Genomic DNA, 57,671 nt, shown 5'->3' with positions numbered 1-57,671 from the left:
CCTCGGAGGACGCTGTCTTCGCCGACGTCGTCGGGACCAGACTGGGGATGTGCGGGGTGGAGTACTTTGCGCATCCCTGGGAGTTCGGTCCGCGCAAGGCGAAGGAGTTGCTGCTCACAGGGGACGCACTGGATGCCGAGGATGCATACCGCCTGGGCATGCTCAGCAAGGTGTTCCCACCGGGTGAACTCGAAAGCCGGACCGAGGAGTTCGCCCGCCGCATCGCCGAACGGCCCACCATGACAGCGTTGTTGATCAAGGATTCGGTCAACCAGACACTGGACACCATGGGTTTCAATACCGCGCTGCAGAGCAACTTCTACCTCCATCAGCTGAATCATGCGCACTGGAGGGACCTCAACGGGGATGGCTACCCCGCAGCGAAACCAGGCGTGGATAGCGCCGACTGGCGCACTGCAGGCCCGCCACGGCTGGCGCGGCGAGATATTCCCTGACCGTCGGACAGAAGATCGTGCTACATATCAATTCATCCGCATTTTGTTTGATCGAACGGAATTACACGAAGGAATTGATCTGCGGACTTACCGATTCGCAGTACAGGTAGTTGTTCTCGAGCTGAATGGCGAGGCTATGGCCGGTGATGCCCAGTGGTTCGGTCCCCTCCGATCGGCGACGGCCGCCGAACTACTGGGCAGTCCGCAATTTCTAGCTGTTCTCAGGCCCCAGTTTCCGCGGGCTCGACGAAATCGGCTCCACGGATCAGCCGGACCGGCGTGAATACGAGCACCTCCTCGTCCCGCTGATTGCGTACACTCACACGCGCTGTGACGACCCCGCGGCCGGGCTTGCTGGACGCCCGGGATTCGGTGGTGTGTACCAGCGCGTGCAGGGTGTCGCCGACGTAGACAGGCCGAGAGATGGTCAGCTCCATGTGCATGAAGGCCAGGCCTGTCCCGTTCAGGACGTTGGTCTGCAGGATCAGGCCTTCAGCGATGCAGTAGATCATCGCGCCGGGGATCAGGCGGCCGGTGTAGCCCCCCGCGGCGGCATGTGAGTTGTCATAGAACAACGGTTCATTGAACCCGCCCCAGGTGATGAACTGGACGAGATCTGCCTCGGTAACCGTCCGGCGGGCGGTACGGAACACCGAACCAGGGACCATCTCCTCCCAGGTTTTACCGCGGACCAACGGCTCGACCTCTGCGCTGGATAGTTGTGGCTCGGTCACGGTCATGGATCTCCGATTCTGATGACTAGAGCACCCAATGCACCCTATAGATAAATAGATTAACTGATTGCTGACGGGTTTTCATAACGCCAGGCGACCGAGTTGATCACCCACACTCGGTCCCGGAACGGTCAGCGCCTGCAGCCGCGAGGCTGCGGACTCGACCCGGTCGAGCAAGGTGACGAAGTCCATCCGCAGTGTCCCTTCTCCTCCCAGAGAAGGGCTGTGGCATGGCGATGTTGGCAGCACAGCCTGCCTTGGCATCCCGCGATACTGGTCGAGCGCATGCGCTCGCGGCCTACACCCGGCCGTGAAGGTGTCACCTGGGGGCGTAGGTCGACGGCATGAAGGCGACCGTTACATCTGCGATGACAGCGGGTCTGCCGTCTGGTGCCGCGACCTCGCCGCGGGCCACCCCGGACGTCCGGCCGCTGCGAACGCTGTAGCCGCGGACTCTCACCGGATCGGCGCCCGGACCGGCGGCTCGCAAGTAGTGGCAGGTCAGCGACAAGACTTCGGGTGTACGCATACCGTCGTCCATCGCGGCAGTGGCGGCGAGTGCGGCCAGTAGTGCGCCGAGACCACCGTGCAAGGTGCTGCTCCGGTTGTGGAATCGGGTTGGGTCGGTGAGCTCGAACGAGGTGCCCACGCGGTCCCGGCGAAATCCGGTGAGCCCCAGTCTGTGGCCGAAAGGGGTGTTGATCGAGTCGACCGGAGGCGGGATGAAAGGTGCTGTCCGAGCCGGAGGCGGAATGTCGATAGGGCCGCCATGGCGAGGCGCTCGTGGTTCACGGATCGCCCACCAGCTTGTGGCCCGTGCGAACTCGGTGCCACTGTCATCCAGGACGTTCGCCGTCGCGAGCACGTAATCACCGCGGCGTACGCCGGGTGACGCTACGGCGCGGACCTGGCCTGTGGTGCCCAGGGAGCCGGTGACCTGTACGGCGAGCATCGCCGTGGCGAGTGCGCGCTCCGGTTCGAGCGTCCCGACAGCCGCGCCGGTCGCGGCGTCGCAGAGCAGCGCGGCCAGGCCTGCGACTCCAGCTCCCTTCCACTGTGGGCCCAGGTCGAGGCTCGTTTCGACGCCGTCCGCCGCTGACGAGGTGCGGATGCCGAGTTCGGACAGCGCAGGCACCGGTGGCAGGCGCGTCCACCATTGCAGGGCCATGTGATCAACCGCCCATACTGAGGCCGCCGTCGACCGTGAGCACTGATCCGGTGCAGTATCCGGCGTCGTCCCCGAGAAGGAATTCGACGGCAGCCGCGAGTTCATCGGGGTTGCCCCTGCGCCCGACCGGGATCATTCCCAGGATCGCCGCCCGAGTCTTTTCCGGCATCGATGCGGTCATATCGGTGTCGAACACCCCGGGGACCACAGTGTTCACTGTGATGCCGTGGCGGGCGGTCTCCCTGGCGAGTGAACGCGTCAACCCGTGCAATCCGGCTTTCGCCGCGCCGTAGGCGGCTTCGCTGGGACTGCCCATCACGGCAGTGACCGAGCTGATGTTGACGATTCGCCCATACCCCGCGGCGCGCATGACCGGTACAGCGGTGCGGGCCAGATGGAAGGCTGCCGAGAGGTTTACTGCCACGACCTGATCCCAGTCGGTGATGGTCGTATCCGAGGATCGCGCTTCGAGTAGTAGTCCGGCGTTGTTCACCAGGTGGTCGATCCGTCCGTGCTCGGCAAGGACGTCTTCGACGAGCCCCACACATGCTTCTGGGTCGGCCAGGTCGGCCCGTACCGCGGTGACACCGTCCAGTTTCTGCTGTATGCGCTGCGCGGAGGCGTCGTCTCCCCGGTAGATGGCGACGACGTGGGATCCGCGCTTTGCAAGCCGCCTGGTGAGGGCGGCACCGATACCGCGGGTGCCTCCGGTCACGATGGCGACGCGGGGCGCATGGTCGTGCGGTCCGACGGACAATTGAACACTCCTGTCATTGGGTTACTTACGGTCCGGGAAGCCGATCTACTCTCGGCGTGTGGGTGGCTGAGCGGGATGGAGTTCGGCCGTCGGGGATCAGGTCCGGGATCCGCGAGGACTTGGCGACCGCGATGATGCCGAGAATGGCTCCCAGGATCATCCAGATGGCAGGTGCTACCGGGTGACCTGACCACAGCACGAGTTGTGCGGCGATGTAGGGGGTGAATCCACCTCCGAGGATGAGCCCGGCATTGTGCCCGATCGCGGCTCCCGTGTATCGGACCTCGGTCGGGAAAATGCTGGTGTACAGCGAGAAACCGGCGACCGACTGCGCCCCGTTGAGCACCATGATGAGCAGGTATGCCACGCCGATCGCTCCGACGTCGGGAGTCGACTGCATGAGCAGGAACAACGGTAGCGCAAGCACAGCGATGGCTGCGGTGGCAGCGATGAATACCCGGCGTCGGCCGAAACGATCGGTTAGGAGGCCCCCGAGGGGAGTTCCGGTCATTGAGGCCACCGCCAGCACGATCATCGAGAGCGTCGAGGCGTAGGCGGTGGAAAAACCGTGGACTTTCTGCAGGAATCCGCTGACATAGGTGAGGCCGACGTAACCGGTCGTATTGAGTGAGAACGCGATCACCGTGACGATGGCCAGTGCCGCCTTGTGGCTCTGGAGTACAGCACGGATCGGGCGATGTTCATTGTCGGCCTGACGTCTATGTTCGAACTCCGGGCTCTCTTCCAGGCGCAACCGCACCACCAGGCAGATCGCCGTGAGGGGTAGGCAGAGCAAAAACGGAATCCGCCAGCCCCATACCGCCATGGCACTTTGCCCGACGACGAATGCGGTGGCCCCGAGAACTCCGGTTGCCAGCGCGAAGCCCAGGGTGGAACCGGCGGTGACCAATGACGACAGCAGTCCGCGTCGTCGTGGTGTCGCGGACTCGGCGACCAGGGTGAGCGCGCCTACCAGCTCACCGCCTGCGGAAAGCCCCTGAAGCAGTCGCAGCAGCACCAGCAGCACCGGGGCTAGAAATCCGATCGAGGCGTACGTTGGCAGGACTCCGGTGACGACCGACGCTGAACCCATCAATATCACCGTCGCAGTGAGCGCAGTCCGGCGGCCTGCCCGATCACCGATCCACCCGAACACGATTCCGCCCAGCGGTCGAACGAGGTACGCCGAGGCGAATACAAGGAGTGCGCCCAGTGTGGCTACGGCTGGATTTTCTGTGGGGAAGAAGGACGGTGCGAGGATCCCGGCGAGAAACACGTAGACGCTGAAGTCGTAGTACTCGACGAGCGTGCCGAGCATGCCGGCGAGGGACGCGCGGCGTGACTGCCGTCGCGACGGCGCGGCAGACCCGCTCGCGGGGAGCTCTGAAGGCGAGGGCGACTCGAACGACACGTGACCTCCGACGCTGGAAGGGCCCGGCAAGTCGCGGGAAGCGTCCGGGAACCGTGTCCCAGGGAGTCTCGCTATCGTGTGCCCCAACAAAACATAATCAGTCAACTATATAGACGAAATTTTTGAGAGGTCAATGGTGGATCGGGTGGGCGGGGCGTGATATAAAAGATAAATTATCTATCCGTTAATGCTCCGTGTTGTCTTGTCCGGCGGCTAGTCGCGGTGTTGTGGATCTGGTCTGGATCAGGTGGTTCCTGAGGAAGCGAGGCCGGATGCGAAGTCTCGAACGAGGGGTGGTCCGTGACAGTCGCTGACAGTGAGGTGACCTATCGCGAGTGGGCAGGCGTTGCGACGATCACACTGAACCGGCCATCCGCGCGTAATGCGATCGACTCGAACCTTGCGGGCGCGCTCCATGCCTGCCTGAACCGGGCAGAAGCTGCGGAATCGGTCCGGGTCATAGTGCTGACCGGGGCCGATCCAGCCTTCTGCGCCGGGCTCGACATAAAGGAGTTCAACCGGACGCGGCGTCCTCCCGAGGGTGCGACGGACGCCATCACGCGGATCGCGCAGTTGTCCAAGCCTACGATTGGTGCGATCAACGGCGCGGTCGCGACGGGCGGTCTCGAACTTGCGCTGGCTCTGGATCTCCTCATCGCTTCCGAACGGGCGCGGTTCACGGACACGCACGCCAGTGTTGGGATCCTGCCCGGTGGTGGAATGACCGCGAGGCTGCCGCGGGCGGTTGGCAGCCGACTCGCCCTGGACATGTCGCTTACCGGGCGCGTCCTGGATGCTGAAGAGGCGTTGCGAAGCGGACTGGTGTCTCGGGTCGTTCCTCATGGGGAACTGCTTCCGGTCGCGCGTGAAACGGCTGAAACGATCGCCGCGCACGATCCGTTCGTGGTTCGGGAGTTGTTGTCGCTGTACCGGTACAGCGACAACCATGCGCTACCGGAAGCTCTGGAGCACGAATTTGCCGAACGGGAGGCGCGCCGAGTGGCCGGGGGCCAGCTTGTTCCGACGCCGAGAATCAGGGCGCGACGTTAGGGCGCACCCGGGTGCGGACGTTGTGGGCCGCTATGGACACGCTGGGCCTACGGCGAGGGGCGGATCGTCGCCTGGACGGTCGAGCAGCGGGTCGACCATGCTGCGATCAGAGGCCCATATATAGTGCAATTAATAAGAGTTTATTTGCTAGGAGGAACGACCTATGACCCTGCTGAAGGGGCGAGTCGCGGTTGTCACAGGCGGTGCTCAAGGGTTGGGCCTGGCCATCGCGGAGACGTTCGTTGCGCACGGCGCCGAGGTTATGCTCGCAGATCTCAACCTCGAGGCTGCCGAGCATGAAGCGCAGCGACTCGGCGCTGCGGCCTGTCGGTGTGACGTGACAGACGAAGACGGCATGTCCGCCCTGGTCGACGACACCGTACGGCGCTTCGGTGCACTGGACATCATGGTCAACAACGCCGGGATAACGCGGGACAAGACGATGCGGAAGATGACCTCCGAGGACTTTCGCACTGTCCTCGACGTCCACGTTTACGGTGCGTGGCTTGGTACCCGCGCCGCCGGCGCCGTGATGCGCGAGCAGGGCCGCGGGTCGATCATCACTATGTCGTCGATCGCCGGCAAGGTCGGCAACTTCGGCCAGACGAACTACAGTGCCGCCAAGGCGGGCATGGTGGGCCTGACGAAAGCTGCGGCGAAGGAACTGGCCGGTTCGGGAGTGCGCGTCAACGCTATCCAGCCCGGGCTCATCCGTACCGCGATGACCGAGGCCATGCCGCAGCGGGCCTGGGACTCGAAGCTGGCGGAGATCCCGATGAACCGGGCCGGGGAGCCCAGTGAAGTGGCGTCGGTCGCGCTGTTTCTGGCCAGCGACATGTCCAGTTACCTCACCGGCACCGTCATGGAGGTGACCGGCGGGCGGTACATGTGACCGTGGGCGCTGTGTGGGTAAAGATGGTGCGCCCAAGTAGTCGCGTGAACTACCGACCAGAACACTGCACACGGGTTCTTGGCATCCACAGGGCATGCGCTACTTGGCCACTGTCCACATTCCGCCATCAACAATGGCCCGGACACCCGCGGCATGAACGCCAGATCGGCAGTTGAAAGATCACCTCCGTACGTTCCTGATGCGTCCTCGCCCGCGTCGGCCAGGTTCGACTGGGCGTGTTCGAGCGGTCGAGGGGCGAGAGGATTGACCGCACTCGCGCCGAATGCCAGAACGAGGTAGGCACAGCAGACTCGCCCTTGGCCGGACCGAATTCCGGGCGAGGGCGTCCTCCTCCTGCTGTTCGTGATGGCCATCAACCCTGGCGACGAAACCATCGCTGTCAGCTACTGACTGCGGCGATCCCGTGCCGACCACAGGCAGGGGCCGTGCTGATGTCGAACGAGTTCCTGCCCGGCCCAATGGACCAGGGCCGGATTGAAGCGCGACCCGATGTCCTCGTCTACACCACGGATCTCCTGGCCGACACCCTCCTCGATCACCGGCCGCATCCCGGCCCACCTCACGGTGGCACCGACAAGTGGCACGGCAGCAAATCGTCCAGGCCAGGCCCTGCCGCATCGTGCTGCCCCTGATCCGGCCTTCTACGACGGGGCCGTTCGGGTCCGGCGTGAGATCCACAGCTGCAGATACTTCTCCTGGCCCAACGGCGTCAGCCAGCGCAAATATTGCCGGATCACCGAGTTCGGCGGCAGTACGCTCGCCGTTCGACGAGCGTAGATCCAACAGCGTTCGGCGAGATGTCGCGGTCGACGGTGAGCCCAGTCCCGTCACCGCGCACGCCAGGGGTGGCTGGGGAGCGGGGTGCCCCCGAGGTTGCTGTGGTCAGTCGTTCGGCAGCGCGGCCGGAACCAAGGGTGTGGCGGGATCCCACGGAGCGAACGCCGGTGGCCGCTTCTCCAGGTAGGAGGTGACGCCTTCCTTGAAGTCGCCGTGGTCGCGCAGCACGTCGTACCACCAGCGGATCGCCATCGTGCGGGCTTCCTCCTGAGTGGTTTCGAGGGCCTCGTAAACCTGCTGTTTCATCACGCCCATCGCGACCGGGGAGCTGTTGGCGGCGAGGCCCCGCGCGTACTCGAGGCTACGCGGCAGCAACTCATCGGGCTCGAAGACCCGGTCCACCAGACCGAGCTCGACGGCTTCTTGTCCCATCACGATGCGGGACGAGAACAGCAGGTCCAGGGCGCGGGAGGTGCCCATGACGCGGGTCATCGCGTGGGCCAATCCGTGCTCGGCCATGATTCCGCGCTGTGAGAACGCGCAGGTCACCTTGGCTTTGGACGATAGGAAGCGGAGATCGCAGTTCATCGCGGCGATCAGTCCGATCCCGGCGCAGGCCCCGTTGATGGCCGCGATCACCGGTTTACGGATGGTGCGCGGTGTGGTGATCGGTTCCCGTTTGTGCGGCTGGGTATTCAGGGTGGGATCGGCTGCCTGGTCCGCCAGGGTGTTGGTGTCCATGCCCGGGCAGAAGCTGCGCCCGGCGCCGGTCACGATGATCACGCGGACCGCAGGATCGTCGCCGCATTCGCGCAGTAGCCGGTAGTACTCCTTCTCCATCGGTACTGACCAGGAATTGTTCCGGTCGGGGCGGTTGAAGCGCAGAATTGCAACGCCGTCGGTGTCGTCGCGGAGTACGAGTCGTTCCGAGTTCGGGTCGGTCATGTTGTCTCCTCGTGGGCTCGGGCAGTCGAGCGTGCGTGCGCCGAGCTGGAATTCATTGCGGGCGGGGTTCTTTGGGCAGTCCGAGTACCGACTCGGCGAGAATATTGCGCTGCACCTGCGAAGTTCCGGCGTAGATCGTGCCGGAGATCGCCGCCATCCAGGTGTCGGTCCAGGAAGCCGACGAATTCGGCGCCCCGGGGTCGTCGGTCCGGTAGTGCCGGATCGGTGCCCGGCCCGTTGGCGCGAGCGCATCCGCACCGAGCAAGCTGACCGCTAGATCGGTGGTCTCGCGGTGATGTTCACTCCAGTACAGCTTCGAAATCGAGGCGTCCCGACCGGGTGTCTCGCCTTTGAGCCATCCGGTGAGGGTGCGCAGTCCGAGGTAGCGCATGATCTCGACTCGGGTGTAAGCGCGGACCAGCTGATCGCGGACCAGCTCGTCGGAGGTGAGGTTGCGTTCGCGAGCCAGACCGATGAGCCGATCGACCTCGGCCCGGAACAAGATCGGGTTGGTGGCGGCCTGGTCTCCGCGCTCCAGCCCGAGCAAGGCCATGGCAGCTTTCCAACCCTGCTCCGGGCCGATCACCACGTTTGCCTCTGCCGTGCGGGCGCCGTCGAAGAACACTTCGTTGAAATCAGTTCCGCCGGTCATCATGGTGATTGGCCGGATGGTGATACCAGGCTGATCCATGGGCACCAGGAGCATGGTGATGCCCTTGTGCCGGGTTGCCTCGGGGTCGGTCCGCGTGAGCAGAAACATCCAGTTCGCGCTGCGCGCTTCGGACGTCCAGATCTTCTGGCCGTCGATGATCCACTCACCGTCGACCAGGCGCGCGCGGGTACGCAGCCCCGCGAGATCAGATCCAGCGCCCGGTTCGGAGAAACCCTGACACCAGGTGTCCTCCCCGCGCACGATGCGCGGCAGGAAATGCCGCTTCTGCTCGTCCGTGCCGTAGCGAAGCAGCAGATTCCCGATCATCTTGATCGAGAAATTGTCGTTGGCTCCGTAGGCGGGGACGCGCATCCGCGCGAATTCCTCGGCGAGCACCACTTGCTCGAGCCGGGTCAACCCGGCACCGCCGTATTCGGTGGGCCAGCTGGGCGCGATGTATCCGGACTCGACGAGCCTGCCGCGCCACCACGCGGTGAATTTTCGCGCCTCATCGCTGCTGAGGGAACCCAGGCCCGCCCAGCCCCAGGGGAGTTCATCCGCGAGGAAGTCCCGGATCCGTGCCCGGAGCGCATCGACTTCGGGCGGATAATCGAGGTTCATTGTCCGCGCTCCTTCCTGTACTGGGGAGCCCGTCGTTCGACGAACGCCCGGAAGCCCTCCTGGCCGTCTTCGCTGGCGTGCAGGTCGGTTGCCACTGCCCGCTCCCGGACGATGCCGTCGGCAACGGTGCAGGCCGCAGTCTCCCGAAGCAGAGATTTCGTCATCTGGGGAACCAGCGCGGCACCGGCGGCAAGCTCGGCTGCGAGCGCACGCGCGTCGGACAGCACCGCCCCGGGAGAGTCGCTGAGGTGATTCGCAAGCCCCAGCTCGTGCGCGCGGGCTCCCGAAATGGTCCGGCCCAGCATGATCATCTCGGTGGCGATACCTCGGGGCAGGAGCCGAGGCAGGCGCTGGGTGCCGCCCGCGCCCGGCAGTACACCGAGTTTGGCCTCGGGCAGCGCCAGCTTCCCGGTGGTATGTACTACCCGAAGATCACAGGCCAGGGCGAGTTCCAGCCCGCCGCCCATCGCCGCGCCGTTGATCGCGGCAACGAAGGGGAGTGGGCTCATTTCGATCAGCTCGAGTGCGTCGGTGAACGTATGGATGAATTGCTCGAATTGGTCGCGGTGGTCGAATCCTGAGATCTCATCGATATCGGCCCCGGCCGAGAAAGCGCGCCCGGCACCGTGCACGACGACCGCGCGAATGCGGGTATCGGCTTCGAGTTCGCGAACGGCCGCCGCGATAGCGGTGCAGGTAGCGGTGCCGATCGGGTTGAGCCGCGCCGCGCCGTCCAGGACAAGGGTCGCGACGCTACCGTCTCGTTCGACACCGACGCTGGTAGGCGCGGTCATGCCATCGTGAGGCCGCCGCTGACGGACAGCGTTTGGCCGGTGATGTAGGCGGCGCCCTCGCTTGCGAAGAAAACGACCGCGGGAGCGATATCGTCCGGTTGGCCGATCCGCTTCATCGGCACCGCCTTGCGGGTTGCCTCGAACATATTCTCGCTGAGGTCGGAGAGCTGCTTGAGCAGCGGTGTATCGGTCGGTCCCGGGCACACGGCGTTGACAGTGATGCCCTTTGTCGCCATCTCTCGGGCCAGCGCCTTGCCGAAGGCGATCATTGCGCCCTTGGTACCCGAGTAGACGACCTCGCCGGAGGAACCGACCCGGCCGGCATCGGAAGCGATATTGATGATCCGGCCGAATTTCCGCTCGATCATGCCGTCCAGCACGGCACGGGTGACGGTGACGGTGCCCAGGTAGTTGACCGACACCACTTTCTGCCAGGTTTCCGCGGTCGACTGCAGGAAGGGCTCGATCTTGTCGATGCCGGCGTTGTTGACCAGGACATCGACCGGACCCAGATCCGCCTCGACCGTCGCGATCGCGGTCGCGACAGCGGCGCTGTCGGAGATATCGACCCCTACGCCGATGCTCTGCGTCGGCAGTGACTTCGCGAGTTCGGCCGCTGCCGCCTGATCCAGATCACAGGCCGCGACCGAATACCCCGCCTCGGCGAGGTGGCGGGTGATGGCGCTGCCGATCCCGCCACACGCGCCGGTTACCAGGGCAACTTTGGGCGTTCCCATATCAGTGCTTCTCCTCTGCCGGTTCGGTCACGAAGAGCGGTGCCCGCTTCTCGCGATGGGAGGCCAGGCCCTCGCGCACCTCAGGTCCGCCGAACCCGATGAATTCCAGGCCGAGGGATGCCTCGAACGCGGGTATCGCGGAGCGATACCAGTGGTTGAGGCTGTGCTTGGTCCACTGGATCGCGGTAGGTGCGCCCTGCGCGAGCCGGGTCGCGATGTTCTCTGCTTCGGTCACAACGTCGTCATCGTCGACGCAGAGGGAGATCAGGCCGATGCGTTCGGCCTCCTCGCCGTTCAGCGGATCACAGGTGAGCAGGTAGTACTTGGCCTTGGCCATGCCCATCATCAGCGGCCAGCAGATCGCGGCGTGGTCACCCGCGGCGACGCCGAGCCGGGTGTGGCCGTCGATGATCTTGGCTTTCTTACCGGCGACCGAGACGTCGGCCAGCATGCCCACCACCAGACCTGCGCCGACGGCGGGCCCGCGGATACCGGAAACCACCGGCTTATCGAAGGCAACGAGGTTCAGCACGAGATCGCGCGCCTCGCGCATGGTCTGCAGCCGGGTGTCGTAGTCGTTGGTCATCTGCTCGATGTGGTCGAAGTTGCCACCCGAGGAGAAGGCTTTTCCGGCACCGTAGACAAGGACTGCGCGCACATCGGGGTCCTGGCCGAGGACGGGCCAGACGTCGGCCAGGTCGCGATGCATCTGGGGGCTCACCGAGTTGAGGGCCGGTCCCTCCAGTATCAGGTGCATCACACCGTGCTTGCCGAGTTCGAGCTTGAGGCTGGGGAAGTCGGCGTATCGCTCGCCCATAGAAAATTTCCTTCGATAGACCCGGATGGCGTCTCGTCGGCCGGTCGGACCGTCCGAGTGCCCTGTGGTTCTCGCATCCCGAGAGTCTTTATAGTTCTATCATCTAAATAGAAATCTTGTTAGGGGCCCTGCGCGTGGCCTTTGTTGTGCCCTAGTGAGGGCCAGATCTTGCTCTCTTGGTGGGGGACCTGCCGATGAGGCTTGATTCAGGGATGCAGGATGGCCTTGACGGCATGCCGGGCGTCCATGGCTGTGTATCCGTCGGCGGCTTTTTCCAGTGGCAGCGCCAGGTCGAAGACCTGACCCGGGTCGATTTTGCGTTGCCAGATGAGGTCGATCAGTTCAGGCAGGAATCGGCGGACCGGAGCCGGTCCGCCTTGGACCCGGACCTGGGAGGAAAACAGATCTCGGCCCTGGACAGAGACGTCGTGCGGGAGTCCGACGATTCCGACACCGCCGCCGGGGCGTGCTGAACGCAGTGCTTGCTCGAAGGATTCGTCGGTCCCGACGCATTCGAGGACCGCGTCGGCGCCGACGCCATCAGTGAGCTCCATGATGTGGGCAATGCCCTCGTCGCCGCGTTCTGCGACGATGTCGGTGGCCCCGAACGCGTGCGCGAGTTTCTGGCGGGAGGCGTGCCGGCTCATCACGATGATCCGCTCCGCGCCCAGTTCTCGGGCTGCGAGCACGCCTAGCAGGCCCACGGCCCCATCGCCGACAACAGCGGCGACCGATCGTGGGCGGACACCGGCGGCGACGGCGGCGAACCACCCCGTGCCCAGGACGTCGGAGGCCGTGAGCAGGCTGGGCAACAAGTCGTCCGCGGGAAGACCGGGGGTGGCGACGAGGGTGCCGTCTGCCAGGGGCACTCGGAGTGCCTCGGCTTGAGCGCCGCCGGCGCCGACGTATTGCCGGTGCCGGCAGGCGCTCTGGTATCCGGCCCGGCAGTGCGGGCATGTGTTGTCGGACGCGACGAAGCTTCCGATCACGAACTGTCCCGGCCTGATCGTCGTGACCTCGGCGCCGATCTCCTCGACAACGCCGCAGTACTCGTGGCCGATAGGCATGGGTTCGGTGACGGGGTGAATGCCGCGGTAGTCCCACAGATCCGATCCGCACACACAGGTGGCGGAGATGCGGATGATCGCGTCGGTCGGCTCGATGATCGCAGGGTCATCACGGTGTTCGACGCGAATGTCGCCGGGCGCGTGCAGAACGACACCACGCATAGTCTTTCCTCTCAGTGGCTGACTGGTCCTGTGGTGGCCGGGGCCAGTGACGCAGCTTGCCGCGTCTCGATTTGTCGGCCTGTGGACTGCCGCAGACCGTGCGCCGGCCCGGTTCGCTACACGAATCCTGGGTCGCAGTGGTTGGCGATGCCGAAGTTCAGCTGTCTATGTGTAGGTGCAGGGAACCGCCCGACGCTTCGGACATTATCAGTATAATTAGTACTCTACTTCTCTTGATTAGTTGGTGTCTCGCGACCGGGATTGCCGCTCCGATCCGATCGGGAGCGCTTCGCAATGTCCGCCAGGGCGACACGCAAGGCTGGTTGAGATGAAGAATGCCCACGTGGCGGGAACGATCAGATGCTGAGGTGTCGATGAAGCTGGAATCGTGACAGGGCTCCTCGGCCGGTGTCTGGCCGAAGGTAATCGCTGCGAACGAGGGGGGCCGCAGATGGCTTGTTAGGTAAGCATTGCCTGCCATAGGCTCAGTGTCTGTCCGCTTTCGCCCTATCAGAGGTCCTTTCATGTCCAGCGCAAATATCGCTCTGTTGGGCGCCATAGCCGGATTCACCATCTACCTCGGCCTGCCGATCGGCAGGCTACGCAAGCCCACCCCTCGCCTGAGGGCCGGGCTCAACGCAGTCGCCATCGGGATCCTGGTGTTCCTGATCTGGGACGTGCTGACACACGCCTGGGAACCGATCGACGGGGCCCTGGGTAAGCACGAATGGGGGATGGTGGCATCCGGCGGGCTCACCCTGGTGGCGGGCCTCGCGGTGGGGCTGTTGGGCTTGGTGTACTACGACAGTTGGATGTCCCGTCGCCGCCAAACCGCCACGCACCCGCAGGGCCCAGGTGCAGTGGCCGCCACCGAACTCGCGTCGAAGAGCCGCAGTCAGGCAGCGTCCCTCGCGCTGATGATCGCTACAGGAATCGGCCTGCACAACTTCGCCGAGGGCCTGGCTATCGGCAACTCTGCCGCCAAGGGTGAGCTTTCCCTGGCCATCCTGCTCATCATCGGCTTCGGTCTGCACAACGCCACCGAAGGGTTCGGCATCGTCGCCCCGCTCGCCGCGGACGGCGAACGCCCCTCGTGGCTCACTCTGCTCTGGCTAGGCATGATCGGCGGTGGCCCCACCTTCCTAGGCACGGTCATCGGTCAACGCCTGGTCAATGACATGGTGTCGATCGCCTTCCTCGGCTTGGCTGCGGGGTCCATCCTCTACGTGGTGATCGAGCTGCTCGCCGTCGCGCGCAAGACCGGCTTCAAGACGCTGACGACCTGGTGTATCCTCGCCGGTCTCGTGCTGGGCTTCGCTACCGACGCCGTCGTCACGGCAGCCGGGGCTTGAGACTCGAACCTGAGCCGTCGCTCGGTGTACAGACCGCGGGACGCCGCTACCTACAGCGAGAGAACCTCGGCATGGCCCTCGCAGACAGAGCGAGCAATCAGCGGGAGGTTCTCGAAGCCGTCGGCGGCGAGCTCGACGCGTTCTCGGCCGACATCGGGGCAGGAGCGCTCGCGGCATAGCGGACCAGCACGGTCATGTTGCTGGCGGCTTTCGCGACAACGTTGCCAGGCATAGCAGTGATGCCTGTGGCGACCAGGGAGATGGCGTTGGTCCGGCAATTCCGGTCCCTCGTTGTCGCGACGGCTTCAGGTGAACATCGCAAGGATTTGTCGCAGGGCGGTCCGGTGCCCGCCGGAGAGTGACGACGGCACGAGTACGGGCAAGTCGATCCCGGTCTCGAACCAGGCGGCCAGTCCCTCGTGTATGCGCGAGGCGGGTCCGCAGAGACAGACGTCGTCGATCCACCGATCACTCATCGCCGCACGCACGCGGACGGGATCACCGCTGTCGCGCGCTTGGTCGACTGCGCCCATAGCCACGGCATGCCCCGACCGGCGCCAATAGCTGACATAGCTTGGCCGGGACAAGTAGGGGAGTAGGATGTCCCGGCACTGCTCGCGGGCCGCCGCGATGTCATCACCGATCACAGTGGGGATCATGTTGGCGACTCGGAACCCTGGCGGGCGCCCACGCTTGTGTAGATCTGCCATCAAGCTGGGGATGTGGCTGCGGGCCGCGTTGGCTTGGATCAGGCCGGCGGATCGAGTGAGCGCCAGCTCTATCATCTTCGGCCCGAGTGCGGCGACCATGATCCGTGGTGCCGAGCGTGTCGTCGACAGCTGCTCCGAAAGCTCGTCGAGGTAGCCCCTCATGTCTTCGAGCAGCGACATCGGCTTCACCCCGAGTTGGCTGCGTTGCGGGGCATGGCTGACGCCGAGGCCGAGTACGAAGCGACCGTCGCTGACCTCGGTGACGTGATGGGCCGCTGCGGCCAGGTCGACCGGGTGTCGTCGGTAGATCGGCAGTACGGAGGTCGCAAGAGTGATCGACCGGGTGGCGTGTGCGAGCGACAGGCACAGTGACATCGGATCGCCCGCCGACGGCAAGTACAGGCCTGGGAACCCGGCGGCGTCGAATTCGGTGCCCAGCGATACGGTCTCGGTGAGCCGACCGGGCACGGACAGCATCGCTACTGCGGGCAGGCGCGTTCCGGTTGTCATGGGGCTCCTGATCAGCCGGGTGGCAGCACGTTGCGGACGGTCCATCCCGTTCGGCCGCGGGTGCGCCAAGTCTGTAGTTCCTGCGCCTCCACGGCGAGCGCTTCGGGCAGCGCGCGGTCCGCGTTCTGGTCGATCAGGGTGCGGACGCCTTGCACTAGGTCGTGATCGGCGGCCGCGATGGCCGATGCGAGTTCGGTCGCGCGGATGACAAGCCGGTCCGGGTCGACGATTTCGGAGAGCAGCCCGGCCCGGAGAGCGGCGTCGGCATCGAGCCGGAGCCCGCCCAGGGACATCGCCTTGGCGGTACGAGCCCCGACGGCGCGAGACAGCCGGGCGGTCATTCCCCCGCCGGGAAATGCGCCGATCCGGACATGCGTGTCAGCGAACATCGCTGTCGGCGATCCAACAAGCCAGTCGCAGCCGAGGGCTATTTCGAGACCTCCGGCGACAGCAGGCCCGTTCACTGCCCCGATCAGCGGCTTGGGCAACAGGCCGATGCGCCGGATCAAGGAGCTGACCAGGCTGCGGTCGGCACCTGCCTCCGCATAGACCTTGAGGTCCAGGCCGGCGCAGAACGCCCGGCCCCGTCCGGCGATCACCGCGCAATGCTGGGTGTCGTCCTCGACGAACGCGTCGAGTGCGCGGTGGAGCGCATCTACCAGTTCGGGGGAGAGTGCGTTGCGGGCGGCCGGCCGATTGAGTGTCAGTACGAGGACACCATCCTCGATCCGCGTTTGAAGTACGCCGTCATTGGTTGTGGCTGTGTCCATCAGAAGACCCCGAATCCGCCGTCGAGCCGGAATGTGTCGCCCGTGTGGAACGACGATGTCGAGCTGGCCAGATAGATTGCGATCCCGGCCCAGTCGTCCGGGGTTCCCCAGCGGCGCAATGGGATCCGGGAGAGAATTTTGTCGGTGACCGCCGGGTTTTGTAGCCATCCCTCGAAAACCGAGGAGAGAGTCCATCCGGGGAGTACAGCGTTGGCGCGGATACCATGTCGCCCGAACTCGACGGCGAGGGAGCGAGAGAGGGCGAGCAGCCCGGCTTTCGCGGCTGCATAGGCTTCTTCGCGGGGTGATCCGAACAGCGCCGCGATACTCGACGTGAGTACGATGCTTCCGCCGTTGCCGAGGGCTGTCATGTGCCTGGCGGCCTCGCGCGTGGTGAGGTAGGCGCCATCGAGGTCGACCCGCATGAGGTTGCGCCATTCCTCGAGTGTGGACTTCAGGTAAGGCGGACTGGTCATCGCGTTGGCGAGAGCAGCGTTGGCGAAGCACGAGTCGAGGCGGGCGAACTCGTCCACGAGCCGTGCGAACCCGCTGACGACGGCCGCTTCATCGGCGATGTCGACCTCGTAGGCAACGGCGCGGCGGCCGTGTGCTAGCAACTGTTCGACGGCGGCCTTGTTCTTGTCCGGGCTGCGGCCCCAGATACACACGTCGGCCCCGGCCCGCGCCAAGCCATCGGCCATGCCGAGCCCAATTCCGGAGTTTCCTCCGGTGACGAGCGCGACATGTCCGGTGAGGTCGAGTGGATGGGCGGAACCGGTCATTGCGATTTTCCTCCGCGGGTGGCATCGGCCAGCAATTCACGGGCCACGATGATCTGCTGAATTTCCGAAACCCCTTGAGAGACATCGAAAAATACGGCCTCACGGTAGAGGCGCTCCACGATCATCTCTCGGGTGAGACCATAGGCTCCGCACACGTGCAGAGCAGCCGCGGAGGCCTCTTTCGCCGCGCGGCCCGCAACCAACCTGGCCGACGCCGCTTCGGCCGGTACTGGGAGGTGCCGGTCGAGTAGGTCGGCACACGTGAGAACGAGTGACTCCGCGCTCAGCGTGGATGCTGCGGCGCGCCCGAGAAGAGCCTGGATCGTGGGGAATTTTCGGCCGATCGGCGTCCCCCGATGTCCCCGCGTCAACGCGTAGGCGCTTGCCTCCTCGAGCGCGCGAGCGGCGATGCCGACACTGATCGTCGCTGCGCGAACCTTGCCGAAGGCCTCCCCGGCTATCATCACGCCGAAACCGTCCTCGGCAGTGCCCACCAGACCATCGTGTGGTACTCGTACGGCGTCGAGGGTGACCGGCCTGGCTTCGGTGCCGCCCATCGAGAGGACTTCGCTGGGTGGCCCGACCTCCCATCCAGAAGCAGAGGTATCGACAAGGAAGGCGCCCAGCGTGGTCTCCGATGTGCGGGCGAATACGAGTGCGACGGTGGCTTGCGCGGCGAACGAGATGAATTGCTTGGCGCCGGTGAGCCGCCACCCTGAGCCATTCGGCTCTGCTCGGGTGACGATCTGGCGGGGATCGGATCCGGTGCCAGGTTCGGTGAAAGCCCACGATGCGATGACGTCACCGGCGACGAGGCCGGGTACGTACTGCGCGATCTGTTCGGGTGTTCCGTGGTCGAGCAGCGTCATGGCGACCTGAATCGATGTACCAGGGTAGAGCGCCGCGACGGGGCAATGGCGGGCGACCTCACGCGTGGCGACAACGTAGGCACGGACCGTGCCCCCGTCTCCGCCGTGCTCCTCGGCAAAGGGCAGTCTGGTCAAACCGATCTCGCGCACCGCAGCCCACAGCTCGCGCGAGAAGCTCTGTGTCCGGTCGACCTTCTCCGCGAGCGGACCGACGGTGCGTTTGGCGTGATTGTCGACTGTGGCGCGCAGATCCTCCAGCTCCGAGTCGAGCCGTAGTCTCATAGCCGATACCTTTCAACACCGAAGTACACCCTAAATTGGTAACACAATTATGCTATTTCGACAATTGGGCAGGTTCGACGACTGGCATTGTCGGCGACCAGGCTCAATGTGCGCGGTCCGAGGACGCCCGTTGTTCGAATGCCAGCGTGACCAGGTCGGTGAGCTTCGACGAAGGGTCGGACCGGTCCCAATAACGCACTGCTGCGCTGAGGCAAGAGATCGCGATTGATGCGATCAGTGTGTGCCGCAGGGTAGGCGCCGCGTCGCCTTCCTCAGCGGCGAGTGTGCGGGCGATCTCGCGTTCCCAGCGCAACCGCATGCGCAGGCTACGGGCCTCGAGCGATCGGGTGGTCATGACCAGTCTGGTGAGTCTGTGCGTGCGCTCGTCCTGAAGCTCGGCGGCATACTTCACTACCGGTTCGGCGAGTGCGGCCACGTCGACCGAAGGATCCTGCCTCGCCGCCACGCATTCGGCCATCGCTCTGGCGGAATCGTCCTCTTCGCTGAAGAGGATGTCTTCCTTGCTGGGGAAGTGCCGGAACACCGTCGCACTGGACAAGCCTGCGGCCCGGGCGATTTGGTCGACGGTGGTTGCGTCGTATCCCTGCTGCTCGAACAGAGCGAGCGCGGTTTCGATGACGTCGTTGCGGGCACGAATACGGTTGCGTTCCCTGAGCGTGCTCACCCCGATGCTCCGCTCCATTTCTGATAGGTCACTCAATCTGAAGGTCTCGATTTGGAGGATCTCGAGCAAGAATCGCTCTGTCGGGTGTTCGACAGGCAGCGACCGGTGAAGCCGCGTGCTCTGTCGATGACTGCCGTCAGCTGATACGACCGATGTAGGCGGTGCCGATAGCTCCCTCGGCGCGCAAGCTCCGGATTGCTTCCTCGTCGAGGCCGAGGTCGCGAAGGACGGTGTCGGTGTGCTCGCCGAGGGCGGGGATCGGGCCGAGTATCGGTAGATGCCCGCTGATATCCGGGGGCGGCAGCAGAGTGCTCACCGGACCTACGGGTGAGTCCACCTCCTGCCACCTGTCCCGGGCGGCCAAATGTGGATGACCGACGACGTCGGTGGTGGTGTTGTAACGAGCATTGCCGATTCCGACATCGTCGGCGGCCTTCTGGATGTGCGTGAGCGTGTGACGTGCGCACCAGTCGCCGATCGCGCGGTCCAGCTCCGCTCGATGTTCGACCCGCCGGGGCCCGCTTCGGTACTGTTCGGCGGTAGCGAGGTCGGCGCGGTCGAGGAGTTCGTTCGCCAGCCGCTGCCACTCCCGGTCGTTGGTGGTGCCGAGCACGACTACTTGGCCGTCGCTTGTGCGATATGAGCTATAAGGCGCGACCGAGGGAGACCCCATCCCCACCGGCTCCTGATCTTCGCCGGTATAACGGCTCCATGTCAGGGCGTAGCCCATCAGTTCGGTCATGGTGTCGAACAGGCTTATTCCGATTTTTGCGCCGTGACCGGTGCGGCCGCGGGAGTGCAACGTCGCGAGAATGGAGATTACACCGTAGAGACCAGCGCAGGCGTCGGCTATCGGTGGTCCAGGTTTGGCTGGTGCGCCGGGCAGGCCGGTGATCGAGCAGGCGCCGGACTCCGCTTGTGCGAGCAGATCGTAGGCACGCTTGGCCGAGAGCGGTCCGCCACTTCCGTACCCGGAGATCTCGCAGTTCACGAGTTGGGGATACCGGCGCTCGAGTGTTTCGGCATCGAGCCCCAATCGGGTGGTTGCCCCCGGCGCGAGGTTCGTCACGAATGCGTCCGCGATGGACAGCAGGCGGTGCATGACCTCGAGCCCGCCGGACGACTTGAGGTTCAGCGTTACGGATTCCTTGTTGCGATTGAGCCAGACGAAATGCGTTGCCATTCCATGAACCACGTCGTCGTAATCGCGGGCGAAGTCACCCCCGGCAGGGTTCTCGATCTTGATCACTCTGGCACCGAGATCGGCCAGCGTCCGGGTGCACAAAGGTGCGGAAACCGCTTGTTCGAGACCGACGACGGTGAGGCCGGTCAGAGGGCCCTCGCTCGCCGGAACCTCTATGGCTTTCACCGGGATTCGGCCGGTGTGGGCCGAAAGAAGATCATCAACAGGGCCGCGCCGGCGACCAGTCCGCCGACTGCCGAAATGAGGAATCCGGTCAGGCCGGACAGTGGATCGCTCAGTCCCAGGACACGGTCCAGTGACCAATCTCCGGGACCGGTGGTGCTGACGGAGATGCCGATCACCGCGAGGGCGAGGTTGTACTCCCATCCGGAGTTGACCGAGAAGAATCCGTTCGCCCGGTGGACCGTCCAGGCTGCGACGAGCATCAGTCCGACGAACCCCGCACCGGCGATCGGTGTCAGCAAGCCCAGGGTGAGCATCAGGCCAGCGGCGATCTCGCTGCTTGCCGCGACCACGGCATGGAACCGTCCCGGACGCATACCGATACTGTCGAACCATCGGGCGGTTCCTGGGATCCGTCCACCGGAGAAGAATTTCTGGTAGCCATGCGCGGCCATGGTCAATCCGGCGATCAGTCGCAGCAGCAGCGCACCGGCGTCGAGCGCGGTCATGGGCGGGGCCTCCTTGTGTACGGCCGTCGAGCGGCTCGAGATGGGTGATCGGCATCGACCGTCCAGTTAGATAATATATTGCACTGTATAGGAGGCCCAATCTGGGCGTGTGAGCCCGGTGCCAGCTAGATAAATAGGTAAACAATTGCTATCATGGCGTCATGACCACGCGAGTACCTGTCGCCGAGGGGGTTTTCACCTGGCCCTCCGAGGAACCACGTCTGATCGGATCGGAGCGAGACGGCGTCATTTCCTTTCCCGCAGAGCCCGGCGCGCCGGAACGGCTGCTCGGAAATCGCGGAACGCTGTGGAGCTTCACCACCCAGCAGTTCCGGCCTCCGTCGCCGCCCTACGACGGTGACGACACCGCCGAGACCTTCGTTCCTTACGCACTCGGTTATATCGAGCTGCCAGGGGAACTGATGGTTCAGGCCCGGATCACGGAGTCTGATCCGGCGCGCTTGCGGATCGGCCAGCCGATGGAACTCGTGGTCGTGCCGTACACCGTTCGCGCCGACGGCACCGAGGTGCTCACATACGCCTTCGCCCCTGCTGACACTACTCGAGGTGGAACCGAATGACCGACGTCGCTGTGGTGGGTGTTGGCCTGCACCCGTTCGGCCGGCATGCCGACAAGCAGGCTTTGTTGATGGGCGCGGAGGCTGCCCGAGCGGCTCTGGCCGACGCGAACGCCGAGTGGTCGCAAGTGCAGACGGCCTATGTCGGTAGCTACGAAGTGTCCAACCCGGATGCGATCGTGGGCTGGCTGGGGCTGACTGGAATCCCTGTTCGTGGTGTGTTCAACGGTTGCGCCACCGGAGGTACTTCGCTGCAGATGGCCGCAGAGGCGATCCGGCACGGCGAGGCCGATGTGGCGATGGCGATCGGGATGGACAAGCATCCGCGCGGCGCGTTCGCCGCGGACCCCTCCGTTGCTGGGCTGCCGTCCTGGTATGGCCAGACCGGTATGTTCATGACCACTCATTTCTTCGGCACCAAGGCCACCCGGTACCTGTACGACCACGGTGTTTCCACCGAGGCGCTGGCCAGGATCGCGGCGAAGAACCTGCGCAACGGCTCGATCACGCCGCACGCGTGGCGCCGCAAGCCGTTGTCCGTCGAGCAGATTCTGGCCGCGCCCGTGGTCAATCACCCGCTCACGCAGTACATGTACTGCAGTCCGGACGAGGGGGCGGCGGCGGTTGTGCTGTGCCGGGCGGATCTGGCTTCCCGGTTCACTTCGATGCCGGTATATCTCCGCTCGTCGGTGCTGCGCAGTCGGCGATACGGAGCCTTCGAGGTGCAGAGCCCGTCGCTGCCGCTGCACCACGTGCCGAGCCCGACGGTCGATGCCTCGAAAGCGGCCTTCGAGGAGGCGGGGTTGGCGCCGGAGGAGATCCGTGTCGCGCAGCTACAGGACACCGACGCCGGATCGGAACTGATCCACATGGCGGAGAACGGATTCTGCAAGGACGGTGAGCAGGAGCAATGGCTCGCCGACGGCGAGACCGAGATCACCGGCAGGCTGGCGGTCAACACCGACGGTGGGCTCATCGCGAATGGCGAGCCGATCGGCGCCTCGGGGCTGCGGCAGGTCTATGAGATCGTTCTGCAGTTGCAGGGCAGGGCAGGCGATCGGCAGGTTCCCGGTGACCCGAAGACCGGCTACACCCATCTGTACGGTGCTCCGGGAGCGTCTGCGGTGTCCATTTTCTCCAGGTGACCGACCGACCAAGAGAATCGAGGATCGACGGTGCGTGACGCCGTAATCTGCGAGCCGCTGCGAACCCCGGTTGGAGGGTTCGGCGGATCGCTGAAGGACGTGCCCGCTCACGAACTGGCGGCGACGGTGATTCGGGCGATCATCGAGCGAACCGGCATAGCGCCGGAGACCGTCGACGACGTCTTGCTGGGCAACTGCTATCCCTCCATGGACGCGCCGGCGATCGGGCGGGTGGCGGCGCTGGATGCGGGACTGCCGGTCAGCGTCACCGGCTTGCAGATCGATCGTCGGTGCGGATCCGGCCTGCAGGCAGTGCTCTACGCGGCCGCTCAGGTTTCGGCAGGCGCCAGCGAAGTGGTGTTGGCCGGGGGCGCCGAATCCATGAGCAACGCGCCGTTCTACTCGGCGTCGATGCGCTGGGGCACCAAAGCGGGCCCAGGTGTGATGCTGAACGACTCGCTTGCGCGGGGACGCGTGACCGCGGGCGGCGTGAACTTCCCGGTACCGGGCGGAATGCTGGAGACTGCGGAGAACCTACGTCGGGAGTACCGCATATCGCGGCAGGAGCAGGACGAGTTCGCCGTCAGCAGTCATCGGCGTGCCGCGCGAGCGCAGGCTTCGGGCATCTTCGCGGACGAGATCGTGCCCGTTACGGTGCGGGGCCGCAAGGAAGATGTCGTCGTCGAACACGACGAGCACATTCGGCCGGACTCGTCTGTCGAGAAGCTCGCGCGGCTGCGGCCCGCACTCGTTGCCGGTGACGCCGATGCCACGGTGACAGCGGGCAATTCGTCCGGCCAAAACGACGGCGCGGCTATCTGTATCGTCACCCATCCCGCCAAGGCGGCCGAACTGGGTTTGCGGCCACTCGCGCGCCTGGTGTCCTGGGGTGTGGCCGGAGTTGCGCCCGCGACTATGGGTATCGGGCCGGTTCCCGCGGTGCATCGCGCGCTCACGGCGGCGGGACTGAAACTAGGGGAGATCGACCTGGTCGAACTCAACGAGGCGTTCGCCTCGCAGGTGCTCGCGTGCACCCTTGAATGGGGCTTCGCCTCGGCAGATTTCGACCGCCTCAACGTGAACGGTTCCGGGATCTCACTCGGACACCCAGTCGGCGCTACCGGCGGCCGGATCCTTGCCACCCTCGTACGTGAGATGGTGCGCCGTGACGCTCGGTACGGGATCGAGACGATGTGCATCGGCGGTGGTCAGGGCCTTGCTGCGGTATTCGAGAAGGTTGTCTGACGTCCTCGATTTCCTTGGGATAGATTGTTGACCCCGCCCGACTCGGTCACCTGCTGAGCCTGACCCAGCAGGTGACCGACGCCCAACGTTTCGAGCGCACTCTCGACGCCCGCCATGCCTCGGCGGCGGATACCCTCTCCTACTTTGCGTTCCGTTCCTCGTCACCGCTGCCCGCGGTACACCGGGATCCGAGTGGCGCCACGCATGAAGAACAGCGGTACCCGCTCGTAGACGAAGTCCTCGGTCAGCGTCAGGTCCGGCATCGCATCCAGCACGATGTCGAGGAGTACGGCCGCCTCCATGCGTGCGAGCGGCGCCCCGACGCAGAGATGCTGCCCAATGTTGAAGCCGAGGTGGCGCCGCGCATTGCCGGGCCGGCTCAGGTCGAAGGCGTTCGCGTGCGGACAGACAGTGTCGTCGCGGCTGCCCGACGAGAGCCCGAGGATCAGCAGCGATCCGGCCGGGACCTCCACACCGCTCAGGACGACATCGGCGGCCGTCCGCCGGAAGACAACCTGCAGCGGACCGAGGTGGCGCAGGGTCTCTTCCACCGCGATGGGTATGAGGCTCCGGTCGGCGCGGACTCGCTCGAAGTGGCTTCTGTCCTGGAGGAGCTCGACGAAGAGATTGCCGATGAGGTGCGTCGTGGTGTCGATTCCCCCCACGATGAGGTCATTGGTCAGGTGGGTCAGCACCTTGGTCTCGGAGATCGGCTCGCCGTCGATCACGCAGTCCATTACTGCACCCAGCAGATCCGGAGTCTCCCGCGACTGGGACCGGCGGCGGATCAGCAGGCGCAACTCCTCCTCGAACGCCTCGCAGCGGGCAATCGCCGTGTCGCCCTCCGGGGTCCCCGGCACCGCCCGGGCGGTGATGTAGTCGCTCGAGTAGCGGGAAAGGTGCTCGACGAGCTCGTCGCCCAGACCCAGCAGGTGCCCCATGACGCGGGCCGGGAGTGGCGCGGCGATGCTCTGGACCAAATCGAAGGAATCGCACTCGACCACAGCGCCGACGATATCCCTGGCCAACTTCGCTATCTCGGGTTCGATGCGCCGCATGACCTGTGGGTGAAAGAACTTCGCCATTGCACGCCGAACCGGCGTGTGCAGAGGTGGATCGGTTTCGCCGAGGCCGAGCTGGTCGAACGGGCGCTGCTTCTCGTCCTGCGGCGTGAACCCTCCCTGCGGGAATGTGGCCGGGTCGAGCGAAATCTCGACGATATCGGAGTGGCGGCTGATATAGAACATGCCGGGAGCCACTTGCTTGACCGGCTCCCGCTCTCGCAGTTCCCTGAGTGTCGTGAAATGGTCTCGAAGATCGTCGGAGTCGAACGGGTTATACCTGATTGACACGCTTCCTCCTGGAGTGAAAGTGCAAAGCCATCTCAGCGTTGCAAGAACGCTGATTGCGTGTGGAAAGCGTCAGATCGCGGAAAAGCCCCAGATCGCGGATGGGAGGGTCCGTGCGACGGGGGCTCTGATCGGCGTTGACCGCCCGGAAGCGCCACAGCTCCTGGCACGAGTCCGCTGCTGGGCGTGGTGAAATGCGTCCCATCAGGATCATGTCCGCATCGGCATTGGCTGTTGATCAGGCGAGCGTCGGGTGCCTCCCCGTCGCTTATCCGTCGACCGTATGAGTCACCGCAGCCTGCCCAGTCTCACATTCCGTAGGTAGGTCCTCCAAATATCAGTTAATAGTTAAGATGATAAAGGGCGTGACGCCTTCGTGGGGGCATTTGCCCAAAGGTGGTCATATTCGGCGGATGGCCGCTTCGGCTTTACCCCGGACTCAGATTCCGAGACGTTCGAGTAGTCGCTCGTGGGCCAGTGCTGGGCCACCGAGCAGCAGGTCGGTGCTGCGGGACCGCATCCCGATGACGTCTACCTCCGCGGCATCGAGGTCGTCGGCCACAGAGGTGAGTTGCATCGTGACTCGCCGGACCGCATTCGAGCAGCCGATATGTGCCATCGCGGCGGCGGCTGCGGCGGCATCGAGATCGTCTCCACTTTGCAGCCTCACCGCCCGATACCAGAGCGCGGTCGCGCCTGCCCGCGCCACCTCGAGGTCCGCCAGCTGCTTCGTATAACCCCGCCACGACTCGTTGTCGCTGGCTGAGGGGAGGGCCTTCGATAGGCACTTCAGCGATCGGTCGACGATGCCCATCTGTTCGGCGGCGAGAATCGTGGTGGCACGGTCGACCGTGCGGTTCATGATGCGCCCCGCTGCGCCTTCGCGTCCGATGAGGGCTGCGGGGGCCGCGTCGAAAACGATGCGTGCGAGCGGGCGCGCCTTGTCGAGCGAATCCAGGGGCTCGACGGTGATACCAGGTGCGTTCCGGTCGACCAGGTACAGCGACGGTCCGCCGATATTGCGAGCGACGACGAGGATTTTCTTCGCAGTCGCCGCGCCCGGTACGTACCATTTCTCACCGGTGATCTGCCAGCCGGTGTCGGTCGGCTTCGCGCGGGTCCGGACCAGAGCCGGATCCCAGGAACCGCTTTTCTCGGCCGCGGCCAGGGTGCAGTGGCGCAGATCGACGCTGTCATCGATCGGTGGTCCCGCGACGGCGAAAGCCTGCGCACCGAGGCCCGCTGCCGCGAAGTAGTCGGTCTGGGCCAGGGTGTATCCGGCCGAGTAAGCCACCTGGGCCGGCCCTGTCGCGTCCGGACCGAATGCGGTGTCCTCCCACTCCTCTTCGGGGAGGATGTTCGACAGCGCCTCGTTGCGTTCGATCACGTGCCCTGTGACATCCACCGCGAGTGCGTCCAGAGCCCTGGTTGCTTCCGCGGTAAGTTCGCCGGTCGCTCGAACGAGGGGGAGAAGGTCTTCTCGGAAGGCATTGCCCGCATCGAGGAGGAGCTGTGGCCCCAGTACTTCGGCGACGAATTCGCCAGCCGACGCCAATACCCGCGCCTCAGCGGCTTCGAGGGCAGGACGGGGACATTCAACCCTGCCAGACCATAGTTCGCGGACTGCGGTGAGGTCGGTGAGCAGTTCGCTCAAACGGCGGCGCAGCGCGCGGTCGTCCCAGGTCCAGGTCGATCGCATCAGGGCTGGCAAGCTCTGTGCGTTCAGACTTTCGAAGTAATGTGCGCGCTGTTCGTGGGTGAGTGTCCGAATGCCGACTGTTGATTCCATGGCGCCCTCCCAAGGCTTCGTTTTCGATGTTGCTATGCGGAATCCCCCCCGCTTTTCCGTTACACTGTAATAAAATCGTGGGTAGGGCTCGTTCGATGGTGTGGAGCTGGACTATCCTGCTCGCCCAGCGGTGCCCAGCCGGCCTCGGAAGAGTGGCTGACGTCGAGGACGATCCGGCGTGGTCGTTCGGTGAGCGGCGGGCGACGGGAAACGCGGCGTTGCCTGCTGCCTGAACTGTGCCAGGCGCGCCTCCGCCAGCGCGCGGTTCTTCCACTCGTCCGAGTCGTTTGTGGCTTTCTCTGCGCAGCATGCGGCCCGCAATCCGATCCTGTCCTCGTTGGAAACCGCGGTTCCCGATGGGAACGGCTGCGAACAACGGTCGCAGATACCGGAGACCGACGACCTCCGCCACTTCCGTCCTTCGGAGTCCACGAACTCGTCGCTGACTGCTCGGAGGCCTGTAGGTTGCTGACTAGTCGCTTCGAGGTTCATAAAGATAAATTATCTACCTACTGCCGCTGGTAGTCAACCTTCTGGACCGCTGACTACATAGTCACCGGGCGCAGGGGAGACTTGCTCCAGCCTGAGCCGGCGAGGCAAGGCGGTGCTGGTCGTCTCAGCAGGTGGGGGACCGGTGGGCATCGCACGTGCCCTGGCGCGTGAAGGCGCGTCTGTTACCGGAAGCGGCCGGTCTTTCGCCAATGCGCCAGGGTCGCTGACGAATCAATTCACCGTACTCGGTGGACAAGGACGAGAATGGTCGGCGCTAGCTGGCGGCGGTCGTGTCGGCGATGCTGCGCGTGATCTCACCAGCGATGCTTGTCTGATGCCGCAATCGGTGGCGCCGAGACCGTGGTCGATCTCCGGGTGCGCAGGTTCTACTGCAGCAACCCGAACTGCGCCCGCGCTACGTTCGCTGAACAGGTTCCTGGCCTGACTGTCCGGCATGTCCGGCGGACTTCGCTGCTACGCAGCGTGCTGGAGCGGATCGCGCTGTCGCTGGGTGGGTGACTCGGTCAGCGACTGACACACCGGCTGGCGGTGGCAGTGTCGCGGATGACGTTGCTGCGCTTGATTCGGGCATTGCCCGTGCCGGAGTCCGGCATGGCGACCGCGCTCGGCGTGGACGACTTCGCCTTCCGTAAGGCGACGAAGTACGGGACCGTCCTGGTCGACATGCATACCCATAGGCCGGTGGATCTGTTGCCGGACCGGCTAAACGACACGTTCGCCGCGTGGCTGCGCGCGCACCCGGGTGCCGCTGTGATTTGCCGTGACCGTGCGAGCGGGTATGCCGAAGGCGCCCGGCTGGGAGCACCGGATGCGTCGACGGTGGGCCGCGACGCTTCCGATCAACGGAGGTGCAAGCCTGCAAATCGGTATTGATCGGCCGAATCGGCGGTGCCGCTGACCTCGACGCCTATGGGTGGACGAAATCCGTCGGGGTTCGGCGACGTTCGTTGGACCGCACGCCGCGGCTGCCATGGTCGGCGCTGGCAGGTGATTGGTGACCGCAGGACTGATGTGGCGTTCGCGCATGTGCGTCTATCTGCGCAGTCCCGAAAGCCGACATGCCAAGGGGTGAGGCACTTTTGGGTTGTCACCCCTTGGCTGGTCGGCGCGATGGACTCTGTGTCAGAGGACCAGATGGCCGGCGCTGGAGCAGGTAAATCCCGCAGGGCAGTTGGCCCACCGGTCGAATCAGTCGTCAGCTATTCGCTCGACTGGATGCGGACGATGGCGAAATGCTGCCGATTTGTCGTCTCTCAGCTGTTTGCGGGTGTCGAGCCTGGGGCGGTATGTGCCTTTTGGGCATCCGCAGCATGCTGAGCCTGGAGCTGGTTGTATTTCTGTACCCCCGCGGCGACGCCGACAGGAAGTCCTGCGGCGGAGCCGCCGACCATGGCACCGAGTCCGCCTCCTGCAACTGCGCCGACGATGCATCCGGCCGCAATGGCAGGGACGGTCAAGACGCCCACCGTGGCCACTGTCATCAAGGTACCGCCGGTGGCGATGCCGAACGGGCAGCCGAGCGCCGCGCCGATGACCGAACCGGCGGCCGCACCCACTGCGGAGACCGGGCCCATGCTCATGTTCGCGGCCTCGAGGGATTGGCTGAGATCCGAGTTCAGATCGACTGGCTGGGCAACGGGAGCCGCAGCAGGCTGTGGCTGTGTGTTGTTGGCGGGGGTGGTAGCGGGTTCCTGGGCATTCGCCGTTCCTGCGGCGATGGCCAAAATCATTGCGGAGAGCGCTGTTACGGCGACACCCTGAGACTGGATCCTCATCTGCTTCTCTTTTCTTGAACGAGTCCGGCTAAGGACTGAGTGGGCCGGGTGGATTACCGGCCAGAGTTGCTGGCCTGGACTTGTTGTGCGATAAGTCCTTTGGAGTGCAGCGAGTTGTATTGCTGATTCATCGCGTTCGCGGTCGGTCCTGTGCCGGTGACAAGTGAACCGATGGTGCCGCCGATGAATCCGCCGGCGCTCCCCCCGACGATGCATCCGCCGACGATGCCGACCGGTGTGAGCACAGGCACTGCGATGGTCAGCGAGCCACCCGTCACTGCTCCGAGAGGACAACCGACGATGACGCCTGCCGCCGTTCCGATCAGGCGGCCGGAGGTGGAATCGAGAGCGAACGCACCGGTCACCGAGTCGATTGCGTTCAGGTATTCGGCGCCCGGGTCCACAGGCGCGGAGGCCGGGGCCGGGGTGCCGGCCGCGTTCGGTGCGGCGGTGTCCGCCATGGCCGCTCCGCCTGCTGCCATCGTGGCCGTGATGGCAAGCGTCGCAATGGCGGTTGCCCGAGTCAATTGATGCATGGGTATTGCTCTTTCCTTGGTTGTACCGAATCCAGTTACAAACTGAAACATTAGTGTTTCTAATTTGTTCTATGCGGATGCAGTCGAGGGGCTTAGGGCTGGAAGGCTTACCGCGATCGAATGGTTCGAACTCGCCTGAAGGGTGGACGGCGGTGACCGCGATTGCGCGAGTGGTGACACCGAGCTTATGGCTTCAGTGATCCCGCCTCGATGTGCTCAGTGTGTGCGCGGGTTTCGCTGTCGAGTTACCACGGCTGGGTTGGGTGAGTGGTGATGCTGTCCGTCGATCAGGACCACTCTGTCCTGGGGTCACGGAAGACCTCCGTCAAATAAATTGTGCAATGAGTTGACTGATTGTACCTCGGCGGCGAGTAGCGTACAAGCAACTTCTGGTCAAGTTCTCAGCTGTGGGTTTGGTCATATGTCCGGTTGGGAGTCGGGTGGCCTGAGGTCCGAAGTGGTTCCCGCAGGCGTCGGTGCAAGGCGCGAGCTGCGGAGGTGTCAGCACTGACGGGAAGGTTTTGGCCGCTATCGACATGCTGGCCTCGAGGGGGCATCTCGAATCCTTGATGTGCGGGCATCCACGGGCGCTTGTCGGGCAGGGATTCCTCGGGCGCCATCTACACATCGACGGAAGATAATAGTTAACCTATTACACGAAACCGGGCACCGAGTTCCGTGGGTCGTCTGACCTGGAGATGCCCGGGACCAGGCTGGGTTGTCCAGCGCACGAGTGGGAGGCAGTGTCGATGAAGTTGACTGGCGCTTCGGTGGTGGTAACAGGTGGGGGGAACGGTATCGGTAGGGCTCTCGCTGGGCGTTTCGCTGCGGCGGGCGCACGTGGCATCGTGATCGCCGATCTCCATCCAGAATGGGCTGAGCGAGCAGCCGCACGGATCTCCGCCACAGGAGTCCCTGCGGTCGGTATCGGCTGCGATGTTGCGGACCCACGTGCTATCGATGAGCTCGTCGATGCAGCGGAGAGCGAGTTCGGATCCATTGATGTCTTCTGCTCGAACGCAGGTTTTTCCGACCCACCGCCGGCCAATCTCACCCAGCCGATCGATGCCTGGCGCGGGCTGGTCGACGTGAATCTGATGGCTCACGTGTGGGCCGCACGCCGTGTGGTGCCCGGGATGGTTGAACGAGGGGTTGGGTATCTGCTTCAGACGATCTCGTCGGCCGCTCTGATCACAGGTCCATCTTCGCCCGGGTACACTCTCGCGAAGCACGGCGCGCTCGGTTTCGCCGAGTGGCTCACTCTCAACTACGGCGACAAAGGCATTCGTGTCAGCTGTCTATGCCCGAACGCTGTCTACACCGGCATGTTCGGCCGTGACCCGGAAGATGCGTCGCAACCGCCACAGGGAACCGCAATCGGTGAAATCCTCAGTCCGGAGGAAGTTGCCGACGCGGTATTCGATGCCATGACCGGTGACGAGCCGTTCCTGATTCTGCCCCACCCGCGGGTGGGTGATTCGTTCCTGCGCAAGGCTACCGACTACGACGCGTGGATCGATCGAACGCGCGTCCGGCTACAGCGAATGGGAACGATCGATGTACCGGATCCGACGAGTGATCAGTCGGGGACCAGTAGTGGTACCTCAGCAGTTTCGTTTCACCCGCCCGAGTTCGGGGCTGCTGCGAGTACACCGGACCGCAAGTCCCGTAACTCCGAGACCAGAGTAATCAGCGTCGATGACGAGTTGGCAGAGCTCGGCGAATTTGCGCTGCTTCGGGAGAACGCGCGGGCGGCCGGGGTCACCGCCGCTCTTCCAGCCGTCGAGCGCCTCTCGATGATGACTCCTGCAGGGCTCGTCAGTGTCTTGAAGTGGGGTAGCGAGGATCCTCGGATGGTGTTACTGCACGGGGGTGGACAGAATGCTCATACTTGGGATACGGCGATTCTCGCCGCGGAGGTTCCCGCGATTGCGATCGACCTGCCCGGGCATGGCCGTTCTGATTGGCGGGCCGACAGAGACTACCGACCATGGACGAATGCCGACACGCTGGAGCCGGTGTTACGTCGATTCGCGCCCAACGCTGATCTCCTGGTGGGCATGTCGCTCGGCGGGCTGACCGCAATTCGGCTGGCATCGACTGTGCCGGACTTGGTCCGAAAGCTTGTCGTGGTCGACGTGACTCCCGGCGTCACGACCAGAGTCCACGCGATGACGGAGAGACAACGAGGCACGACGACGCTGGTCGGCGGCCAGCGCGTCTTCTCCTCCTTTGCGGAGATGCTCGACCAAGCTGTCGCCGCCGCTCCCGCCCGTGATCGTGAATCTCTGCGTCGCGGAGTGCTTCACAACTCCAGACGGAGAGCGGACGGCAGATGGGAATGGCGATACGACATCCTCGCAGGGGAGAGCGACTACAGCCCGCTGTGGGAAGACCTCGAACGAATAGTTGCGCCAACGTTTCTCGTGCGCGGAGCGCAATCGGCATTCGTCTCCGACACTGATGTCGCGGAGTTTCGCAAGCGAGCTCCTGGTGCCCAGGTACAAACGGTCACTGGGGCCGGTCACTCGGTACAAAGCGACGCGCCGCTCGAACTTGCCCGACTGCTGCGCGGAGTTCTCGGGGCGTGAACGAGGGCCGAGCCAGAAATCGTCTGTTGCGGTTCCCGGCCTTCATGGGGAACATCTACCTGAATCAGCTCCGTCGGTCCAATGAGTGGACCCCCTACTTGCTCCGCTCTTGACCTGCGGAGCATCCCAGAGGATGCAGCCGAATACGGACGCGATCAGGGTGGTCGCCTCGGCATCGAGGTAGCTATCGGGCTGGACCGCCCTTGGGATGTGACTGGCGCGAAGATGGGCCCCTCACTGCGAAAACCCGGTAGGGGGGACTGTGCATAGTAAACGCTCAGGTCAGTGGGGTTGCGCAGTTGCGAGCGGGCACCGGTGACGTCGAGGGGTGCAGCCGGGTGGCGCTCAACGTCACCGGCTCGAGCGATTGGACAGGCGGCAACACCGGCGCGGCTAGGCAACCAACCCGTTCGACAGCGCCAGAGGGTGTCCGATGCTCGTGGGATTCAGATGACGGGCTGGCGTGTGCTTGGCAAATGGGGCACAATGGTTAAACTGGTTGTACTATTTACAGAGAGGGCAATCGTGACGAACAACGTTCTGTCGCACGAGGACTTGTTTCTCCCGGAGCCTGAGCCTCGGGAAGTCCGATACACGGTCATTTCGGTTGACGACCATCTGATCGAGCCTCCCGACATGTTCGAGGGCCGTCTTCCGGCGAAGCTGCAGGCACTCGCGCCGCGTATCGTCACGACGGACGAGGGCGCGCAGGAGTGGGAGTTCGAGGGCCAGCGATTCTCGCAGATCGGCATGGCTGCGATCGCGGGGCGCAAGCCGATCGACGAGGATATGGAGCCGGCTCGATTCGACCACATGAGGCGAGCTTGCTATGACGTGCACGCCCGCGTTCATGACATGGATATCAACGGGGTGTGGGCTTCCCTGAACTTCCCGTCGCAAATCACCGGCTTCTGCGGGCGGGTCTTCTCTCAAGCCTCGGATCCCGAACTCGGCCTCGAGGTGACCCGGGCATGGAACGACTGGGTGCACGACGAGTGGTGGCAGCCGTACCCGGATCGGATTATCCCGCTCGGCCTCACCTATCTCAGCGATCCGAAGGTCGGAGCGGCCGAGATCCGTCGGAACGCCGAGCGCGGTTTCCGCTCGGTGACACTGCCGGAGCGTCCGCATCACATCGGCTTCCCGTCGTTGTTCAGTGGCTACTGGGACCCGATCATCGAGGCGTGTGTCGAGACGGACACCGTGATCTCCCTTCACGTCGGATCGTCTGGCGGATACGAAGGCCCGGCCGACGCGCCGATCCTGCAGCTGGGGGCGACAATGTTCGGGCAGCTTTCGCTGTCCGCTTGCGCTGAGTGGCTGTGGTCCGGCTATCCGTTGCGCTACCCGTCGTTGAAGATCGCGATGTCCGAGGGTGGTATCGGGTGGGTTGCGATGCTGCTCGATCGGCTCGACAATCTCGTCGACCGCTCGGGCTACGGTCGCGGGTGGGATGAGCGACCTTCGGATGTACTGAGGCGCAACTTCTGGTTCTGCACCCTCGACGACCCGTACACAATCAATACGCGGCACACTATCGGCGTCGAGAACATCATGCTCGAGACGGACTATCCCCACGGTGACGGCACCTGGCCGGATACGCAGGACTTGATCGAGAAGGTGTGGGGTGATATCCCGGCGCCCGAGCTGCGCGCGATGTGCAGCGAGAATGCTGCGCGCCTGTATCGTCACCCTCTCCCGCCGACCGTCCTGCCTCTCGACAAATGAGCGTGTAGTTCGCTTGGAGTCGTCGGACATCAGGGGTGTCCCCGTGGTGCCAACCCGTTCATCAACCGAGTTGGCCGCCGCGTAGCCGTTGGACCGGACGCGTCCTCTCCGCGCTGCACAGCGCGGAGAGGACAGGCCCGCGAGCGGCATTGCTGATCAGGTGCGTGCACGTGGCTGAGCATCAAACAGTGAGCCCCGCGTCACGACTGTGACTGGACGTGATCCCAGGCGTTGTAGCGGTGCGCGCAACCGGATCGGTCACCACTCGACCCGGTTGCTCCTGTCGTTCGGTGCGTGACAACGACTTCGGCATCTCCGTAGGTCCAAAGAGCTGCGCGCCGATCGAATCTGTCGGCTAGCTCGAGCCAGCGGTCACACTGAGTCTATGTATAAATAATTTAACGATTAATCGTCAGTTGTGCTATACATGCGATTGATCGACCGATCGAATCCGCTACGGAGGAGCCGCCTTGTCCACTTCACACGCTTCTCGGCCTGCCCCCACCCGTCCCGGCCGTTTGCACGGAGTCCGCGCTGTCGTGACCGGCTCCGGCGGTGGCATGGGCGGTGCGATCGCCCTTCGACTTGCGCAAGAGGGTGCCGACATCGCACTCAACGACCGGATCGAGGGCACAACCGACCGATGGCAGGAGCAGATCGAGCCGCTGGGCGGTGACGTGTTCGCGGTGACGACGAACGTGACGCGCCGCTCAGGCGCCGAGGAACTCATCAACGCAGCGGTCGACCGCTGGGGGCGCATCGACGTGCTGGTCAACGTCGTGGGTGGCGTGCGTGGGCCGGTCGTGAACCCGGTCTGGGAGATCAGCGAAGAGGACTTCGAGTTCTCATGGGGCATCAACATGCGCGCGACGTTCCACTGCACTCAGCTGGTGCTACCGGCGATGATGGAGCGCAAGTCGGGCAAGATCGTCAACATCGCCTCGAATTCCTGGGCCGGGGAGCCGATGCATGCGCACTACTCGGCGGCGAAGGCGGCGGTGGTGTCGTTCACGCGTTCATGCGCCATACAGCTCGGCCCGTACAACATCAACGTCAATGCGGTCGCACCTGGCGGCACGCAGACGAACGAGCACAATACCGGTGAATGGGACGCGCCCACCTTCGAGACGATGTACGAGACCGGTGGCACGCTCGGTCGGTTCAATAAGGGCGAAGACATTGCGAACGCGGTTCTTTACTTGGCGTCGGAGGAGTCGCGCAATGTCTCGGGTCAGTTGCTCACCGTCGCATCGGGGGCGAACCCCAGGCTCTGAGACATCCCAGCCTTTCAGATTGTCAAGCCGCAGTCGCTGCCGGCTTGACAATGGGCAGCCCAGGCGGCGCTCTCGTCGTCGAGCGTCCTGGATTTCAAGAGCCGATAGTTCACGGTGACCTATAGACCGAATGTATTTCACCGGTACGAATCACACAGTGCCACTGGCAGGATGGCGGTGCGGACGAGAGGTCAACTCCACCGCCACCGCGCCGTTCAACCTGCCTCCAAAGTCCGTGGTCACCCCGGGGAGACGAGATCACCCCGGGCCAGATTCCACCTAACCTTCAAAATGCTCAGACGCCAGATATTCGGGCGCGCGAAGACCGGCCTTCTCGCGCAAGCGAATCCTATTGAGCGAGTGAGCAACCCGATCGAACGAATCACGAAATTTATATCGACAGGATTCAGGCCTTTCGGCTGCGGGTAAGTCATCAGACCCAGGAACCTCCCTCCGAGTTCCTCCCGGCTATGCCGCGAATACGACATGAGCGCCTTGTGGCGCACCGGCACCGCCCCTTCTTCGCCGATTCGACCGAATCCACTGTCAAAGCTGATCTGACCCTCGCCGCCACGCCGTCGTCGAGACCGTGTTCGCCGATCTGATCGACGGCCCGCTGGCGCATATTCCCTCGGGACGATTCGGCGCGAACTCAGCCTGGGTGTCGTGCGCCGCGATCGCGCACAACCTGCTGCGCGCCGCCGGCGCGCTGGCCGACCCGCGACTGGGCAAAGCCCGTGGAACCACCCTGCCCGCGCAAGATCGTCGCCGTTCCCGCCCGATTCGCCCGCCCACAACAGCCCTTCCCGGAATATCTCAGTCGTCCTCGTGCCGACCCGGGACTGCGGGGTGACGAATATCGTACTCGCGGTCGACATCCCCCAGACCCAGGCTCCGGCCGGTGTTGGTCATCATATCGCCGTGCACCGAGTTCTCCAGTTCGGCGACTACGTCGGCGGCAGCGCTGGAGTCCGCATGGGAGCCGTCACCATTCGATCCTTTGTCCTCATCGATGTCGCTGCGGTACAACCGATCTCCGGTTTCCGGGTCGATTCCGTGACGTAGCAACGTTTTCGCGCGATTCTCCATTCCGTGGCGGAGCATCGCACCCTGCGCCTCGGCCATCATCGTGGTCTTTCCATTGAGAATCCGGTCGATTTCCTTGGACTCGCGCCACCGCTTGCCGACGATCATCGTGAGCACACCCACAATGGCGTACGCTGCCATCAACACGAAACCCTGCCAGTATGGCTCGCCGACCCCATACAACAGGCGTTTGATCATCTCGGTGATTCCGTGCCCCACAACATATGGCTGCAGATGACTGAAGAACGACGGAACCATCCACGCCGGAAATGCGGCCCCCGACGCCGGCATCGACAGGAATACGAACAACAACAGCGCGGGTCCGGCGATGAAGCGGCCGAAGAAATACGAGATCCCGTTGACGAACAGGCCGATCGTGAATATCCAGAGTATCGCCAGGCCAGTCATCTGCGTGAAGTACTGGGTTTTGTACACGCCGAGAATCAATCCGGTGATCACGTTGGCCAGCAGCGCGAGCATGATGGCGCCACCGGTGAGAACCCCGATGCGAGTCGAGTGTGACAGGGGGACACCCATCATTCCGATGAACATCGCGACCATATATCCGCCAATGCACCACGACAGCATCATGTACATCGCGCCTTGACCGAAGGAGTCCGACGAAGGCAACTGGACGATATTGTTGATTCGCACGCCTTGCGCGGTGGCGAAGATCTGCTGGAACGAGCTCTCCACGACGTTCGCCGCCTGGAATTGGTGAGCGGTAGCGATAACGACCTCCGGCTGCCCCTGACCGCTGGCGGGCACGATCAGCGCCCCCGCGGTGTCACCCTTGCGAACTGAATCGACCGCAGAGTTCTCGTCGCCGAAGTACCTGAAGGAGAACATGTTCGGCGCATTCGTCTCGATCTTCTGAGTGACTGCCGACGTGGCGGGGCTGTTGACCACCGCGACGGGCACATCCTGAATCTTCGGCGAGTGAAAGGCGAGTATGTAGCAAAGGCAGAACGCAGTAATGAAGAATACCGGCAGCCACAGCTGCATCCCGATCATCTGCATGGCCGGCGGCATCGTGGAGTACCGGTCACGCCACCACGTAGTAATTCTCGACACGGTCATACCTCTTTCGATATCGGCGTATTGCACGCCGACTACGGTTCAGCCACTCGCTGTCTGCTCCAGGTGTCTGCAGACCTACTGGATGAGTCTGCCTTACCGGTGTCTCCCGCGGAGGATATAGCGCTACATTCCGAGCGGTCGATCCTCAGTTCTCGAGCTACGTGCGCCGGCGAGTCTCGGACTTCCTGGACTGGTGCGTGAAAATCAATGTGTCGGCTGCACTTCTCGAGGAAGATGCGGCGGCACTTGGTGCCTAATCCGGGCCCGGGTTCAGATCGGAATGCGCCCGGAAAGGGTGAGGTTGACCGCCTGGATTCGGTTGTGGCACCTGAGTCTGCGCAGCACACTGCGCAGATATGTTCTCACCGTCGTGGCCGCCAGCCGGCCTGCTCTGCGATCTTTGCGGTGGGAAGGCCACCAGCGACTAGCTTCCGGGGCTCGTACCCTCGGCCTTTCGGGGCGAACAACGCACGCGCCGCGGACCTGACGGATCTGGTCGCGGTTATCTTTCCCCCGGAGATCGCGGTGCGTCGAGCAGTGTGACTGGGCCTGGGTGCGGACCGGTATCGCCGTCCTCGACGGTGACGGCGGGCCGGAGATGCTGTTCGCTGCGCTCAAAATATCTGGTGGACAAAGTGTTTCACTTGTCGGTTCGGGTCGTCGGCGCACGCATGTATATCGGCACAAGATGTGGACCTCGGCCAGCCGATAGTTATACAGTGACCTATGACCTGGGACACAATTGCCCCTACATCCTGGGCCGCAAAGCTCGCCAGCGTCGATCGGACGCACCAGCGGTCGACCGTAACCGCGGAGCGCACCAACCTCGGTTTGCCTGTCGGCCAGGGGCACCCGTCGTCCTGACCACGTCCGCAATGTCCGGTCCGTGTCGGTGTCCAGTCGTATCGTCATCGCATGACCGATATCGCCCCGCTCGCCGCCTCGACGCGGGCAGCTTTCGGCGATCCGGGCGTTCACGTCGTCGTCCGTGCCGGACGCGTAGCGCTCGACGGGGAACTGGTCGGCATCCACGCCCACCTCGATCGGCGCTGGCAGCAGTCCAGGTAGTCGAGATCGACGAACGGCGCCGCGAAGGCGGGCACGTTCGCTTGCGCCCGACCGGCCGAGAGGATCTCTGCCACGGCCGCGGCTGCGACGGCGGTAGTCAGCTTCTTCTTGTTGACAGTGGGTTTTTCTTTTGATGGATGGAGCGAATTCGAGGTAGCGCCGAATCCGGCGCTACCTGAGTCGAATTCCTGTGATCAGAGAAGTTGGAAGGTGCCGGTCAGTGAGTCGAGCGCGGCCTGCGCGTCTTCCGGAGTCCGACCTTCACCGATCAGCTTGAATGCCCGGTCCCCGTTGATGAAAACGATCGCCACCACAGAGCCGGAGTCGTCCCTGGCGGAGACGGTGAGCGACGGCCGGCCACGGAAGGTGCCGTATTGCACCGGCCCCGCGACTTGCGCTATCTCGGCGCCAATTGTCTGCAGGGTCACCCGGCTCGACGGCAGACGCCAGTACCGCACCTCGACACCGGCGGCGTCGTTGTCGTTGTTCAGGTTGCCCTTGATGTAGTGGGTGCCGGCCATCGACTGCGGGTCCACTCCCACGTCGACTCGTCCCGGCATGAGACCGGCGCACAGGCAGGCGGGGTCCATGAAGGGTGTGGTGGCGGGTAGCACCTCGGCGTGTGCTGTTGCGGCGGAGAGGATTCCAGCGACGAAGGTGCCGGTCAGTACGGCGGCGGCGATTTTCTTGTCGATCATGTGTTTCTTTCGTCTGCGGGTGGTGGCCGTTCAGGCGGGAGTGGGGAAGAATTCGGGTAGCGCTGAATCCAGCGCTACCCGAGTCGAATTCGCCGTGCGATCAGAGGATCTGGAAGGTGCGGGCCAGGGTTGCCAGTGCGCCCTCGGCGTCCTCGGGGGATGCTCCCCAGCCGGTCAGGGTGACCGCGCGGTCGCCGTCGAGGAACGCGGTCATCTGGGTGTAGTCGCGCCCGTTGTCGAGCACTCGGGTGGTGAACGACGGGTGATCGCGGTAGGTGCCGTACTGCAGCGGTCCGAGATCGCGCTCCAACGCGGCACCGAGATCGGTGATGCTGAGTCGCTGACGCAGGGTGAAGTAGCGGACCTTGGCGGCGGCATCCGGATTGGATGCGGTCCAATTGCCTTGGATGTAGTGAGTTACCAGCGGGGACTCCGGTTCCACGCCCATCTGCACCTGACCCGGTAGCAGCCCGGCGCACAGGCAGCCCGGGTCGATGAAGGGGGTCAGGAACGGGCCCACGTCCGCGTTCGCCTGGCCGGCGCCGAGGATTGCGAGGGCCGCGGTGGCCGCGAGGACTCCGGCCATCTTCTTTGTTTTCACCGTGAATCTTTCTGTCGAGCAAAGGATCTCCCGAGAACCGTAACTCGGGTGGTAACCGGATTACGCACAGCCGGTTCCCGCGAAGATGGGAGCTACCTCACAGCGGACCGCGGGTCACCACTCCGGTCGGTAGACAACCCGGCGAACACCGACGCGCCCGTGCTGCCCGTCCCCGGTGTCGCGCAACATTTCCATGCCGCGATGAGCGCCTCTGCGGCTTGCGCTCGTCGGAGTCCGCGCTCTCGGACAGACTTTCCAAGAGCGCGTGCGCTTCTTCATGACCTCGAGCGCGGCATCGGTTATCACCTGCTTCTTGTCGGCTTTGGCCAGCGTCACCCAATTCCCTCGGCGTGCGGTCACGGAATTCCTTCAGTTGGTGGGCCTTGGTGTTAGTGCAGCGGGGTGCTGGGAGTGTCGGAATTTTGGCTATGTCGCACATCTCGGACAGTCCCGCCTGAGAAGCCAAATATGCACTGTCCGAGAACTTTCCGGCCTCTCGCTGCCGGATCTGTTGGGAACTCAGAGGGCGAGATACCGTGGGCCAGTTGACGATCTCAGACGATCCCAAGAATTCCGGGGCCTGGTGCTGCGCTGCGTCTTACTATTTGAAGTTGTTCGTAGGCTCGTCGTGGTTGGACCGGGTGCAGGAACTGGTAGGTGTACTGTTCGATCGCGCCGGTGATTGTGTTGCGTACCCGGACGAGGGTGTTGTTGGTCTCTGCCTTGCTGAGTTCGGTGCTGAAGAATCGTGTGAATTCCCTTGGGGCCTGTGAGTGACAGAAGTTGAAGATCTCGTCCAGGCGTTGCTGCGGGACGAGTCCTGGCCCCATGACGCGGAGTAGATACACCAGTTGGGTGGCGATGGTCTGCCAGTCGACCAGTATTTCTCTTGCGGGCGTGGTCATTACCCATTCGACCAGGTTGGTGGGGCGCGACGCTCCGGGGGTGGCTGGTACGAGGCTGGGTACCGACCGGCGTGCGGTGTGATTGGCGGCCAGGATGTCCAGGTGCGGGAAGCTGAGGTAATAGGCCGGGGCGGTGACGGTTTGGAGGTGGTCGAGCTCATCGTCGCCGAGTGTGGATGACTGTGTGTCGATTCCGAGGTGGTTGAGGCCGTTGAGGACCAGTGAGGTGATTTTGTGCAGCATCCAGTCGGGGAGGTCCAGGGCGGAGCACCAGGCGGTCAGGCTTTCGATGCTCGGGTTACGCAGGCCTGCTTCCCATTTCCGCAGGGAAGACATCGTTGTCGTTGCCGCCAGGGCGACTTCGTCCTGAGTCAGGCCGAGCGCTTCGCGGCGTCGGCGCAGATATGACCCGACCTGGGGGCGATCGCATACCCAGGACAGCTTGTGGGTGGCGCGGCGTTGCCGGGTCACCGGGGCGGTCAGTGGTTTTCCGAGGCGGATCGAGATGGGGTCTGGCTGGGGCACTGGTGGTGCGGCGATCTCCACGACGGGGCCTTTCTTGACAACGTGACGCGAAGCCTGACGTTCCCGGGAATCGTTGTCTGGTCGTGTGGATCACCGGGCGGTCGGTCGTGTGGATCGCCGCGGTTGAGCCCCCTGGTTCCCGAATCCTTCGCAGCGCAAACTTCTTTGCTGAAGAAAATTAATACATGATGCGCGTACTGCACGCACTGTGGCGAGCATCACTCAGCCTGCTCTTGTCGACCGCGGATCCCGGAGAAGGGCCGTGTTCGAGGGGTAGTGCGTGGTTGTGACAATTTGTGTCACCAGAGGTGGGAACTCGCGCCCCTCGAATACGTCTTCTGGTTCGAAAGCTGCTGGTAATCGAACTGATCCGGCGTCGTGAGTGGTGGAAAGCAAGAGGTTTTCCGGGGGCGGGCATCGGTGATTGCGGCCGGATAGCGCGTTGAGTCCACTCTGAGCCTTCACTGCGCCGTGCGATAGGGCCGGATTGGCGGAGGTAGTTGCAGATAAATGTCCGAAATGACTGCAACGTAATGATTTTCGTTGCACCCGGATTCCATGTTTGCTGAAGATGTGCTGATGTCGGCAGGCTTGTGCGGTGTTTGCGCGGTTGAGGTTGCGTGCTTGGCGTTGGCGCTGCACAGTCTGCACTGGAACGAGAACCTGTGATGAAGCTGAGTGATTGATGTGATCGCTCGCCGTTCGCCGGTCTGTCGTTCTGTGGGGTGGTAGCGGCGCGCAGCCGCGCCTGACGTCGATGAAAGGTTTCCTGCAGTGAGCGCTTTGGGTCTGATCCGTGTGGGGGTAGCCGCTGTCGCCGTGGGGGGTTCGTTGACCTTGCTGCCGGTGGCCGCGGCCGCGCAGCCTGTTCCGTTGACACCGGATGACGGAGGTCGCGTGTCCTCGCAGTCGATCGATTCGGCTTCCACGGGCACCGGATCCTCGACCAGCGGTTCCTCGGTGGGTGGGTCGTCGTTCTCGGGTCCGTCCGGCAGCGGCTCCTCGAGTGGGGGATCGCTCAGCGTGGGGGTCCAGGGCGGCGGAGCCGGCACGGTGCAGTCCTTGATCGATGGGGTCCTCGGTCGCGCCGACCACAATCCCGCAGCCGGTCGCTGATCACGAAAAGCCCGCGGACACAGGCACACTCGGCCGCTGGTTGAACGGTGAGGGTGGCGTACCCGGGTCGGCAGATCCGATCGGCCGGTTCGTCCGCGGCTGACCTCGTGGCGAGGGCCGCGTAGCAGAAAGCCAATATCTGATGAAGTCATTGAACGGCAGCGATCGCGATCCCGATTCGTCCGATCCCATCGGTGTCCCGGACCACGACGTGGCCGATCCCGACGCGACGGAACTGCTCGCAATCGGCGAGAGCGAGGGTGTCGATCCGGATCCGACGGAGGTGATCGCGATCCTCGGCGAGGATTCGGTATCCGAAGTGACCGATGTCGCGTCCGTACAGACCAGCATCACTGATCCCGACGACTCGGATGACACCGCGGCCGACTCGGATTTTTCCGATGACGATGCGTGTGATGACGGCGATGAGCCCGACGATCAGCCAGTCACGATGCTCGCACAGTGGCGGCACCGGGTGAGCGAGAACCGGATTGTGCGAGTACTCGCCGACCGGAAGGTGCGGCGGTATCTGCCGCACGCGGCCGCGGTAGTCGTATTGCTCATCCTGGTCGGGATCGCTACCGCGGAATCGAAGGGAGCGGACCACACGGGCACGAAGGCTGCGTCCCAGGATGTTTCGGCGACTGACAGTGCTGATGATCCGACCACCGAGCTCGAATCGACCGAGACGACCGGCAGCAGCGACACGGTGACCCCGAGCGACGTGCCGGTCCCGGGCGACGCGACCTCAACCGAGACTGCCACTGCCACCGTCGATCCGGCCACGACCACCGACGCCGGAGCGGAGGTCCCGGCTACCGATGTCGGCAGCACCGAACCGGACACCACGACGGTAGATCCCGTGACCAGCACGCCGGTCACGACGACCGACACCACGACATCGGCGCCGAGTTTCTCGGTCAGCGTGGGCGCGAATGCGAGCGGGAGCTTTTCGGCGCAGTCCACACCGGACCAGCAGCAGTCGATCGGGGGCCTCACCCAGGATCCGATCACCACGACGACCACGGTGACAGTGGTCAACCCGCCCGGCACGAACACCGTCACGGTGATCGTCCCGCCGACCACGACCGCTGCCACGTCCGCGCCTCGACACACCACGACCTCGCCGCACAAAACGACCCGGCCGCCAACGCGGACATCGTCGAGCACCGCGACGCCAACCACCACATGCCACCCGACGAAGGCTGCGACCAGCAAACAATCCCTGACCCCGGCGACCCCGACTCTGGCGCATCCGCCGACCACGACCCGGCCGCACCCGATGACTGCGGCACCGAAGCCGTCCACGGCTTCCTCGGTCACGAGCACGTGCAGGTAGCGATGACCGAGAAGATTCGTGTACTCCCCGGAACGAGGGGAGCGCGGCTGGTGCTGCTGGTGTCGGCGGTCGTGATGGTGGTCGTCGCGTGTGGTGGAACTGCCGACCGGTCGCGGTATCCATCGCCGCCCGTCCCCCATAGCGCGATGCCGGCGATCCGTCTGGATGCGGTGGAGAACAAGACCGACCAGCTTCGGGACTGGGCCGGGGCGCGGGCCGGCAAGCATGGTATTCCGGTGCGCGCGCTTGAGGCCTATGGGTATGCGACGGTGGTCATGGCGAAGGCGCAGCCGCAGTGTCATCTGGGCTGGAGCACCCTGGCTGGGATCGCTCGGGTGGAAAGCGATCACGCCCGTTTCGGTGGCGCGACCATCGCTACCGATGGTCTCGTGCGACCGCCGATACGCGGTATCGCCTTGAACGGCACCGGCGGTAACGCCGTGATCGTCGACTCCGCAGCCACGAGGGGATCCCGGCGCACCGTATACGCGCGGGCGATGGGACCGTTTCAATTCATCCCCGACACCTGGAAGCGGTGGGGCGCCCGCGCGAGCACCGACTACCACCTCCTGGCCGCCGCACTGCAGGGCGGTAAACCTGTTGCCACGAACACTCTTTCGGGGAGCCCGGACAATATCGACGACGCAGCACTGGCCGCGGGCCGCTACCTGTGCGCATCAGGAGGCGACCTCGCTACGGCCAGCGGCTGGCGCCAAGCGATCTTCGCCTACAACCACTCCGCCGCCTACGTGAACCAGGTACGTGCCACCGCGATCGGCTACGACACCTGACCCAACGCCTGGGGCCGAACCCCGACAGAAGAGCCGAAACGCTCCCGCAGAACGTTCGGGCTTTCTGAAAGTAACTAGCTCTCAATCTATTTCGTGAACCCCCCGTTTCCGGGGCCGGAAAGTCTGCTTGGTGAAATGAATTCTCGAGAACAGCGCCGTGTGTGGTCGAACACGCGGATCCGTTTCTGGTTGTGTGCCGCAGTTGGTGTGCTGGCCTTGGCGCTGACCGCGCAAACCGTGCACGTCATGGTGACACCGACAGCGTCGGGCAAGCACATCATCGATGCGGCCCGGCATGTGCCGGTGCTGAAGCCGGTCAACAACCTCAAATCGCTGAAGCACGCGAACCATCCGGCGCCGCAAGCTGATTTCCGGCCGCTGCTGGGCGCCTCGCGCAGCGCGTTCGACCCGAAGACCTCGAAAGAGACGGCGCGGGACGAGAAATCGGTCACCTACACCAACCGGAACGGTTCGCACTCGGTTCGCCTGTCGCAGACACCGATCAGCGTCCGCGACAGCCACGGCGCATGGGTGTCGATGGACACCCGGGTGGTGAACAAACCCAACTCGACCACCGCCGTCGCGGCGCGCGACGGCGCACACACCGAGTTCGCGGCGACCGCCGACGATCCCAAGCTGCTGCAACTGGACCCCGGCGACGCACCGGTATCGCTCGCGCTCACCGGCGCACACAAGGCGAAACGGACGGTCCACGGCTCGACGGTCACCTACCCCGGGGCGCTGCCCGGCCAAGACCTGACGTACACAGTTGAGCCGGGTGCGGTCAAAGAGGCGGTGGTCGTGAAGAACGCCAAGTCGGCCGGGGCCGGCCGGTGGGTGTTCACGATGGCCCTCGGCAACGGGCTGGCCCCCAAGCTGGAGGGCAAGGGCGTCAGCATCACCAACGCGCAGGGCACACAGGTAGCGGCGTTGCCGCCGATACAGGTGTTCGACTCGGCGAACAAAGGCAGCAAGGACAAGAAGAAAACCTTCGCACGCACCGGCGGCACGTATTCCCTCGCCCGCAAGGGTGAGGCGTGGGCGCTGACGGTGTCGGTGAACAAGAGCTGGCTGACAGACAAGAAGCGGGTCTACCCGGTCACCGTCGACCCCACCTACACCTACGGGTCCGGCAATACCGCTGAGACGCGTGCGTATTCTTCCGGTAGCGCGCCCGAATGTGACAACACCTGTGGCATCGAGGTCGGCAACCAACCCGCCAACGGCGCGAGTCTGTTCTGGCGGTCGGGATTCCGCTTCGACTTCTCACCCCTGTTCGGCAAGACCGTCGTGGGCGCGCGGATGGATTTCCAGCTCACCGGCCAGACCGGCACCTCGGCGCCAGCCATGTCGAACCTGTATCAGGCTGGCAGCCCGCTCGGGTACAACGCCACCGGAAACCTCCTGGCATCAGCCTCGATCGGCACTGCCGGGTCGATGGCGGCCTCAGCGCTGACCAGCTACATCTCCGACCGGGTCAACGCCAAAGACACCAACGCATGGTTCCTGATGACAGGCGGAGAAACCAGCGACGTCTCGTTCAAGACACTGCAAGCCAACCTGATCGTCGACTATGGCACCGCCCCACCGGCGACCACACTCGTCGGACCGGTCGACCAGGCCGTGATCGCCACGCCCACACCGACACTGAGCGTCAATCCGGTCACCAACCCCTCGGGCGACGGCACCCTGTACTGCTTCAAGGTCTCGACCGGATTCGACGGCCGCTCGGGCAGCGTGGTGGACTCGGGCTGTCTGACGAACCCGACCTGGACCGTGCCCGCCCACGTGCTGCACGACGGCGGGAAATACACGTGGACGGTGCTGACCGCCCTGTCCGGTGGGGTGACCACGACGACCCCGCAGTGGGTGGCGCACTTCACTATCAACCAGCGCATCGGGGAGACCGGAAAGATCCCGGTCGACACGGTCGGTGACATCTCGGTGAACCTGTTCAACGGGAATGTGCACACCGACACCGGCGGCCCGCAGTTCACCTCCGTCGGCGGGAAGTCCGGTGTCGCACTGGCCTACAACTCGCGTCAGGGCGAAGCCAACGGGGTACGGGCCTCGTACTTCAACGATCCCACCCACACCGGCACCCCCGGTGCAGCTCCGGTGCTGGTGCGTACCGAGCCGCAGGTGAACCTGGACTGGGGCAATGTCCTGAGTTCCTCGTCGGACAACCTGCCCTGGAAGCCGAATCCGATTCCGCCGGCATTGGACCCGAACTGGTACGTAATCCGGTGGGAGGGCCAATTCCGGCCACCGGTCACTGGCGATTTCCGGTTCGATGGCCAGCACGCGGACGGCGCACGGATCTGGGTCAACAACACCCTCGTCTACGACAACCCCAACGGTGCGGGCGTGGCCAGCGACTTCAGCACCGCCGGACCCAAAGGCACCCAAGATATTTCGCTGACCGCAGGCGTACGTGTGCCGATCAAGGTCGAGCTGTACCACCACACGAACATCAACCCGCAAATGGTCCTGTGGACCCGGAGCGTCACCGGCGGCGCCTCTGCACGCAGCTTCAACCTGAGCCCGGTGATCGCCAAGACCGACTGGCTGTTCTCCAACGATCCGCCGCCGCTGCCGAATGGCTGGAACCTGTCCATCCAAGGCAGCGAATACAGCAAGGCCGAAATGCTGGACGGCTCAGTGGTCCTGACCGACGGCACCGGTGCCACACACACCTGGGCCGAGGCATCCGACGGCGACTACGTTCCTCCGGCTGACGAGGACGGTGTCCTGGCGGTCGACAATACTGGCAAGATCACCGTCACCCAGGACGATGTGGTGTCGATATTCAACCCTGACGGCACTTTGACTTCGGTGGCTTCGGTGCTGGATTCGAAGAAACCCGCTGCGCTGCAATATCAATACAGCGGAACCCCTCCGCGCTTGACGAAGATCACCGATCCGGTCTCGGGCCGCTCGCACACCCTTTCCTACAACACCGACAACAGCGACAACTGTTACGGCGGCGCGACCAAGCCCCCCGGGGCCATCGGCAGCGCACCCGCACAAATGTTGTGCCGCATCACTTACTGGGACGGCACCGAGACCCGGTTGTGGTATTCGATCGCAGGCACCCTGGACCGGGTCGAGAACCCCGGCGGGGCGGTCCGCGACTACACCTACGACCAGGAACTCACCGCCAACACCGAGATCCCGCAGGAGGGCGGCAACACTGAGCAGATCCAAAAACTACGCGACGCAGTCGGCCCGCTGATACAGATGCGGACTCCGCTCATCAACGACTGGCTCGCCACTCCGGCCGGGCACTCGGACGGCCTCAACGATCGCTATATCATCGCCTACGATTCGTTCTACGATCCCTGGGCCAACACGAGCATCGACCAACCCTCCGCGCGGCCGACCGTGATCCAGAAGCCCACCCCTGATGCGAATCCCAGCTCCAACCGTGAATCACACAGCTATCAATACGGCGGGGCCGGCCAATACTGGGGCAATATCACCTTGCCGGATGTCACCAATGCAAGGAAGGTGACGTTCGACACCAGCGGTCGCGCACTGACCTCGACCGACGCCGACGGGGTGACCAATTCGACGGAGTGGACCCCCAAGGACAAGGTATCCGCGACCGTCGATGGTGCGGGTCGGCGTGCAACGGTGGTTTACGACTACGCTGATCGGCCGACTGACTCGTACGGTCCCGCTCCCGCATCGTGTTTCAATGGCCAGACACCGACCGCGCAGTGCGCGGGCACAATGCCGTACACCCATGTCGGCTACGACGAGGGCCTGACCGGTCTATCAGCGGCGCTGTACAGCAACCCAGTGTTGTCAGGTATCCCGGCGGTCTGGCAGACCGGCGTCGGTACCTCCGATGGGTCCCTATCGAGGAACTGGACGAACGCTGCACCAGTGGCCAACACGGGTGGCTGGTCTGCGCGGTTCACCGGTGAGATCCAATTTCCGGCCGCAGGCGCTTACGGAGTCGGGTTTACCGCGGTCGACGGCGTCCGGTTGTGGATCGACGATGCGCTGATGGTTGACAGTTGGACCGACAAACCCAACACCGCAGTTGCTGGCTCCTACACCAACACCACAGCAGGTAGCTGGCACCGCGTTCGAGTCGACTACTACAACCGCAGCGGCACCACCGGTGCGTTGAACTTCACCTGGACACCGCCCGGAGCAGGCTCGCCGGTCACCGTTCCGGGGCAGTTCCTGCAACCGCGGTATGGATGGCAGACAAGCCAGACTGACTACGACAGCTCGGGCGGCGCGACAGAACGGGCAGGTACGACCAAAACCGCCACCAGCTACTCCGATCCGGCGAACGGGATCGACGCGGTATACGGCTTAGTGGTTGCCAAGACATCGGACCCTGGCGGACTTTCGCTGGTACGCCGCAATACCTACGAGACTCCGGGGGCTGGGTATCTGCGCAAGACCGCTAGCGCGCTCCCATCCGGCGATATTACGAATCCGGACAAGCGCAGCACCACCACCTATTACGGCGACGCCGAAACGCGGGCGAACCCGTGTGATTCGTCATCGACCGCGGTGAGTCAAGCCGGGATGGCCAAATTCGTGACCGCTGCGAAAAACGCGGCAGGTCAGTCGAATACAGCTGAATCGGTATACGACGGCGCGGGACAGGTCGTGGCATCCCGGGTGAACTCCGAACCATGGACCTGCACCAGCTACGACGCCCGCGGCCGGACGACACAGCAGGCATTCCCGGCTCAGGGCAACCAGCCCGCCCGCACGGTCACATACAACTATGCCGTCAACGGAGACCCGAGAACCACAACCGCCAGCGACTCGAGCGGCACGGTCACGACGGTAGTCGACCTGCTGGGACGGCCCGTCTCGTATACCGATGCCAACGGTGTGGTGACGACCACCGGCTACGATCGCGACGGCCGAGTGACCGGTACAACATCCACGGTCAAAGGTGTTACCAGCACGCTGAACTACACCTGGGACAACGCATCCCGGCTACTCACGGTCGGACTGGATGGAACGACTGTTGGCACCACCGGCGACGACAACGGCGGACAGGTAGCCAATGTCGCGTACGGCAATGGATCTCGCCTCGATTCGATAGCGCGTAATGCGGCCGGCGCGACAACGGGATTGACGTGGAAGACCGCCAGCTCAACAGTCGTCGATTCGGTGACCAGATCCTCACACGGGCGGATCACCGACGAAAACCTCACCGACACGGCCAATCCCACCGCAACCTTCACAGATTCCTACACCTATGACGGAGTCGGGCGCTTGGCTGCGGCGACGGTCCCGCATCATCAGCTGACCTACCACTTCGACCCCACCGGCGGGTGTGGCCCGAATACCGCGGCGGGCATGGACACCAACCGCACCGGGTTGACCGACGTCAAAGACGGTGGGGCCGCAGTAACTACCGGTTACTGCTATGACAATACCGATCGGCTGCTGTCGACGAACGGCGCGAACGCGCTGTCGTTCGCCTACGACGTGTACGGCAATGCGACCAACGTCGGGACCGACACGTTGGGTTATGACTCCACTCTTCGGCACGTCTCGACATCCACTGCCTCGGGGACAAACGTCGCCTATACCCGAGATGCAAATGACCGGTTGATGGCCCGGACGGTGCAGGGTGCGCCCACCACGACGGCGAACGGGACGACTCGTTACGGCTACACCGCGCCGGAAGCGAGCAACCCCGAGTTGGTGCTCGATTCCAACGGGAACCTGCAACAGCGAGTGTTGAAGTTGTCCGGTGGTGTGGTGTTGACCAAGACGTACGGACAGACAGCTACCACGAATTGGTCCTATCCAGATGTGCACGGCAGCATCCTGTTCACCGCGGATGGCGCCGCTGCCCGCACCGGCGTCATGCATCTCTACGACCCTTACGGTCAGAACATTGATCCGGGCACCGGCGTGTTTGGGGATATCCCGATACCTGCGACGATGCAGGGCGGTATGGACTTCGGTTGGCTGGGGCAGAACACGCTCCCGATCGAGCACCTCGCCAGTCAGCAGGCCGTCGAAATCGGAGCGCGTACCTACCTGCCGGTACTCGGCCGGTTCCTGCAGACCGATCCAGTGACGGGTGGTTCGTCCAACGACTACGACTACGTCAACGCCGACCCGGTCAACAACATCGACCTCACGGGTAAGAATCCTCTGGCTGTAATCGCTCCTCTCGTTCCGGAGATCGGGGAGGGTCTCGGGGCAGTACTTGCGCCCGAAATTGTAATTCCGGCGGTCGTTCTCGGTGCGGGAATTTACGCTATCGAGAAAGCGAACGACCACAGGAACGACCCACCAGCAACCAGCAAACCCAACACCGCCCAAGCGCCAGACAAGGCGGCGCCAGCGGAACCACCGAAAGAGAACGAGCCCGAAAAGCCAGCGAACAATAATCCGAAAGCCACGCATGATAAGTCCGCCAACCCGGCTGAAAACCCGAACCTTGGGGCTTTGAAGAAGGTTAATCAAAATCAGTTGGGTAAAATGGTAGGTGACGCGCACGAATTTAAGGAAGGAGTCCTGGGGCGTGGAGCAAAGGTATCCCGGTATGATGTATACATCGACAAGGATAGCGGATGGCTCTTCCTTGAGGACAAGAACGGCGGAGACCCTATCCCAACCTATCACCACAGCGACTGGGGGCCTGATAACTGATGTACGAGACACCAAGAAGAAGAGTGCAATTTGTAATTGCCAGTGATGCGTTGACTCCGGAAGATATCATTTCATCAATCGAGATAACTCCTGATCGAACAGCATGGAAAGGGTTGGTGCCGCCGGATTCAATGCTGCGCTATCCTAGGCCTGCTCGGGATCATAGCTGGGAAATACGCGAGACGGGGGGCGTTGATACTCCAGTTCCTGTTCTACTGGATGCGGTTTTAGTGAGAGTTGCGCCAGCTGCACAACGCATTGGAGAGTTGCGAGCTCGCGGATGTCGAGTAATTCTGAGCGTGGTGTTGTACACCTCGCCGGCTGATCCGGTAGGTCCTGGATTCGCTCTGACCTGGGACCAGATCAAATTGCTGGGTGCGTGCGGCGCGGATTTTGAGGTGGATCAATATCTCTAGTGCGTTGTTCCTTTTTGGGCTGGTAGATAATGGGTCGGGAGTTTTTCTCGATCCGGATTGGTGATGTCATGCCCAAGCTGTTACGTGCTCGTCCGGCGGCGGATGCGGTGGAGGAGGCGAAGATTCGCAGGTTGGCCGGGAGTCGGCACGCGCCCGCGGACTGGATTCTGCGAGCGCTGTCTTCGGCAGATCGGGAGCGGCTCGGGGGAAGGGTTCGTGATGGATGGTGAGTAGGTCGAATCCATTGTGGGTGTGCTTCGACGCGCGCGCGACAACGGGGTGGGGGCTGTCGGACTAGCGCGAAAGGCGAAGGGCGAGCTCGGCGACAACTTCCGCGTGATCACGTTTATTCAAATGTTTTGAAAAGCGTTCGAGATCCCGTTGCCGGTGCTGCAGGATGCGGCATGCTGGCGCGGATTTCATCTGGCATCGTCCAGTATCTCGGATGAGGAGCTGGAGCAGTTGCTTGCACCCTGGCTGCTGCCGCCGCGCGCTGGTCAGTAGCCGGGTATACGGGAGGTCCGCCTCGGCGAGGCCGCCGGGCTTGGTGAGGGGTGGCGCGTGCCCGGCTCGGCGGAGCCAGGAAGTCTGGGCTCGGTGTGTAGTTCGAACGCGCGGCTATTTGCGCACCACGTAGCGCAGATGCAGGACGCCAGGGTCCTCCAGCGTGCGTACCAGATCGAGTTCTGTGTGCTCGGCCGGGAGCTCATCGAACAGTCGTCGGCCGCGCCCGAGCAGGACCGGCCGGAGCTGGATGTCGATCATGTCGAGTACGCCCTCCTTCAGAGCCTGCTGGCCGGTGTAGGCGCCGTGCATCATCACGTTCCGCCCGCCTGCGGCCTGCTTGGCCTGTTGGATACAGGAGGCGATGCCTTCGGTGACGTAATGCACCCGCTCGTAAGGGTTCTCGGCTGGCGGCCGGTGTGTCGGCACGAAGATCGGCACCCCGTCGTGGTGGTCCCCGTTCCAGTAACCGGCGAAGTCTCCGGTCCGTTTCCCGGTGATCACGGCCCCGGTCGCCATGGCCTCGTCGAACACGAGTCGGCTGTTGGGGTACGTGGGGCGGAAGGTGTGGGGCACCTCCGCATCGGACGCGCCTCCGCCGCTGAGCCAGTCCATCAGCCGCATCCCGTTGGTGCCGGCGGGGTTCTCGGCGTTGTCGTCCGGACCGGTGATGAACCCGTCGAGTGACATTGCCATGGTCAGGAACACTTCAGACATTCCACGTCATCCTTCACATCCGGTTGGCGACATGGGTTAGGACGAAGCGGATGTAGGAAACTCATCGTGGTCGCGCCGGTCCAGTGCGAGGCTGGATCATCGGCATTTCCGGATACCCTGCGCCGCTGTCGATCTCGTTGGCGCATCCGGTCGTCGTGGTCTTCCGACTTCGGGAGCGCGAAGTCGGCCAGCAGTGTAACTGGCGGGTTATGAACCGACATCGCCACTCTCGACGGTGACGGCGGGCCGGAGATGTTGTTCGTCTGCGGCGTGAATCATTTGGTGGACAAGGTGTTTCGCTCTTCGGCTGGGTCGTCAGCGCGCGTATCTGTGTCGGGTGCAAGATGTGGACCTCGGCCAGCCAATTATTATACAGTGACCTGTGATGTAGGACACATACCGTCCCTGCGCCCGGGGAATTCGTTCACATGTTCATGGGGTCCCGGTGGGGCCGCTGACCGTCTGGCCGAATCTCGCGCAGGCTGTGAACGGCGGAAAATCGCTCGGTAAGCGGCATGACAGTGCGTTCGCAACTGTCGTGGGACCGTTCGGGAGTACTGACGGTTGGCTGGAACGGTCGACGATGCTTGGGCTCGACCGCTCGGAACGCGGAATGAGTTTGTTATTGTCACTAGTACTCTGTATACGACGGCGACAGTGAGGCACTCCGATCGGCATCGATACGAACCGGATTGATCGGGAAGCTGTCGGTCTTTGCGAGTTTCAGACCAATCGGTTTCTTGGTCACGCATTCCGCGAACAAGGGACATCAGATTTCGGTGTCGACGCACATGTGGAGTTGAAGCGCGACGGCAGTCCCACCGGCCGGCTCGTCGGGTTGCAACTGAAAGCGGGGCGTTCTCGGTTCGGGGAGGAGACGGACACCGGCTGGAAGTTCCGCCCCAAGAAGAAACATATTCCGTACTGGCTCGGACACTCCCTCCCGATGTATGTGCTGTTGATCGATACGGACGCTCAGACGATCTACTGGCAAGAACTGTCAGAAAGAACGTTGGAGACCGGTCCCCGCGGCGGTATCTACGTTGTCGTCCCGAAGTCTCAGACTCTGCCAAGCGCTGGCGCGGCCTGGGAGGTCGCCGCTGAAAGATTCGCGCAAACCGCGCTTTCGGACTATTCCGACAACCTCTCGCGTCTACCCCCCAGCGTTGTCAGAGCGCTAGCGGTCCTTAAGGCGGCCAACGCTGACTCTGCTGCACTGATCGCCGCTCACCTTGCGCGTGGTCGTGGCGCTCCGGAAGTTGTTATCCGTACCCTCACGGGCAGCGACCCGGCTTGGCTCTCGCCAGACGGTGGAAGCATCGGTCTCGTCGCGCTAGCTGAATACGCGGTCTGCCATAATTTGGCGGGCTTGGCGATCGATCTGCTGCTCGTGGCGGCTGAACGAACGCCCGAATCGAAGTACAACTACACCCGAAACGCGGCGCTGATAGCGGTCGAGTCTGACCTCACTCGTGCCCGCGAACTTCTGGAGATCGCTGGTTCGATGCCGGAAGCCTCGGGCGACATGCGCCTTGAGATCGGGCGCGCCAGCCTCACACATCCTGAAGGTTCGGCAGCACCCGTCGCTCTGTCGGAGGAGCTTGAGACACAGCTCAACGAGATCGAAGACGACGAAGTCGTGCTCTTCTTCCTCGCCCGGCGTTACGAAAACGCTGGCGAACTCGATCGTGCTGTTTCCCTTTTCGAGCGAGCGCTCGCGTGCGTTCCTGATTCGGCTGCGCACATGGAAGGTCTTGCCTGCGCACTCAGCCGCAGGGCACAAACGCCGCGGATGCAGCCGACAGACCATCGACGCGCGACCCAGTTCGCCTCAGACGCGGTCGATCAGCTACACGACTGGTCTGGCCCGACCGAATCAGCACTGCCGGCGCTTCTGCAGTGTCTCATCGTCGCGGGCGAGTTCACGAAGGTACTCGACCGAAGTCTGACAGCACCCGACGGCCGAGCGACTATCGAGGAGTCACAGAGGCCCGAAGTTCGTACGTTTGCCGCATCCGCTGCTACTGCGCTCGAACGGCGTGACCTCGCGATGCAGCTGATTGACTCTCTACCCCAAGGTGTGGACCAAGACCTGGCTCGATTGCGGTTGGTAGAGATCCCCGGCGAGATCGAAGACCGGCGCGCAGCATGGATCGGCATGGTCGAACGACTGGACAGGAGCCGCCCGGAGGCGCTATTGCAGGTCGTCATGCGTCTGAGTGATTTGGGAGTAGACGAATCAGCGCGACTCGACCCGCTGGTTGACGACAACCTCATCTCGCCCGACCTTCGTGATCTTGCGGTGGTCAGCGCAAAGGCGTGCGTCGACCTCGATGCAGCCCTTCCGAAATTCCGCCTGTTGGCCGAGCGTTCCGAACTCGGGGCAGCGAAGCTTGTCGACTACCTGGCAAGCGCCGAAAGGTTCGATGATGCCGAAGTCGCATCCAGTGCAGCCTACGTGCGATTCGGAAAGCCGGAATTCGCGTTGCGTCGCGCCGAGATGCTGATATGTTTGGATCGCGACTCGGAGGCATACGACGCGGCCTCCGACGCTCTCTCATTGTCGTTCATTGATCCGTCTCACCGGCGTATCGCTAACCGGCTGCTAGCGCTTCTCCTGTCACGTCAGATCGCAAAAGCCCCCGCAGATATGCAACTCTGGCGACGAATCGAACGCCATCTGAACGAGTGCGTGAACTCGGACGAGTTAGTCGTCGAGGAGCGCGATGTCTGGCAACTTGCAGAAGCCCAGATGCGGCTGGGGGAAGAAGCCGATGCTTTTGAGACATTGGTACAACACGAGCCCACAATCAACGCGCCGAGCCATGCTCGGTTGTGGACGTCTGTGATGCTCGCGCAGCCCACGCTGAATACGCATGTATATGCGCGCATGCTCGAACTGGCCGACACCTTTGCCGATGACATACAGCTCAGTGCCGCACTTCTGACAGCTGTGACAACACGCACGCGCGGCGAGGAGGACGAACCTGCCACTCCCGCCGATCAGCGGGCAGTCCTCGATGGTGATCGTCGCGCCGCCGCCTTCGCTGCGCTTCAGGCTCATGTGGAGCGGTATGGCGACCGGAGTCCGATCAAGATACTTCAGGCACCGACGACCGATGACCTCATCCGCAAGATGACCGAACTAGCGCGCCGTGACGACGGTCCTCTGATCGAGCTTGCCGAGGCGGTCCGACAGGTGCGCTTGCCTTTGGGCATGTTGGCATTGGCGGCGGGTAAGCCGTATTCGTCAATCCTCGCGGCCAGGCCTCTCGGTTACTTCATTGCGGCAGCAGCCCTCGAAGACGACGATCTAGAGGACGAGGAAGCTGCCAACAATTCTTTGAACCGAGACGTTGTGGTTGATGTATCCGCCCTGCTCATAGCTAGTGAACTGGGCGAGTTCGACAGCTTCCGGGGAAACTTCCGAAGTCTCCTTGTTCCGGCTACTTCGCAGCTAGACGTACGTGCAGGCCGTGCTGTTTTGGAGGGACAATCATCAAGCTGCGGGACTATACGCTACGACGCAGCGACCGATTCGATCGCCGCCGTCGAGATAGACGTCGAGGACCACCTCGCCGCTCTTGCCCGTTTCTCGACCATCGAGAAGGCTCTCGCGTCGACACAAGCATTCGCAGACACGACTCTTGAAGGGGTTGATCTCCCTGGATCCGAACCTTGGCTTGGTCCGATTGCGCTTGCGAAACACCGAGGTGTACCGCTCTGGTCGGACGACCTGGCGCAGAGGCGAGTGGCCAGAGCGCTAGGCGTGAAGGCATTCGGCACAACCACGCTCCAGCAACTTCGTACCGCAGATCGCCTGGACAACAACAGCCTGGACGAAGCAGAGTATCGACAAGCGCTTGAGAAAAGGCGCCGGGAGGTCCTGAACGCCCTGCGTGCGCGCATCGTCGACGTCCCGACGGACTGCCAGGTTGTAATTGATCAAGGCAACGCCGAGGAATGGAACGAACAGGTCGCGCTGGTCACGATCGGCAGACCTGGCTGGTGGCATATGGCCGTTGATCCGTGGGGCGATCTTCGTTCGATTCTGATCGCCGTGCAGGAAGGCGGCGGCCCGTCCGATGCGTGGCGTTTCCATGCCATGTGGGGCGTCGCTCGAGTCGCAGCTGACGATCCGAACCGTTCCGCTCTGCTACTTGCCTGTGCTGCTCTGGTATGCATCGGTGACACCTTGGACGACGATAAGACCGCCGAGTACATTGCCGTAGCCAACAAGATTGCGGCTCAATGTGGTGCCAGCATCCCGTCAGAATTCCTGATCGAGGCCGCGACAGCGCTTGAGATGGCCAGGGTATTCTCCTATGCTCCGGCAGACGTAGCACGTTTGCGTACCGGACTCTCGGATTCAGACGAAAACCTCTCGGCAGCTCAGCGGGGACTAGTTCCGTAGCCTGCAACAAGCTGTGATCGCCGAAGCTGCGGCCGGTCCGTTGAATCCTGAGAGTAGGTCGCGAGTGGATTCGCTCATCGGCATTATCGAGCATCGCCGGCATCGAGCGCTCCGTCTACGTCCACCGCAGGAGCTGCGGCTGGGTGTCGTTCGGCTCCGCTCATCGCCCAGGTGCAGGAGTGGGTTTCGTTCGTAAGAATCGGGCAGCCAATAGTCAGACAGCGACCTATGACCTGGGACACAATTCCCTGAATGATCACCCGCGCTCTCATGATCGCCCGTGCCGTAGCTCATCGGCGGCGGGCAGTTTGACTGCGCCGGTTGGCACCCACCGGCGCAGGG

The 57,671-nt window shown here is 63.6% G+C and carries 45 protein-coding genes and 2 pseudogenes (1 of these 47 running past the window's edge); 19 read left to right on the top strand and 28 right to left on the bottom strand.

Annotated elements, in window-relative coordinates; genetic code table 11:
• Window positions 1–455, top strand: the 3' portion of a protein-coding gene (locus K7711_RS44525) for an enoyl-CoA hydratase (protein WP_222978831.1). It extends 454 nt beyond the left edge of the window; only the last 455 of its 909 coding nucleotides appear in the window; the start codon falls outside the window, past its left edge; its stop codon occupies window positions 453–455.
• Window positions 456–676: 221 nt separating this feature from the next.
• Here the strand turns inward: K7711_RS44525 and K7711_RS44520 are convergent, their stop codons facing one another.
• The 4 genes from K7711_RS44520 to K7711_RS44505 form a co-directional block, all read right to left on the bottom strand.
• Window positions 677–1,195, bottom strand: coding sequence for a MaoC family dehydratase (locus tag K7711_RS44520; protein WP_222978774.1), 519 nt, complete (start codon window positions 1,193–1,195; stop codon window positions 677–679).
• 313 nt (window positions 1,196–1,508) lie between these two features.
• Window positions 1,509–2,357, bottom strand: coding sequence for a PaaI family thioesterase (locus K7711_RS44515; protein WP_222978773.1), 849 nt, complete (start codon window positions 2,355–2,357; stop codon window positions 1,509–1,511).
• Between the two features lie 4 nt (window positions 2,358–2,361).
• Window positions 2,362–3,114, bottom strand: a complete 753-nt coding sequence (locus K7711_RS44510; RefSeq protein WP_222978772.1) for an SDR family NAD(P)-dependent oxidoreductase — start codon at window positions 3,112–3,114, stop codon at window positions 2,362–2,364.
• Between the two features lie 25 nt (window positions 3,115–3,139).
• Window positions 3,140–4,432: an MFS transporter gene (locus K7711_RS44505; RefSeq protein WP_222978771.1), complete on the bottom strand. Its 1,293-nt coding sequence runs from the start codon at window positions 4,430–4,432 to the stop codon at window positions 3,140–3,142.
• 393 nt (window positions 4,433–4,825) lie between these two features.
• Here K7711_RS44505 and K7711_RS44500 point away from each other — a divergent pair, with 393 nt between their 5' ends.
• On the top strand, window positions 4,826–5,575 hold the full coding sequence (locus tag K7711_RS44500; protein ID WP_308015215.1) for an enoyl-CoA hydratase: 750 nt from the start codon (window positions 4,826–4,828) through the stop codon (window positions 5,573–5,575).
• Window positions 5,576–5,738: 163 nt separating this feature from the next.
• Window positions 5,739–6,467: a 3-oxoacyl-ACP reductase FabG gene (gene fabG / locus K7711_RS44495; protein WP_222978770.1), complete on the top strand. Its 729-nt coding sequence runs from the start codon at window positions 5,739–5,741 to the stop codon at window positions 6,465–6,467.
• 404 nt (window positions 6,468–6,871) lie between these two features.
• Here the strand turns inward: fabG and K7711_RS44490 are convergent, their stop codons facing one another.
• From K7711_RS44490 to K7711_RS44460, 7 genes are all read right to left on the bottom strand, one after another.
• Window positions 6,872–7,036 carry a hypothetical protein gene (locus K7711_RS44490; protein ID WP_222978769.1) on the bottom strand — a complete coding sequence of 55 codons (165 nt, stop codon included), beginning with the start codon at window positions 7,034–7,036 and terminating at the stop codon, window positions 6,872–6,874.
• Window positions 7,037–7,370: 334 nt separating this feature from the next.
• A complete protein-coding gene (locus tag K7711_RS44485; protein WP_222978767.1) occupies window positions 7,371–8,210 on the bottom strand; it encodes an enoyl-CoA hydratase-related protein in 840 nt (279 codons plus the stop codon).
• A 52-nt stretch (window positions 8,211–8,262) separates the two neighbouring features.
• Window positions 8,263–9,483, bottom strand: coding sequence for an acyl-CoA dehydrogenase family protein (locus K7711_RS44480; RefSeq protein ID WP_222978761.1), 1,221 nt, complete (start codon window positions 9,481–9,483; stop codon window positions 8,263–8,265).
• Window positions 9,480–10,277, bottom strand: a complete 798-nt coding sequence (locus tag K7711_RS44475) for an enoyl-CoA hydratase/isomerase family protein (RefSeq protein WP_222978760.1) — start codon at window positions 10,275–10,277, stop codon at window positions 9,480–9,482. The genes K7711_RS44480 and K7711_RS44475 overlap by 4 nt, the downstream gene beginning before the upstream one ends.
• Window positions 10,274–11,014 (bottom strand): SDR family NAD(P)-dependent oxidoreductase, encoded by a 741-nt coding sequence (locus tag K7711_RS44470; protein WP_222978759.1) that lies wholly within the window; start codon window positions 11,012–11,014, stop codon window positions 10,274–10,276. Before K7711_RS44470 ends, K7711_RS44475 begins: the two co-directional genes overlap by 4 nt.
• A gap of 1 nt (window position 11,015) precedes the next feature.
• Window positions 11,016–11,831 carry an enoyl-CoA hydratase/isomerase family protein gene (locus K7711_RS44465; protein ID WP_222978758.1) on the bottom strand — a complete coding sequence of 272 codons (816 nt, stop codon included), beginning with the start codon at window positions 11,829–11,831 and terminating at the stop codon, window positions 11,016–11,018.
• A 206-nt stretch (window positions 11,832–12,037) separates the two neighbouring features.
• Entirely contained in the window at window positions 12,038–13,060 is a 1,023-nt protein-coding gene (locus K7711_RS44460; protein ID WP_222978757.1) for a zinc-dependent alcohol dehydrogenase family protein, read from the bottom strand.
• Between the two features lie 524 nt (window positions 13,061–13,584).
• Here K7711_RS44460 and K7711_RS44455 point away from each other — a divergent pair.
• A complete protein-coding gene (locus tag K7711_RS44455) occupies window positions 13,585–14,412 on the top strand; it encodes a ZIP family metal transporter (RefSeq protein ID WP_222978755.1) in 828 nt (275 codons plus the stop codon).
• A 305-nt stretch (window positions 14,413–14,717) separates the two neighbouring features.
• Here K7711_RS44455 and K7711_RS44450 read toward each other — a convergent pair whose 3' ends face one another.
• From K7711_RS44450 to K7711_RS44420, 7 genes are all read right to left on the bottom strand, one after another.
• Window positions 14,718–15,632 (bottom strand): LLM class flavin-dependent oxidoreductase, encoded by a 915-nt coding sequence (locus tag K7711_RS44450; RefSeq protein WP_222978753.1) that lies wholly within the window; start codon window positions 15,630–15,632, stop codon window positions 14,718–14,720.
• 11 nt (window positions 15,633–15,643) lie between these two features.
• On the bottom strand, window positions 15,644–16,402 hold the full coding sequence (locus K7711_RS44445; RefSeq protein WP_222978751.1) for an enoyl-CoA hydratase-related protein: 759 nt from the start codon (window positions 16,400–16,402) through the stop codon (window positions 15,644–15,646).
• Window positions 16,402–17,184 carry an SDR family NAD(P)-dependent oxidoreductase gene (locus tag K7711_RS44440; protein WP_222978749.1) on the bottom strand — a complete coding sequence of 261 codons (783 nt, stop codon included), beginning with the start codon at window positions 17,182–17,184 and terminating at the stop codon, window positions 16,402–16,404. Before K7711_RS44440 ends, K7711_RS44445 begins: the two co-directional genes overlap by 1 nt.
• Window positions 17,181–18,335, bottom strand: coding sequence for an acyl-CoA dehydrogenase family protein (locus K7711_RS44435; RefSeq protein WP_222978747.1), 1,155 nt, complete (start codon window positions 18,333–18,335; stop codon window positions 17,181–17,183). The genes K7711_RS44440 and K7711_RS44435 overlap by 4 nt, the downstream gene beginning before the upstream one ends.
• 103 nt (window positions 18,336–18,438) lie before the next feature.
• Complete coding sequence (locus K7711_RS44430; protein ID WP_222978745.1) at window positions 18,439–19,089, bottom strand: TetR/AcrR family transcriptional regulator; 651 nt, start codon at window positions 19,087–19,089, stop codon at window positions 18,439–18,441.
• 67 nt (window positions 19,090–19,156) lie between these two features.
• Entirely contained in the window at window positions 19,157–20,380 is a 1,224-nt protein-coding gene (locus tag K7711_RS44425; protein ID WP_222978826.1) for a CaiB/BaiF CoA transferase family protein, read from the bottom strand.
• 5 nt (window positions 20,381–20,385) lie between these two features.
• Window positions 20,386–20,895, bottom strand: a complete 510-nt coding sequence (locus K7711_RS44420; RefSeq protein ID WP_222978743.1) for a DoxX family protein — start codon at window positions 20,893–20,895, stop codon at window positions 20,386–20,388.
• A gap of 161 nt (window positions 20,896–21,056) precedes the next feature.
• Here K7711_RS44420 and K7711_RS44415 point away from each other — a divergent pair, with 161 nt between their 5' ends.
• The 3 genes from K7711_RS44415 to K7711_RS44405 are packed head-to-tail and all read left to right on the top strand — an operon-like array spanning window position 21,057 to window position 23,863.
• Window positions 21,057–21,476: a Zn-ribbon domain-containing OB-fold protein gene (locus tag K7711_RS44415; protein ID WP_222978740.1), complete on the top strand. Its 420-nt coding sequence runs from the start codon at window positions 21,057–21,059 to the stop codon at window positions 21,474–21,476.
• A complete protein-coding gene (locus K7711_RS44410; RefSeq protein ID WP_222978738.1) occupies window positions 21,473–22,618 on the top strand; it encodes a thiolase family protein in 1,146 nt (381 codons plus the stop codon). Before K7711_RS44415 ends, K7711_RS44410 begins: the two co-directional genes overlap by 4 nt.
• A gap of 30 nt (window positions 22,619–22,648) precedes the next feature.
• Window positions 22,649–23,863, top strand: coding sequence for an acetyl-CoA C-acetyltransferase (locus tag K7711_RS44405; RefSeq protein ID WP_222978736.1), 1,215 nt, complete (start codon window positions 22,649–22,651; stop codon window positions 23,861–23,863).
• Between the two features lie 161 nt (window positions 23,864–24,024).
• Here the strand turns inward: K7711_RS44405 and K7711_RS44400 are convergent, their stop codons facing one another.
• Together K7711_RS44400 and K7711_RS44395 are read right to left on the bottom strand one after the other, a co-directional pair.
• A complete protein-coding gene (locus K7711_RS44400) occupies window positions 24,025–25,110 on the bottom strand; it encodes a cytochrome P450 (RefSeq protein ID WP_222978734.1) in 1,086 nt (361 codons plus the stop codon).
• 541 nt (window positions 25,111–25,651) lie between these two features.
• Window positions 25,652–26,617: an acyl-CoA dehydrogenase family protein gene (locus K7711_RS44395; protein WP_222978733.1), complete on the bottom strand. Its 966-nt coding sequence runs from the start codon at window positions 26,615–26,617 to the stop codon at window positions 25,652–25,654.
• Window positions 26,618–28,057: 1,440 nt separating this feature from the next.
• Between K7711_RS44395 and K7711_RS44390 the strand changes: the two genes are divergently transcribed.
• Window positions 28,058–28,387 (top strand): transposase, encoded by a 330-nt coding sequence (locus K7711_RS44390; protein ID WP_222978732.1) that lies wholly within the window; start codon window positions 28,058–28,060, stop codon window positions 28,385–28,387.
• Between the two features lie 380 nt (window positions 28,388–28,767).
• On the opposite strand, the gene K7711_RS44385 is transcribed toward K7711_RS44390, so the two are convergent.
• Window positions 28,768–29,238 carry a hypothetical protein gene (locus K7711_RS44385; RefSeq protein ID WP_222978731.1) on the bottom strand — a complete coding sequence of 157 codons (471 nt, stop codon included), beginning with the start codon at window positions 29,236–29,238 and terminating at the stop codon, window positions 28,768–28,770.
• A 104-nt stretch (window positions 29,239–29,342) separates the two neighbouring features.
• Window positions 29,343–29,750, bottom strand: a complete 408-nt coding sequence (locus tag K7711_RS44380) for a hypothetical protein (protein WP_222978730.1) — start codon at window positions 29,748–29,750, stop codon at window positions 29,343–29,345.
• A gap of 773 nt (window positions 29,751–30,523) precedes the next feature.
• On the opposite strand from K7711_RS44380, the pseudogene K7711_RS44375 reads away from it, so the two are divergent.
• From K7711_RS44375 to K7711_RS44355, 5 genes and pseudogenes are all read left to right on the top strand, one after another.
• Window positions 30,524–31,231, top strand: a pseudogene (locus K7711_RS44375) (SDR family NAD(P)-dependent oxidoreductase); the annotation flags it as partial.
• Window positions 31,232–31,513: 282 nt separating this feature from the next.
• Complete coding sequence (locus tag K7711_RS44370; RefSeq protein ID WP_308015219.1) at window positions 31,514–32,416, top strand: alpha/beta fold hydrolase; 903 nt, start codon at window positions 31,514–31,516, stop codon at window positions 32,414–32,416.
• Between the two features lie 525 nt (window positions 32,417–32,941).
• A complete protein-coding gene (locus K7711_RS44365) occupies window positions 32,942–34,144 on the top strand; it encodes an amidohydrolase family protein (RefSeq protein ID WP_308015214.1) in 1,203 nt (400 codons plus the stop codon).
• 539 nt (window positions 34,145–34,683) lie between these two features.
• Window positions 34,684–35,418, top strand: coding sequence for an SDR family NAD(P)-dependent oxidoreductase (locus tag K7711_RS44360; protein WP_222978729.1), 735 nt, complete (start codon window positions 34,684–34,686; stop codon window positions 35,416–35,418).
• A 506-nt stretch (window positions 35,419–35,924) separates the two neighbouring features.
• Window positions 35,925–36,218: pseudogene (locus K7711_RS44355) on the top strand (IS1380 family transposase); the annotation flags it as partial.
• Window positions 36,219–36,234: 16 nt separating this feature from the next.
• On the opposite strand, the gene K7711_RS44350 reads toward K7711_RS44355, so the two are convergent.
• Complete coding sequence (locus K7711_RS44350; RefSeq protein ID WP_222978728.1) at window positions 36,235–37,509, bottom strand: ABC transporter permease; 1,275 nt, start codon at window positions 37,507–37,509, stop codon at window positions 36,235–36,237.
• A 990-nt stretch (window positions 37,510–38,499) separates the two neighbouring features.
• Between K7711_RS44350 and K7711_RS44345 the strand changes: the two genes are divergently transcribed.
• Entirely contained in the window at window positions 38,500–38,652 is a 153-nt protein-coding gene (locus tag K7711_RS44345; protein ID WP_222978727.1) for a hypothetical protein, read from the top strand.
• A 194-nt stretch (window positions 38,653–38,846) separates the two neighbouring features.
• On the opposite strand, the gene K7711_RS44340 is transcribed toward K7711_RS44345, so the two are convergent.
• The 4 genes from K7711_RS44340 to K7711_RS44325 form a co-directional block, all read right to left on the bottom strand.
• Window positions 38,847–39,350 (bottom strand): hypothetical protein, encoded by a 504-nt coding sequence (locus K7711_RS44340; RefSeq protein ID WP_222978726.1) that lies wholly within the window; start codon window positions 39,348–39,350, stop codon window positions 38,847–38,849.
• Window positions 39,351–39,450: 100 nt separating this feature from the next.
• Window positions 39,451–39,951: a hypothetical protein gene (locus K7711_RS44335; protein WP_222978724.1), complete on the bottom strand. Its 501-nt coding sequence runs from the start codon at window positions 39,949–39,951 to the stop codon at window positions 39,451–39,453.
• A gap of 554 nt (window positions 39,952–40,505) precedes the next feature.
• The gene (locus K7711_RS44330) at window positions 40,506–41,402 is read right to left on the bottom strand and encodes a helix-turn-helix domain-containing protein (protein ID WP_222978722.1); all 897 of its coding nucleotides are present in this window, start codon (window positions 41,400–41,402) and stop codon (window positions 40,506–40,508) included.
• 440 nt (window positions 41,403–41,842) lie between these two features.
• Entirely contained in the window at window positions 41,843–42,433 is a 591-nt protein-coding gene (locus K7711_RS44325; RefSeq protein ID WP_222978720.1) for a hypothetical protein, read from the bottom strand.
• A gap of 206 nt (window positions 42,434–42,639) precedes the next feature.
• Between K7711_RS44325 and K7711_RS44320 the strand changes: the two genes are divergently transcribed.
• The 4 genes from K7711_RS44320 (at window position 42,640) to K7711_RS49490 (ending at window position 51,694) form a co-directional block, all read left to right on the top strand.
• On the top strand, window positions 42,640–43,836 hold the full coding sequence (locus tag K7711_RS44320) for a hypothetical protein (RefSeq protein ID WP_222978718.1): 1,197 nt from the start codon (window positions 42,640–42,642) through the stop codon (window positions 43,834–43,836).
• Window positions 43,837–43,838: 2 nt separating this feature from the next.
• Window positions 43,839–44,627 (top strand): lysozyme family protein, encoded by a 789-nt coding sequence (locus K7711_RS44315; RefSeq protein WP_235748756.1) that lies wholly within the window; start codon window positions 43,839–43,841, stop codon window positions 44,625–44,627.
• Window positions 44,628–44,762: 135 nt separating this feature from the next.
• The gene (locus K7711_RS44310; protein WP_222978717.1) at window positions 44,763–51,278 is read left to right on the top strand and encodes a PA14 domain-containing protein; all 6,516 of its coding nucleotides are present in this window, start codon (window positions 44,763–44,765) and stop codon (window positions 51,276–51,278) included.
• Entirely contained in the window at window positions 51,278–51,694 is a 417-nt protein-coding gene (locus K7711_RS49490) for a DUF4279 domain-containing protein (RefSeq protein WP_222978713.1), read from the top strand. Before K7711_RS44310 ends, K7711_RS49490 begins: the two co-directional genes overlap by 1 nt.
• Window positions 51,695–52,312: 618 nt before the next feature.
• Here the strand turns inward: K7711_RS49490 and K7711_RS44300 are convergent.
• Complete coding sequence (locus K7711_RS44300; protein WP_222978711.1) at window positions 52,313–52,915, bottom strand: dihydrofolate reductase family protein; 603 nt, start codon at window positions 52,913–52,915, stop codon at window positions 52,313–52,315.
• A 670-nt stretch (window positions 52,916–53,585) separates the two neighbouring features.
• Here K7711_RS44300 and K7711_RS44295 point away from each other — a divergent pair.
• Window positions 53,586–57,329: a DUF4365 domain-containing protein gene (locus K7711_RS44295; protein WP_222978820.1), complete on the top strand. Its 3,744-nt coding sequence runs from the start codon at window positions 53,586–53,588 to the stop codon at window positions 57,327–57,329.
• Window positions 57,330–57,671 lie beyond the last annotated feature (342 nt).

The organism is Nocardia coffeae (assembly GCF_019890715.1).
Classification (GTDB): domain Bacteria; phylum Actinomycetota; class Actinomycetes; order Mycobacteriales; family Mycobacteriaceae; genus Nocardia; species Nocardia jiangxiensis.
This window is presented reverse-complemented; position numbering and strand designations above follow the sequence as displayed.

Excerpts from the sequence above, each read along its gene's own strand:
- K7711_RS44445 (WP_222978751.1), bottom strand. The coding sequence starts at position 16,402 with ATGGACACAGCCACAACCAATGACGGCGTACTTCAAACGCGGATCGAG.
- K7711_RS44520 (WP_222978774.1), bottom strand. The coding sequence starts at position 1,195 with ATGACCGTGACCGAGCCACAACTATCCAGCGCAGAGGTCGAGCCGTTG.
- K7711_RS44485 (WP_222978767.1), bottom strand. The coding sequence starts at position 8,210 with ATGACCGACCCGAACTCGGAACGACTCGTACTCCGCGACGACACCGAC.
- K7711_RS44470 (WP_222978759.1), bottom strand. The coding sequence starts at position 11,014 with ATGGGAACGCCCAAAGTTGCCCTGGTAACCGGCGCGTGTGGCGGGATC.
- K7711_RS44380 (WP_222978730.1), bottom strand. The coding sequence starts at position 29,750 with ATGGCGGACACCGCCGCACCGAACGCGGCCGGCACCCCGGCCCCGGCC.
- K7711_RS44300 (WP_222978711.1), bottom strand. The coding sequence starts at position 52,915 with ATGTCTGAAGTGTTCCTGACCATGGCAATGTCACTCGACGGGTTCATC.
- K7711_RS44505 (WP_222978771.1), bottom strand. The coding sequence starts at position 4,432 with ATGCTCGGCACGCTCGTCGAGTACTACGACTTCAGCGTCTACGTGTTT.
- K7711_RS44410 (WP_222978738.1), top strand. The coding sequence starts at position 21,473 with ATGACCGACGTCGCTGTGGTGGGTGTTGGCCTGCACCCGTTCGGCCGG.
- K7711_RS44515 (WP_222978773.1), bottom strand. The coding sequence starts at position 2,357 with ATGGCCCTGCAATGGTGGACGCGCCTGCCACCGGTGCCTGCGCTGTCC.
- K7711_RS44465 (WP_222978758.1), bottom strand. The coding sequence starts at position 11,831 with ATGGGCGAGCGATACGCCGACTTCCCCAGCCTCAAGCTCGAACTCGGC.
- fabG (WP_222978770.1), top strand. The coding sequence starts at position 5,739 with ATGACCCTGCTGAAGGGGCGAGTCGCGGTTGTCACAGGCGGTGCTCAA.
- K7711_RS44490 (WP_222978769.1), bottom strand. The coding sequence starts at position 7,036 with ATGCGGCCGGTGATCGAGGAGGGTGTCGGCCAGGAGATCCGTGGTGTA.
- K7711_RS44415 (WP_222978740.1), top strand. The coding sequence starts at position 21,057 with ATGACCACGCGAGTACCTGTCGCCGAGGGGGTTTTCACCTGGCCCTCC.
- K7711_RS44475 (WP_222978760.1), bottom strand. The coding sequence starts at position 10,277 with ATGACCGCGCCTACCAGCGTCGGTGTCGAACGAGACGGTAGCGTCGCG.
- K7711_RS44420 (WP_222978743.1), bottom strand. The coding sequence starts at position 20,895 with ATGACCGCGCTCGACGCCGGTGCGCTGCTGCTGCGACTGATCGCCGGA.
- K7711_RS49490 (WP_222978713.1), top strand. The coding sequence starts at position 51,278 with ATGTACGAGACACCAAGAAGAAGAGTGCAATTTGTAATTGCCAGTGAT.
- K7711_RS44390 (WP_222978732.1), top strand. The coding sequence starts at position 28,058 with ATGACGTTGCTGCGCTTGATTCGGGCATTGCCCGTGCCGGAGTCCGGC.
- K7711_RS44460 (WP_222978757.1), bottom strand. The coding sequence starts at position 13,060 with ATGCGTGGTGTCGTTCTGCACGCGCCCGGCGACATTCGCGTCGAACAC.
- K7711_RS44315 (WP_235748756.1), top strand. The coding sequence starts at position 43,839 with ATGACCGAGAAGATTCGTGTACTCCCCGGAACGAGGGGAGCGCGGCTG.
- K7711_RS44440 (WP_222978749.1), bottom strand. The coding sequence starts at position 17,184 with ATGACCGGTTCCGCCCATCCACTCGACCTCACCGGACATGTCGCGCTC.
- K7711_RS44320 (WP_222978718.1), top strand. The coding sequence starts at position 42,640 with ATGAAGTCATTGAACGGCAGCGATCGCGATCCCGATTCGTCCGATCCC.
- K7711_RS44345 (WP_222978727.1), top strand. The coding sequence starts at position 38,500 with ATGACCGATATCGCCCCGCTCGCCGCCTCGACGCGGGCAGCTTTCGGC.
- K7711_RS44455 (WP_222978755.1), top strand. The coding sequence starts at position 13,585 with ATGTCCAGCGCAAATATCGCTCTGTTGGGCGCCATAGCCGGATTCACC.
- K7711_RS44340 (WP_222978726.1), bottom strand. The coding sequence starts at position 39,350 with ATGATCGACAAGAAAATCGCCGCCGCCGTACTGACCGGCACCTTCGTC.
- K7711_RS44480 (WP_222978761.1), bottom strand. The coding sequence starts at position 9,483 with ATGAACCTCGATTATCCGCCCGAAGTCGATGCGCTCCGGGCACGGATC.
- K7711_RS44310 (WP_222978717.1), top strand. The coding sequence starts at position 44,763 with ATGAATTCTCGAGAACAGCGCCGTGTGTGGTCGAACACGCGGATCCGT.
- K7711_RS44435 (WP_222978747.1), bottom strand. The coding sequence starts at position 18,335 with ATGAGACTACGGCTCGACTCGGAGCTGGAGGATCTGCGCGCCACAGTC.
- K7711_RS44450 (WP_222978753.1), bottom strand. The coding sequence starts at position 15,632 with ATGACAACCGGAACGCGCCTGCCCGCAGTAGCGATGCTGTCCGTGCCC.
- K7711_RS44350 (WP_222978728.1), bottom strand. The coding sequence starts at position 37,509 with ATGCAGCTGTGGCTGCCGGTATTCTTCATTACTGCGTTCTGCCTTTGC.
- K7711_RS44400 (WP_222978734.1), bottom strand. The coding sequence starts at position 25,110 with ATGTTCTATATCAGCCGCCACTCCGATATCGTCGAGATTTCGCTCGAC.